A 57671-nucleotide genomic window follows, 5' to 3' on the forward strand; every position below is an offset into this window, starting at 1 on the left:
GACTGACGATGCTGAGGCGTACGCGCAGGTTTGCGCAGCGTCGGCGCGAGTCTACGTCTGGGCCTGCGCGCAGACCGACGAGCAACGGCGTGTGCTGTTCAGCCACCTCGCAGAAGGGCTGGCCCTGCACCTGACAACGCTGCAATCCCATTCAACAGGAGAACGACATGAATGACGCACAGCTGCAATTCGACGTGGTGATCAATGCCCAAGGCCAGTATTCCCTGTGGCCGGCGGGCAAGCCGATGGCCAGCGGCTGGAATGCGGCCGGGATGCGTGGCGAACGCCAGGTCTGTCTGGACTACATCAATCAACACTGGATCGACATGCGACCACGGTCGTTGCGCGAGAACCTGTCGGCGTCGTTCCAATAAAAAAGGGTGAGGAAACATGGATCAGTTGGCACTCAAGGCAATCGAGCGCATCGCCGCAGAAAAACGTGCGCCGTATCAGCGCATCACGGTCGACCGGATCACGCCGATCATCGGTGCCGAAATCGGCGGCGTCGATCTTTCGCAGCCGCTGGAGGACGATCAGCTCGCGGAAATCCGTCGGGCCTTTCTGGAGAACCACGTGCTGGTGTTCCGCGATCAGCATCTGACGGTGGAGGAGCACAAGGCGTTTGGCCGGCTGTTCGGCGAACTGCGGGCCTTGCCGGTGGAAGACATCGACGGCGATGACCCGGAACTGGTGGTGATCCGCGCCAATGCGCAATCACGTTACGTGGCCGGCGAGACCTGGCACACCGACGGCACGGCCGACCTGGCGCCGTCCATGGGTTCGATGCTGTACGTCAAGGAAACCCCGGCCATCGGCACGGGTGGCGATACGTTGTTCGCCAACATGCACCTGGCGATTGAAATGCTCTCGCCGACGATGCAGCAGTTTCTCGGCGAATTGACCGCGATTCACGACGGTGCAATTCCGTGGAAGGGCTATGAGGCGCCGGCCAACCTGCCCAAGACCGAACACCCGGTGGTGGTGCGTCACCCGGAAACCGGACGCAAGTCGCTGTTCGTCAATTCCGGATTCACGTCGCACATCGTGCAGTTGTCCGGGGGCGAAAGTCAGGTGCTGTTGAACATGCTGTTCGACCTGGTGGCCCGGGAGCCGTCCCTCAGCTGTCGCGTTCGCTGGGCGCCGAACACGCTGGTGTTCTGGGACAACCGCTGCACCCAGCACCATGCGATCTGGGATTATTTCCCGCATTCGCGTTATGGCGAGCGGGTGACGATTCTCGGCACGCAGCCCAAGGCTTGATGGTGCTGAAAAAACCTGTGGGAGCCACTTGCTCCCACAGGTGCTAGACGCCGCGACGGATCAGTTGTTCGACGATCAACTCACCGAACGCCAGATTGCCGTGCAGCGGGTCATCCACTTCGCAGAACGCCTGACGCTGAAACCCCTGCTCATCATTCGCGGCCTCTCGCACGTCGATCAGCTCGACGCCAAGCCCTTGCAGGCGCTCGATCAGCAATGACTGCGCGGCCATGAACACGCGCGCGTCGGACAGCTCCGGCACCCGTTGCGGCGGCAGTACGGCGAACACTTTGAGATTCAACGCCAGGGCCTGTTCATAGAAAGCCAGCGCAGGGCGGGACAGGGTGTCGATGACCGTCTCGAACAACGGCCCGGCGAGAAAACCGTCGTCGAACTCACCGTGCGGATTCTGGTAGCAGGTCCAGTTCGGCGCGGTGGCGAGGTAGTGCAGGCTCAGGCCGATAGTGCTCACCAGCGGTACACCGACCTGCGCCAGTTGCGGCACTTCGAGCGTGTCGAGGGCCTGGCGATACAGCCGATCCATTTCCCCATCCCGAAAGACCACGTCATGACGGGTCAGCTGGAAGAAATCGACGGCGAAGTCCCGACCGGTTCCCAGCGGACCACCGCCGAAAGGCAGCTCACGAGCCTGCGCCGCCTTGCCGATGACGCCGGCATGGGAGTCGCCCAGCAGCAGAAACCTAGGCGTAGTAATCAAGTACGGCGTCTTCACAGACAAGATCCTCGCTGGACACGCTGGTGGAGGGGGAGGTGGTCGGCGCCTGCACCGATTGAACCGCGTCGAGCCCGGCAAAGAATTGCTGCATCACGAATGCCACACCTTCTGGCGTGACTTCACGCTGGTTGGGCTGGTAGAACGCGCCCTTGAACGGCGTGCCGGTGATGATTTCGTAGGACGGGAAATAGTCGACGTCGGGCAGGTCTTCACACAATTGTCCGGCCACGGCGCGCAGGACCGATTTGGAGTAGGTCGTCGAGCTCAGCACATGCTGGCCCGTGGCGGTTGCGGTCAAAGGCACCGGTGAAACGGTGAGCAGCAGGCGCAGTTGCGGGTTGATCGAACGCATCAGTTCCAGCGCCCTGACCATGTCGCCATAGGTGTCCATGAAGCCGAAATTGCAGAAACGGTGGAGCTGCGGATCGAAGGTGCCGCGCACGGTGCCGGGGCACACGGGATACACCAGACCGGTCTGGCGATGTTGCCAGGCTTCGGTCAGGCCAAGGGTGAACACAAACACCTTGGCCTGGCGCAGCGCTTCGCGAATAGCGTCCAGGGTGGCCTCGCGCGACTCGAACAGGGCCAGCTCGCTGGCAAATCCGTCGGGCTCCACGGCTGGGCGGAAAGGGTCGAAGAAACGCCCGTCATGGGCCCAGGTTTCGCTCGGAGGCGAACTCACGCCCAGCGCCCATTCGAGCCATTGGCACAACATCGCCGGGGTATAAAGATTGCCGGTGCGGAACGAAAACACCCCGTAGTTGTGATCCTTCCAGTCCGCCTCGGGCAACGCGTCCGGTGCGGGTTCCGCATCCAGCCAGTTCATGCCGCGCGCAACCAGCGCGCGGCCGATGTGCTGGGCAAAACAGGAGCCGGCGGTGACGATGGCGTCCTTGTTGCCGATCTCGAATTGCGGTGTCCACAGCTCACCGATGTCCAGCGCGGACTTGTCGGCCACGGCCGTACGCCAGAAGGAACGTGGGGGCAGGCATTGATAGGGATTCACGACGAGAGGCCTCCTTGGCGAGTCGTTGAGCGTAAGGCTCAGCGGATTTGATAGTGATAGATCAGATCGTCGAACCACCGATCACCGATCTGGTAGGCCTGCGGCACACGACGTGCGAACACAAAGCCGCATTTCTCCAGCACCTTGCAGGACGCGATATTACCGTCGGTCACGGTCGACTCCAATGAGTCCAGCCCGATGGATGCGGCATGGTCGATGATTGCCTGCCGCGACTCGGTACCAAAACCTTTGCCCTGATGTTCCGGCAACAGCAGGCAACCCACCTCGGCATGCCCGGGCGAGAGAATGCGCAACCCGGTCACGCCCAACTCCTGGCGGCTGGCCCTGTCGGCCACCACCAGACACAACCAGTGCTCCGATTGCGGCCCCCACGCCGGGAGCCGATGCTCGAAACCTTTGCGAACCTGCTCCTCGGCAATTTCACCGAACACAAACTGCATGGTCTGCGGCTCGGAGTGCAGCCTGAGGAACAGAGGCCAGTCGGACTCGACCATCGTGCGCAGGTCCAGTCGATCCGTGGATAGCTCGAGCATCCGCTGCTCCTTGCAAGGGTGGGAAAGGGAGAGAGTTTTTTACTGGGTGTGGGGGGAAAGATCAATGCAAAAGCAGGCGTTTACGTAATGACGTTGTTCATGGAAATCCTTTCCGCAAAAACTCGGGTCTGACGACCTTCGAAGACGATTGATATCTTTTTGATATCAAAAGGCTACTTCAAATGGAGTGATTTTGGAAAGCCATCCCGGGTTTCGCAGACGGCGTCTTGTGCGCGCGGGGCCAGATGGCGTGCTTTATCCGCCACTACGGCCAGGCCTCGAAGGCGCCACTCGTGCGTGGAAATGGTTCCATGAAATAACCTGAAAGTGGATCTCGTGGAGGGGCCAATCAATCCCTAAGATTCTTCTGCAGCCTATGAAAACAGCAGGTTTTTTCATTACTTCAGGAGGGTCTCCCGGAAGGGGGATTCATTGTCATGACGCCAGCCAGCAGCTATCCACTCGCCTGGAAACTCGCGGCCACCATTCTGTCGGTCGCCACGTTATCCGGCTGTGAGCCACCCACCCGGGCGGACTTCATTAAATATCCGACCTTGAGGCAAAAGTGGGCAATGATCTGCGATGCGCGCAGTCATGCAGCGGAAGTCAACGTCGAGGGATGCAAGCATTGGCGCGACTGGCAAGCTGCCAGTCACCAACCGGTACTGGACAACCTGATGAATCAGAATCTGGGCAAATGAACGGTCCCGAAGCGATCTCGGTAACAGAAGGGGGTTGGGCCAGCGGTCATCCCGGGGCATTGAAGCGCCCGGGATTTTCGTCGTTACATTGACGCGTTCGTCGAGCCCGGCGCTCAGCCTGCCAACGTCGCGTTATCAATCACAAACCGATACTTCACATCGCCCTTGAGCATCCGTTCATAGGACTCATTGATCTGATCCGCGCGAATCAGTTCGATGTCGGACACGATGCCGTGCTCGGCGCAGAAATCCAGCATCTCCTGGGTCTCGGGAATGCCGCCGATCATCGAGCCGGCGATGGTGCGCCGTTTCATGATCAGGTTGAACACGTTCGGCGATGGATGCGGTGAGGCGGGGGCGCCGACCAGTGTCAGGGCGCCGTCACGCTTGAGCAGCACCAGGAACGCATCGAGATCGTGAGGGGCGGCGACGGTGTTGAGGATGAAGTCGAAGCTCTTGGTGTGCGCGGCCATTTCTTCCGGGTTGCGCGACACCACCACTTCATCGGCGCCCAGTGCTTTCGCCGCTTCGCGCTTGGACTCGGAGGTGGTGAACGCCACGACGTGCGCACCCATTGCGTGGGCCAGTTTGATGCCCATGTGGCCCAGGCCACCGATGCCGACCACGCCGATCTTCTTGCCCGGCCCGGCGTTCCACTGACGCAGTGGCGAGTAAGTGGTGATGCCCGCACACAGCAGCGGTGCGACGGCGGCCAGTTGTGCTTCGGGGTGTCGGATGCGCAGCACGTAACGCTCATGCACCACGATGTTTTGCGAGTAGCCGCCGAGCGTCCAGCCGGGGGCGTCCGGGGTCGGAAAGTTGTAGGTGCCGATCATGCTGTCGCAGTAGTTTTCCAGGCCGGTTTCGCAGTCTTCACAGTGTTTGCAGCTGTCGACGATGCAACCGACGCCGACCAGATCGCCGACCTTGTATTCGGAAACATGGGCACCGACCGCCGAAACGCGGCCGACGATTTCGTGTCCCGGTACGCAAGGGAATTGTGTGCCGGCCCACTCGGAGCGCACCTGGTGCAGGTCGGAATGGCAGATGCCGCAGAAGGCGATGTCGATCTGGACGTCATGGGCCGCAGGGGCGCGGCGATGGATCTGGATAGGCTCAAGGGGTTTGTCGCCCGCGTGGGCACCGTAGGCTTGAACTAGCATGGGAACGTCCTCGATGGGGTGGTCGAAGGGCCATCTTCCCGTTCTGCCCCGAAGGCACGTTAGTGCATTTCTATCGATTCCTTGCCTGATCCTGCCCGATAGTCGTCGAACGATGAGCCTCGCCCGTTCACGGCTGGCACACCAGACTCACACGCTCGTAGTTCACGGACTTGTCGCGCTCCGGCAACGAATAGGCGGCCGTGCATTGCTGACCATTCCATTTGATCAAGAGCGTGGCTGCATCTTCTTCCACCAGCGCCAGCGCTTTGCCGCCGGGGTCTGAAATCGCAATCTGTTTGCCGGCGCGGTCTTCCAGCGCAGCGCCGAACGGCAGGGGCTTGTGTCGAGCATCGAACAGCTCGAATTGCACGCGTCTGCCGCTGGTGCTGGCGTATCGGGCCAGCACCACGGCGCCGCGCCTTGGCACGACTTGTCGGGTCGCGTTGTCGATCTCGATGTCGGCGCCCAGGTCCCGCGTATCGAGGCTGATCCAGTTCACCCGATAAGGTTGCGCATTGGGCACGACGGCAAAGCCGTTGCGCCCGGTTTCGGCACCGCTGTAGCTGCCGATCTTGACCCCGGCGACGCCCGGCACTTCAGCCAGCGCGAAGGTTTCACCCACCGTTTGCCCAAGATTGATCCCGCCTCCGTGGGCCACGACGGCACCGGCAAGGTTGAGGTTCTGCGAGGTGTAGCCACGCCCCTGGCTGTAGCCGGCACTGACGTTGGCCACGGACGTGCGGGTGCTGAGGTTGGCCGAGGCCGAGTTGCCACCGTTGCTGCTGTTGCCGCCTTGCAGCGAGTAATAGGTGTCGCTGTCTTCCGACAGATAACCGTTGATGCCCACTTGCGTGCTGTCGCTGTCCTTCTGCGTGCTGGCCGAGACGAAGGCACGAGGTGCCCGAGGTCTGGAGCCCAGCGGGAATGACAGGGACAGATTGACCAGAGTGTCGTTGTTCGAAGGACCGAAATCACCGACATCCTTGGAGTAGGTGGCACCGAGGTTGTACGTCATCTCGCCCCAGACGTTGCTGTAGCCGGCCGAGAGGCTCTGGGAGCCCCCGCGATTCCAGTAGCGCTGATCGCTGGCGTTGAGATAGACACTGCCAAATTGCTGTTGACGGCCCAGGCTCTGGTTGACGGTCAGATCGGTACGGGTTTTCGAGTTGGCGCTGCGTCTTGAGCTGTCGGAGCCGAGTTCCTCGACATGCTGGGTGAGCGTCCGATAGCCCTCGGTGGAGTATCGGTAGGCGGCGAGGGTGAAGCTGGTGTCGGTCCCGGTGAACGTTTTTGCATACAGCGCCCGCAGGCTGTTGCCCTGGGTGGATTGTCCGGGGGTACGGCTGGCCGAGTGGGTCAGGTCGATCGAAACAGCGCCGATACGGGTGTTGCGCCCGGCACCAAGCGCCAGCGCCTGGAAATTGTCCGAGGCCTGGACACCGACGATCCCGGTCAGGTTGCTGCTGATACCGTAAGCCAGCGTGCTGCTGACAAACTGCGGCGACGTCAGCCCCTCGCTGTTGCTGTTGTACTTGCCCGCCGAGACGCTGTACTTCGCCTGACCTTCACGCACCATGATCGGCAGGCTGGAAAACGCCTGCAGCGTGACCCGGCGACGGCCATCGGCCTCGATGATGGTCACTTCCAGGTCGCCGTTGGAGCCGCTGGGGTAGATATCGCTGATCTCGAACGGACCCGGAGGCACGTTGGCGGTGTAGAGGATGTAGTTGTTCTGACGGATCTCCACCGTGGCGCTGGTTTCCGCCACACCACGGATGATCGGCGCGTAGCCGCGTTCGCTGTCCGCGCGCATGCCTTCATCGGAGGCCAGTTTCAGGCCGCGATAACGCACGCTGTCGAACAGGTCCGTGTCGGAGAAGATATCGCCCGCACTGAATTGCCCCTTCAGCGCCGTCACATCATGCTGCACGAAGCTGCGGTTGCTCTTGAAGGTGCTCGGTTGCCCGGTGGTGCTGCTGAAGTTCGACTCGTTACGCAGCCGCCAGCCGCCCAGGTTGATCCCGTTACGCAATCCCAGGTTATTGGAAAGTGTGGTGCTGTGATCGGAGCTGTTGCGGCTGCTGCTCAACTGATAGTTGATGAAGGCTGCCGAAACACCCTGATCCCACAGCGCCGGGTCGACATACCCGCGCATGCCGCGCTGCATGGCGATTTGCGGCACGCTGACCATCAGGCGCAGCCGGCTGACGTCGTAGCGCACAGTGGCTTTGTCGATCAGCTCGGGAAGGTCATGACACGCGTGCGGATCAAGAGGGTTGAGCTTGCCGGTCGCCTCGATTTTTTTCATGTCGATGCCCAGTTGCCGGAGCATGTCCAGGGTCAGACAGGCTTGAACCTTGCCGTTCTTCGCATCGCGCCGAAAATCGATATCACGACGCCCCACCAACACCTCGTTGCTGTAAAGGTCTACCCGGTAATTGCCCGGCAGCACGCTGTTGGCCGACAGCAACAGTTGCAGGTCCACGGACGACTGGGCGCCCTGAAGAAACGCGGTGTTGAATTGGTCGAGCGGTTCTTGCTCAGGCTCGGCGGCGGTCGCTGCGATGGGCAGGCAGGACGCAATGATGATGGCCAGCGTTGGGCTCAAGCGTGATAAGGGAATTGCCAGTTGCCAGCTGTGGTTTACGCCACGATCTTGTCTGTCGCGAGTGAGTAAAAACATGCAATTGACCTATATCACCCCCGGTACGCATGACTGAGCGGAGCGAAGTGAAGTACGGTTGATATACGACTGATAATTAAACAGGCGCGTTAAGGCGATTCTTTGGCCAGGCTGGCTTTCGCTGTCGAACTTCCGGCCAGTGCTGTGGCGTAACGCTCTTGCGCGCCGTAGTCGTTGATGCTGGTGAACGACAAGTGGGCGGTTTTGATGTTTGTCAGTTGTTGGGTGGCGAACTCTTTTTGCTCGCCCGGGGCGATCATCAATGAATCAACTACTTTTTCAGCCGATGTTCCTGACTGCAGTTTTATATCCACCATGGACACGTGGTAGAGACCGGGGTTTTTGATGCTCAGGGCTGTTTTTCCTGCCCGTTCCACAAGCGCCCATTGCAGTTCGGTCGGTGCCAGATAAGCGTTGGCGTTCAACCCGGCCGGGCGGAAGAACACTTTGATGCGCTGGCGCACGGCGAGCTGCAGCGTGTTTTGTGCCTTGGCGGCCTGAGGGATCTCCTGGACATTGAGCCAGACCACCGACTCTCTGTCGGACGGCATGCCGGTGCCCTCGTAGATCACCCGCAGCAATTGCTGTTCGTTACCGGTCACCCGGGCCAGCGGCGGGGTCACGGCGAAGGGCACCGAGGCCGTCTCGGACCCGTCGCGGTCGACCCAGGACTGGATAAGTACGTCTTCACCGTTATTGCGCACGGTGATGCCGGCCTCTTTGTGCTTGCCGTCGAACACCAGGCGGGTGGCGCTCAAAGAGATACCGGCGCTGGCCTGGGCAGCCACGAGCAAGCCCAGGAGGCCCAGGCAAAAGGAAAGGGGACGAACCAACATGATCATTACCGATTGATTGCCAAAGAGAGGCGGGGCACCGGGCCCCGCTCCGGGGTCAACGTCTGCGCGGGGGTTATTCGTATTGCAGAACGAACGGCAGGGTGGCGTCACCGCGACCGGCGACAACGGTGTCCAGCGGGCCGGTGGTGACGTAGGCGGCCGAGAACTTCAGGGTGGTGCCGCCATCCTGCAGGGTGTTCTCGATGTGGGCGGTGGCGTCCGAAGACAGATCGATCAGCGCGCCGTTGGCGTCGAGCAGGGCGATACCGATGTTCTTCGCCGCGCCCAGCCCGTCGATCAGTTTCAACACCTTGGTGCCTTCGACGAGGCCCGAGCCGGCGCCTTTTTTCGGTTGGAAGATCATCGACACCTTGGTGCCCTTGTTGCAGGTGATCTTCATGTCGAAGTTTTCGGCGCTGAGCTTACCGCTGCCGATCGGTGCGGCTGCGGTGCCCATGTCCTTGATCGACACTTCACCCATCGGCACGGAAATGGTCTTGTTCAAGTCCGAGCTCTGAACCGAGCAGGCATCGTTGTTGATGATGCCGGAGAAGTTGATGGTGCCGGAGCCGGCCTTGGTTGGAACGACCGGGTCGGCGGCAAATGCATTGCCGGTGGCGCTCAGGATCGACAGGGTCAAAAATGCCAGGGTGAACTTTTTCATTCTGATTTCCGTATGTGTTTGAAGTGCAGCGTTAAAGTGCGCTGCCACGATACGAAAGCTGTTCAGATGAAAAAATCAGACGATCCTTAGAATCACGAAATGCCCATGAATGAACAGTCGCTGATGACGGTTCGTTAGTTGAAAAGTTTGCGCTCGATGCAGTAAGCCAACAAATCCTGATCACTGCTGACTTCAAGTTTGCGCATTGCGGCGATCTTTTGCGTACTGATGGTCTTGGCACTTCTGTTCTGGCCACGGGCAATGTCGCTGACACTTTGGCCTGCAACAAACAGGCGCAGGATTTCATGCTCCTTGGGTGATAGTCGGGCAAAGCGTTCGTCCAGGTCGGCGGTGGACTCGATCACCGAAACCGGCTCTGGGGTCGCACTGCGGAAGGGCCTGCCACTGGCGACAGCCTTGAGCGCGACTTCGATTTCGTTATGCAACTGATGTTTCTGGATGACCCCGAGGACGCCCAGTTCATGCAGGCGGGTCAGGATCAGCGGATTGGAGATCATGGTCAGCACCAGGATCTGCACATGGGGAAAGTGCCGCTTCAGGTACTCCACCAGTTTGAGACCATCACCATAGGGGGAGTCCGCAGGCATGTTGAAATCGGTGATGACCAGGTCGACAGGCTGGCTTTCGAGCAGCTTGATCAGCCCGTCCGAACTGATGGCTTCGCCCACGACGCTGAAATGCTCGTCCCGTTCTACGAGTTCGCGCACTCCCAGCAACACGATGGGGTGATCATCCGCGATGACAACGTTCAGTTTTTCCATGACCAGGTGTCCGTAAGGTGTCGTTGGGTAAATAAGGGGGAGGTTACTTGAATGTCGCCAGTAACGCGTTCAGGTCTTCAAGAACCTGGTGAACGTCCAGCGCCAGGGCCGGGGTGAGTTTGTGCCCGGTCAGTCGGCATTCCAGCAGGGCGCAGGTCTGGGCGAGGGCGCTGGCCTGAATGACACCCAGTGAGCCGGCGATGCTGTGGAGTTTTTGTGCCGTGCGGTCAGCATCTTCCTGGTTCAGCGCTGTGCGGATGTCCTGCATGTCCTGTTGCAGGGTGCTGATGAAGAGCTCCCGCATTTTCGCTGACAATTGCACAGGCGCTTCAGTCGAGGAGGGGGCCTCGACTATCGGAGCGCTGTCGGCATGCGCGGCCACGGGCTTGTTGCAGTGTTTGATCAACTGCGTTCGCAACGTTTGCAGGTTCAGAGGTTTGACCAGCCAGGCGTTCATGCCCACGGCGGCACAACGTTCACCTTCCTCGCGCAGGGCATTGGCGGTGACACCGATTATGGGCAGGTCCGCGCCGCGTTGGCGCAAGGCTGTGGCCAGTTCGTAGCCGTTGATGATTGGCATGTTGACGTCAGTCAGCACCAGGTCGAACAGCCCGGGCAGCCATTGGGCCAGTGCCTGTTCTCCGTTGTCGGCCGCTGTTACCGAACAGCCCAGGGCTTCCAGTTGTTCCTTGATGATCGCCTGATTGATCGGGTTGTCTTCGGCCACCAGGATCCGCAGATTCAGATCGGCCGCTGTTTCGGGCAGTAAAAGTGGCTGGTGTACATCCGCACCCTGCAGCGCACGGCTCACGGCCCGGGCGATTGCGCGGACATCGTGAGCGTCGACTTCGCGATCCTGCGTGGTGCCCGACGGCGCTTTGCGGGCGCCTGCGGTGGCGATGATCCGCGGGCCGGGCCAGGGTGTTTCATTGCCAATCGGCAGCATATCCACCAACAGCGCCGACGTCGTGGCGGGTTGACTGTCGCCACCCACGACCCGGGCGTCTGCACCCAGGCGGTTGAGCCAGGCGCACAGGTGCTGCGCGAGCTCCTGAGCCTGTGCACGGACAAAAAACGGTGGTGTTCCCGGTATGAACTCGGGGCAATCGGCCAGTTCTCCCGGCAGACACTCCAGTGTCAGTTGCAGGGAAAAACTGCTGCCCAGACCGGGCTCGCTGACCACTTTGAGCTGGCCCGCCATCAGGTCGCACAGCCACCGGCAGATCGCCAGGCCCAGCCCCGCACCTGCTTCACTGGAGGCATCGCGGACCTGATAGAACGGATCAAACAACTGCACTTGCTGGGCCTGGGAAATACCGATGCCTGTATCGCTGACCTGCCACTGCAGGCTCACGTCATCGGCGCTGCGCTCCAGCACCCGGACCCGCAGAGCGACCCGACCGTTGTCGGTGAACTTGATGGCATTGCTCAACAGATTATTGAGGATTTGCCGAATGCGCAGCGGATCACCGCGAACCCGGTCCGGAAGGCTGGCATCCATGCAGGCGTAGAGTTGCAGCCCCTTGGCTTCGGCGAAGGCACTGTAGGTGCGCAAAGTGTCTTCGGTCAGTTCCAGCGGGCAGAAATCCTGGTCTTCGAGCGTCATTTGCCCGGACTCGATCTTCGACACGTCCAGCACATCACTGATCAGCTGGAACAAGGTGGCGGAAGACCGCTGAATGGTATTGAGGTACTGCTGCTGACGCGGTTCCAGCGGGGTCAGCCCCAACAGTTCGAGGGTGCCCAGCACACCGTACAACGGCGTACGGATTTCATGGCTCATCGTCGCCAGAAACCGGGTTTTGGCCGCGTTGGCCGAATCGGCGGCTTTGCGTGCGTCTTCCAGTGCGGCGGCATCTTCGACCAGGCGGGTGACGTCATGGATCGCGCACAGCCAGGCATCCTGTCCCTGATAACGGGTGGAGGTGAAGTCGACATGCAGGTGACGGCCATCGATCTCAAGGTCGGTCTGCCCGGAACGGATGAGATCGTGCTGACGATTGAGTACCGTGATCAGTTTGGTGCTGTCCTGCCATTGCTGGGCGCGGCGGTTTTCCAGTAACACGGCATGGTCTCTGCGGCGTATGACGCACAGGCCGGCCGGTGCCGTGTCAATGACTGTGCGGCTGAACGCTTCGCTTTCGGCGATGCTTTCGTGGGCCCGGTGGGCAGGCAGCACCACGCGGCGCTTGTACCAGCGATTGAACGCCCGGCCACCGCCAAACCCCGCCAGCAGCAACGCGAACAACGCCAGCAACGGCCACAGGGCGTAGTTGAGGAAGCTTTTCAGGCTGATGACGTAAATCCCCGACCAGTGCCGTTCGCCCGGGCTGGAGACTTTGAACACCAGCCCGTCGCGGTTGAAGTTCAGTCCTTCATCAATCTTCAGATCAGGTTTTATCGCACCGATCAGCGCTTCACCGGAGGGGGCGATGAGGGTGAAATGGTCGTAGATCGACCACTGCATGATGCGTTCGATGTTGTTGACCTGAGCCAGGTTCAACAGTGAAGCGACCACTACCCAGGAGCTGGCGCCCTCGATATGCATCGGGGCCGAAGACAAGTCGATGTTGACGTAACCGAGCACGGATGCCTTGGCGCTGTCACCCTCCGCCGCGTTGTACTGCACCCAGTGAACCCGGTTATCCAACGGCTTTGGGTTGGCATCGTGCAGTCGTTGCAGCAACTGCTTCATTACCCCGACAAACTCCCCGCCCTGTATCTGGCCCTCGCCGCGCAGACGTCCGGCGGCGGGCACGGCGATGTCGAAGTTGTCCGGGACGTTGAACAGGACAACTTGCGGTGACTGAAAATGCGAGGCCGACCAGAAGGCGCTGTAGTGATCGGCCAGGTGCGCACCGAGGTTGAAGACTTTCAGGTGCTGACTGGGGGCGATCTTGTCCGGATCGACCTTCACACTGAAGGGCAGGGAAAAGGAGTGCTGCTGGCCCCGGTAGATATCGGGCCCCTCGTCAGGCATTGCCTGTTGCAGCGACATGGGGATAACCGTCGAGGTCAACATGCCGCCCTCGGCGCTGTGCGCAGACAGCGTTTCGAGAAAGGCTTCCTGTTCGTGCAGATTCTCCAGCAACCGCGCAAAGTGGAATCGCACCGTGTCGTGCTGCTCTTCGAGCGTGCGCTGCACGCCCCAATAGCTGATTCCGATCAGCAGCATGACGGTTGCGCACAGTACCGTCAGGCCTTTGTTCAGGCGCAGCGAACTGTTGGCCAGTTTGTCGAAAATGGCGTTGGGATGATTCATCGCACGGCCACGCGACCGGTGAGCGCAAAGCGGTTGAGCACTGAGACCTCGAAGCAAGAGACGCTGGAACGCACGTGTCTGAGGGTCAATAGGTGCTAGCCGGACCGTCATGGGTCAACAACTGCTGGAACTGATCCGGGGACACGGCATGAGAGATCAGGAAACCCTGAACCTGAGTGCAGTCGATTTTACGCAACAGAGCAAGCTCTTGCGCGGTTTCCACACCTTCGGCGACCACGGTCAGGCCCAACTGCCGCCCGAGGGCGACAATGCTGGTCAGTGCCTGAGCCAGCTCCTCGTTCTCGTTGCAGCCCTGAACCAGCGCCCGGTCAATCTTCAGCTCGGTAAAAGGCGTCGACACCAGGTTCATGTAGGAGCTGTAACCCTTGCCGAAATCATCCTGCGACAGGCCGAACCCCATGATCCGCAACCGGCAGGCACCGGCGTAGAAGTTACTGATGTCCTGTGGCACCGAACACTCCATCAGTTCAAAGCAGATTTTTCCCGGTACCCCATGATGGGCGTGGACGAACTCGAGAATCCGGTCGGTCAGGTCATGGCTGTTGAGCAGGTGCGTGGGCAGGTTGATCGACACCGGAATGTCGTACCCCTGATCGCGCCAACGAGCCTGCGCCTCGATCGCCTGACCCAATACGTGCCACAGCAGGTGTTCCTCCAGATTGAAGGCTTTGAGCGCCGGTAGAAACAGGCCCGGCAGCATCAAGCCGTGTTCCGGATGCATCCATCGCACCAGGGCTTCGGCGGCGACGATGCGCCCGTTGGCGAGGGCTTTCTTGGGTTGAAACCAGGCTTGCAGTTGACCATTGCCCAGGGCGTCAAGAATGGCCTGGCGCTCAATGCCCGGAACGGGCAGTGGCTGAGTGGCCTGGCGCAAACCCATGAGCTGGTCGGTCAGGTCGCGCAGGGCCGTGGATTTCACCGGCTTGGAAATCAGTCCGATGACCTTGACCCCCGAATTGCGCGCCACCAGGCTGGCCCCCATCAACATGCGCCGGGAGGTCGCACTCATGATTGCCAGGGCCGGTCGGGCGTGCAGGGCGGCCAGCCCCTGGATGAACTGCACGCCATCCATGCCGGGCATGAGCAGGTCGGTCAGTACCAGATCGAATTCACGTCGTTGCAGACGGGCGAGCGCTTCTGCGCCATCGCGTGCCGCTTCGAGATGAAAGTCACCCAGTTCGCTGAACAGGTGCTGCAAGTACAAATGCTGGAAGGGATGGTCTTCGACAATCAGGATGCTACAGCGCTTCATGGGCAGCTCTTTCATAAGGCACCAGGTAATTGAACAGGGCTTGCAGCGTGAACGGCTTGACCAGGCAGTGGTTCATGCCGGCGGCCAGGCACTGGGCCGCTTCTCCGCGCAAGGCGTTGGCGGTGGCGCCGATGATGGGAAGGGTGCAGCCCAGGCGACGTAACTCCCGGGCCAGTTCGTAGCCATTGAGGCGCGGCATGTTGACGTCGCTGAGGATGATGTCGAACGGTCTGTCGCGCCAAAGCGACAGCGCCTCTTCGCCATCGGCGGCCAGCACCACGGTGCAGCCGAGTTCCTCCAGTTGATCACGCAGGATCAATTGATTGATGACGTTGTCTTCGGCCACGAGAATGTGCAGGTTCAGCCGTTTCAGCTCCTGTGGATCGGCGTGTGTTGCAGGTTTTGCCACCCACAATCCCTGTGCCAGGCTGACCGCCTGGTGAATGGCGTGCAGGTCGTTGAGATTGACCTTCCAGCCACCGGACATGATCTGTGGCTCGTGGCTGCCGTCACCGGTGGCGAGCACCAGCGGGCCGGTCCATTCGGATTCAAGGCGTTGCTCGAACGCGCCCGGGTGCAACTCGATCAGGATGCTCTGGGAGGACGAGCCCTGACGCGGAGGGTGGCCGATCTGCGGGCGCGCGCCCCAGCGTCTTAGCCAGCCGCTGATGACTTCGGCCAGCTCGCGGATCGGCGACACCACGTAGACGATCTCCGGCAGCAATCCTTTCAGATTCGTTTGTACTGCGCTGCCCGAGGGTTCTTCCAGTGGCAGGTCCAGGGAAAAACTGCTGCCCAGACCCAACTCGCTGACCATGCGGATGTTGCCGTTCATCAAGTGGGTCAGGCGCTGACAGATCGGCAGGCCAAGCCCCGTACCGGCCACCACATTGGTGCTGCCGTCGATCTGAAAGAAGGGGTTGAAGATCAGCGCCTGATCGTCCTGGGTGACGCCTTTGCCGGTGTCCGAGACCTGCCATTGCAGGCTGGAACGCTCGCCTTCGCGACAGAGCAGCCTGACCCTCAGGACCACCCGCCCGGAGTCGGTGAATTTGACGGCGTTGTTCAGCAGATTATTGAGGATCTGGCGGATTCTCGTGGCGTCACCGATGACCCGTTCCGGCAGTTGCGGGTCCAGGCAGGCATACAACTGCAAGCCTTTGCCCCGTGCCGCGGCGGCATAACCCTGGATCACCTCTTGCACCAGTTGCAGAGTGGAGAACTCGCTCAGTTCCAGCGCCAGTTGCCCGGCTTCGATTTTCGACACGTCCAGCACATCGCAGATCAATTGCAACAGCGTCGCCGATGAACCCTCGATTGCCCGCAGGTAGTCGCGCTGCTGCACATCCAGGGTGGTGCGCGCCAGCAATTCAAGAGTCCCCAGTACGCCATACAGGGGTGTGCGGATTTCGTGGCTCATGGTCGCCAGAAACAATGTCTTCGCATCATTGGCGGCGTCGGCGAGCTGGCGTGCCTGTTGCAACGCTTCTTCGATCTGGGTGCGCGCGCTGATGTCACTGAAGGTGCAGAGCAACACGTCCTCACCCTTGTAGCGGGTGGGCACGCAGCTCAGATACAGATGGCGGCCATCGGCGGTTTCGAAGTAGTCGGTGAGGGGCGGTGCTTCGCCATTGAAGGCTCTGCGAATCCATTCGGGACACAGTTGCTCGCGTTCATCGCCCTGGCCCAGCCATTGTTGGGACAGGGTGTTTTCCAGCACCACCTGGCCATCGGTGCGGCGCAAAACGCACAAGGCCACCGGGGCTGTCTGAATCACGTCGCGGCTGAACAGTTCGCTTTCGACCACGGCCTGGATGCGGTGGATCGTCGGTTTGATGAAGCGATGTTCCATGCGCCGGATCAACAGCCATACCAGGCTGATACTCAGCAGGCAGAACAGCAGGGCGCCGATCAGTTGCGATGCCAGCGCAGAGAGCAAGGCCCGCAATTCGATGGAGTACACCAGTTGCCAGTCCGATGACTTGAGTTGCTTGCGAATCACCAGATGATCAGGCAGCCAGCCTTCGCCGACCAGACCAAAGAAATTTTCACGCTGAAGCTGCAAAAGATTCTGGCTCAAGCGTGTGCTTTGGCTATTGGTGAACAGCAACATGCCCTGGGCGTTGAACATCATGAACTCGCCCGCGCTCTGGTCGTTCAGCGCGTTGGAGACTTTGCGGCCGTCCATTTCCAGCCCCAGCCAGCCGGAACTCGTGTCGCGTTCGTCGAGGCGGATGAAAATGTACAGTTGTGAATGCCGGGCCGATTGATGTGTCAGCCACAGTTCTTCAAGTGCGGGGGCGTTCTCGCGCTTGAGCGTCTCCAGGCGATTGAGCATGGCCTGGGGAAAGTTCTTTGGCATCGGTGTTGCGGTGTACAGACGCTTGACGTTTGCATCGGTGCCGCTGCTGACGTAGATGAGGTTGACCTGTTTGTCCTCCAGGTAATCACGCATGCGCTGGGTCAGGCCGATACGCCACTGCTTGCCGGGCGTGTTGCCCAGCAGCAGATGAATCTCTTCATCGGAGGCCGGTGGTGTGGTGGCGGGTTTGCGCGTGGCCGACAGGCTGAGGCTTTCGAGCAACGCCTCGCGAGTGGTGAAAAAGGTATGCGCTTCGGCGATGGCGCTGCTCATGTAGCCGCGCCGCCGGGACAGTTCGTTGGTGAAGGTGAATAACAGAAAGTTATAGACCCCGCCGAGGATGCCGATCAGCAACACCAGCGCGAAAATGCGCAACAAGCGCCGCGCCGCATTCGGGGTGGAAAGGATCGGGTTGATTTGATGCAGGTACGACTTCAATCTCATGCCCGCACTGTAGGCAGGCATGGGTTCGATCGATATAAGACGATCCTTAAATGGCTACAGATAACTCATGATGAAGGTCACGGCGGTGTTCGCCGTACCCGCTTTCAACGTGCCTTCGGCGAGGCGGTAGTAGGACGCGGACAAGGGAATCCTGAAGTCGGTGTCGGTGGTGTTGAAGCCGTTGAACGGGTAATTGGTGTCCAGTGCGATAGGTTGCCCCGCATCGTTCATCAGCTGCAGGCCGATGCCTTTGGCTGTGGACTCGGCATTCAGCGCCACGATGCCTTTCTTCGAATCGATGACAGCGGTGGTGGCCTTGAGTTGATAGGTCACTTTCTTGATGCCGCGCTGGCACTGGTTCAAGGCAATGTTGTATTTGATCACGCGCGGTGTAGCGCCGCTCTTTTCAAACTCTTCCAGACGGTAATCGTCACCCATCGCCACCGGCACGGACGGGGTCTGGCAGGAGGCGGTATTCAAGTGAATCGGGTTGAGCAGGTTGAACTTGATGAACACCAGATCACTGACTTGCAGGTTGCCGAGAAAGCCGGCGGCAATCTCGTTTTTCGGCGACAGTTCGCCGGATTTGAAGATCTCCAGCGAGTAGTTCCCGCCATTGGTGGTGTAAGTGCCTGAGCCAATGTTGAACGGCGGAGGCATGTAGGTGATGTTCGGGTTGGGGGTGCCGACACGAAATGAAAGTCCGGTCTTGCCCAGGGGATAGGTCGCGTCGACGGGCGCGCCCAGAGCGGGGTTTATGGCGAATCCGTAGCGTGTGGCCGCCGTGCAGGTAAAGATGTGCTCCGCCGCATTGAGCGATTGCTGGTAGATGATGGTGCCAATGGGCGCGTCCTGGGGGACCGTCAAACTGTCCGCCCCGACGTTGGCGCCGAAATTCAGGGTCACTGTCGTGTTGTGTTTATCCGAATAGGTAAACGCACAATTCGCGGCTATGGCACCCGAACCCCAGACGAGTGCCATGACGCAGGCAATGTTTGAAAAAACGCGCATTCGTCGCTGTTTGTCGGGTCGTTCCATATTGGCGGCGCCACACGGTGATAGAGGAGCCACGCACTCTAGTGGCCGTCGACTGCGCCGGACATCAGGCGATTCCTAGTTTGCTGGGGCAGGTACACTGCTTCGCCTGGACTTATGTGATTCTGGTATCAGTGCTATTCAATTAGTGCCGTTTATCAATCAATCGTCGAAGGGTAGTTTGCCTCTCCATACCGTATTGATGGAAAGGAGGGTGCAAACGATGCGAACCACGATGAAGGCCGGTGTGCTGGCCGCGATGATCGGAATGTCCGGCGCTGAAGTCGAGGCGGCGGATTACCGGCAGAACCCGTTCACCTTGACCTACGGCGGCGCGATCACCCGTAACGAGCCGGGCAAGGTCAACATTCATCCGGTGACCTACACGCTCAATGGCCTGGCCATTTCCGCCAACGTCTACACCCCCGCGAACTACGATCCGGCCCGGCACTATCCCGCCGTTGTCGTCGCGCACCCCAATGGTGGAGTGAAAGAGCAGGTTGCCGGTCTTTATGCTCAGCGCTTGGCCGATCAGGGCTACATCACGATCACGGCGGATGCCGCTTATCAAGGCGCGAGCGGGGGAGAACCACGCAACATCGACAAACCGGCCAACCGCGTCGAAGACATTCACGGCATGGCCGACTTCATCGCCAGCTACCCCGGCGTCGACAGTGCTCATCTGGGTTTGCTCGGCATCTGCGGCGGTGGCGGTTACTCGTTGAAGGCTGCGCAGACCGACAAACGCTTCCGCTCGATTGCCACGGTGAGCATGTTCAATTCCGGGCTGGTGCGCCGCAACGGTTATCAGGACTCGCAACTCGACACCATCCAGCAGCGCTTGCAGCAAGCCTCGGCCGCCCGTGCCCAGGAAGCTGCCGGCGGGGAAATCCAATACATCGGCGATGCCAAATTGACCGACGAGCAGATCGCCAAATTGCCGTTCGACCTGTACCGCCAGGGCTTCGAGTATTACGGCAAGACCCACGCGCATCCCAACTCGACTTTCCGTTACACCCTCAGCAGCCTGCTGGACCTGATGAGTTTCGACGCGACAGACCAGATCGAACTGATCGACAAGCCCTTGCTGATGATCGCCGGCAGCAAGGCCGACAGCCTGTACATGTCGGAGCAGGCCTTCGCCAAGGCCTCCGGAACTCAGGACAAAACCCTGTTCAAGATCGAGGGCGCCACGCACATCGAAACCTATTGGGTGCCGGCCTACGTCGATGTCGCCATGGAACAGCTGACGGCGTTTTACGCCCGAACCCTCTGATTCGAAGGAAACCATCTTCATGAACAAAACCTTGTTGGGCCTCGCCATGTGCGCGGCCACACCTTTTGCCAGCGCTGCTGAAGTCGCGGGCGGCGGCAGTGAGCCGTTGAGCGCGCAGCAGATCCGACGTGCGGGTTCTCAGGCTTCATTTGTGGGGCCTGAGGATTATTTCTCCGGTCGGGTGCGCGTCGATCCGCTGTTCAACGATACGGGCGAAATCAATGCGTCCGGCGCTTACGTGACCTTCGAGTCGGGCGCCCGTTCGGCCTGGCACACCCATCCTGCCGGTCAACGATTGGTGGTGATTTCCGGTGTCGGGCAGACTCAGGAATGGGGCAAGCCTGTGCAGGACATTCACCCCGGCGATGTGATCGTCTGCCCGCCGGGCGTCAAGCATTGGCATGGCGCCGCGCCCAACAGCACCATGACCCATCTGGCGGTGACCGGCTCCGTGAACGGCAAGAATGTGGAGTGGCTGGAGAAAGTCGCCGAAGACCGGCCGGCGCCGCCGGCAGCACCGACAGAAGTCGCGGTCTCCGAAGTGCTCTCCGCGAGGCAGCAGGCGATTGTGCCGATTGGCGCGGCCATGGCCAGCAGCAGCAACATGCCGCGTCTCAACGCCGCTTTGAACGAAGGGCTGGATGCCGGGCTGACGGTCAGCGAAGCAAAGGAAATCCTTGTGCAGCTGTATGCCTACGCCGGTTTTCCACGCAGCCTCAATGCGCTGGGCGAATTGATGAAAGTGGTCGAGGCACGCAAGCAACGCGGCCTCCACGATGAGCCAGGGCGCGAACCCGGTCACGCCGTGTCGACAGGCGACGCCTTGCTGGCCGTGGGCAAGGCCAATCAGACCCGTATCGCCGGGGCGCCGGTTCAAGGCCCGCTGTTCGACTTCGCGCCGGTCATCAACCAGTTCCTGCAGACGCATCTGTTCGGCGACATCTTCGAACGTGACAACCTGGACTGGCAAAGCCGCGAACTGGCGACGGTTTCAGCCCTGGCGGCTACGCCCGGCGCCGAATCGCAGCTGCGTTCGCATATCGCGGCCAGCCTGCGGGTGGGATTGAGCAGCGCGCAATTGCGTCAGTTGACGCAGGTACTGACCCAACACGGAGAAGTCGAAGCGGCGGGGCGCGCCAGCGAAGCACTGGAAAAACATCTGGCCCAACCCTGAGCAACGTCAGTCGCCATAGCGCAACGCATCGCGCAGCAGAGTGAAGGCGGGTGAACTCTGGCGTCGGCTGGGGTAGTAGAGGTGGTAGCCGGAAAACGGCTCGCACCAGTCGCTGAGTACCCGAATCAACCGGCCCTGCGCTACATGCTCTTGCACCAGGTCTTCCGGCATGTAGGCCAGCCCCAGTCCCTGGAGCGCGGATTGCAGGCGCATGGCAATATTGTTGAACACCAGTTGCCCTTCGACTCGCACATTCAGGGCTTGCCCGTCTTTCTCGAACTCCCAGAGCAGCAGGCTGCCGTGGGTCGGCATACGCAGGGTGATGCAGTTGTGTTCCATGAGATCGGGTGGAATCAGCGGTTTGCGGTGGCGGGCGAAGTACGCCGGGGAGCCGACGACCGCCATGCGCATGTCCGGACCGATGCGCATCGCGATCATGTCCTTGGCCACCTGTTCGCCCAGCCGCACGCCGGCGTCGAAGCCTTCGGCGACGATGTCGGTCAGGCCGTAATCGACGATGATCTCGACATTCAGGTCGGGGTTGTCGGGTAACAGTTGGGCGAGGGCGGGTTGCAGGATCGTGATCGCCGAATGTTCGCCAGCCGTAATCCGCAACTTGCCGGCCGGTTTGTCGCGAAACTCGCTGAGCAAGGCCAGTTCGTGATCGATTTCTTCGAACCGGGGGGCGATCACTCGCAACAGGTGTTCGCCGGCCTGGGTCGGGGAAACACTGCGCGTGGTGCGCGCGAGCAAGCGCACGCCCAGGCGTTCCTCCAGTTGACGCATCGCCCGGCTCAAGGCCGGTTGCGACATGCCCAGTTTCGCCGCCGCACGGGTGAAGCTGCGCTCTTGCGCCACCGCCGAAAAGATCGCGAGCAGGTCGTAGCTTTCAACGGACATTGATGCGCCCCTGTTATGAACTGCTGGCGATTATGCCATCAGCCATAACAATCAGCCGACTCTAAAAACGTGCGCGACGGCTCGGGTCAGGTCGATTTTTTACGCATTCTTTACGGTGGAGAACTTTGTTCACATCGATACTGGCCGCGTTTTTTGACCGCACCTGAGCCTTGTATTCCTGAAGGCCCTGGCCCGCGTATTGCCCAAGGATGGCACGCCACTTCTTCCCGCCGTTCGAGAGCCGCGACCCTTGAGTAAAACCAACGAAAATTCCCCAACCAAAACCTCGGGCGCAGCCATGCTGGTGGCCGCTGTCGGTGTGGTTTACGGGGATATCGGCACCAGCCCCCTCTACACCCTCAAAGAAGTCTTTTCCGGCCACTACGGCGTGCAGCTCAATCACGACGGTGTGCTGGGCATTCTGTCGCTGATTTTCTGGTCTCTGATCTGGGTGGTCTCGATCAAGTACGTGCTGTTCATCCTGCGGGCCAACAACCAGGGTGAGGGCGGCATCATGGCGTTGACGGCATTGGCCCGTCGCGCGTCGGCGCCTTACCCGCACATGAGCAAAGTGCTGGTGTTGCTCGGACTGTTCGGTGCGGCGCTGTTCTACGGCGACAGCATGATCACCCCGGCGATCTCGGTGCTCTCGGCGGTCGAAGGGCTGGAGCTGGCGTTCGACGGCATCGAGCACTGGGTGGTGCCGCTGTCGGTGGTGGTGCTGGTGGCGCTGTTTCTGATCCAGAAACACGGCACGGCGCGGATCGGCACGCTGTTCGGCCCGGTCATGGTGCTGTGGTTCGTGGTGTTGGGTGCGCTCGGGGTCTACGGCATTTTGCAGCGCCCCGAGGTGTTGCAGGCGCTGAGCCCGATCTGGGCGGTGCGCTTCTTTACGGTTCATCCGGGCATGGGCGTGGCGATTCTGGGCGCGGTCGTTCTGTCGTTGACCGGTGCGGAAGCCTTGTACGCCGACATGGGCCACTTCGGTCGCAAACCGATTGCCCGTGCCTGGTTCATGCTGGTCCTGCCTGGTCTGGTGCTCAATTACTTTGGTCAGGGCGCATTGATCCTCGGCAACCCGGAAGCGGTGCGTAACCCGTTCTATCTGCTGGCCCCGGAATGGGCGCTGCTGCCGATGGTCGCGCTCTCTACGCTGGCGACGATCATCGCTTCGCAAGCGGTGATTTCCGGTGCGTTCTCCCTGACGCGCCAGGCCATCCAGCTGGGCTACGTTCCGCGCATGTTCATCCAGCACACCTCAAGCCAGGAGCAGGGCCAGATCTACATCGGCACGGTCAACTGGGCGTTGATGGTCGGCGTTGTGCTGCTGGTGATCGGTTTCGAATCTTCCAGCGCTCTGGCTGCCGCTTATGGCGTGGCGGTGACGGGCACCATGTTGATCACCACCCTCCTGTCCGCCGCCGTTGTCCTGTTGCTGTGGAAGACGCCGCGCTGGCTGGCGATCCCGATGCTGTTCGGTTTTCTGTTGGTGGATAGCCTGTACTTCGCGGCCAACGCGCCGAAGATCCTGCAGGGCGGTGCGTTCCCGGTGATCGCCGGCATTGGTCTGTTCATTCTGATGACCACCTGGAAGCGCGGGCGCAAGATCATCGTCGAGCGGCTGGATGAAACCGCGTTGCCGCTGCCGTTGTTCATCAGCAGCATTCGTGCGCAACCGCCTCATCGCGTGCAGGGCACGGCGGTGTTCCTGACGGCGCGGGCCGACGCGGTTCCCCACGCGCTGCTGCACAACCTGTTGCATAACCAGGTGCTGCACGAGCAGGTGGTGCTGTTGACTGTGGTGTCTGAAGACAGCCCGCGCGTGCCGGTGGATCGTCGTTTCGAAGTCGAGTCCTATGGCGACGGTTTCTTCCGGGTGAACCTGCATTTCGGTTTTACCGAGGAGCCGGATGTGCCGTTGGCGCTGAGCCTGTGTCACTTGGCCGAACTGGATTTCAGCCCGATGCGCACCACGTACTTCCTGAGTCGTGAAACGGTCATCCCGACCAACCGCATCGGCATGGCCAAGTGGCGCGAGTACCTGTTCGCATTCCTGCTCAAGAATGCCAACAGCAACCTGAAGTACTTCAAGTTGCCGCTGAACAGAGTCATCGAGCTGGGGACGCAGGTCGAAATGTAAGGACGGGAAGCAGCTCAGGGCTGCTCGATGCTGACGGTGACACACAGTCCGCTGCTCTCGATGACGTCGGTAAACCCCAGATCAACCTTGAGCCCTGTGCGATCGGCAATGGCTTTGACGATGGACAGACCCAGCCCCGAGCCCGACTCATCGGTGCCCAGGCTGCGATAGAACGGATCGAAGACACGCGCCTGCTCTTCCACGGCAATCCCGGGGCCGGTGTCGCTGACTTGCAGGACGACCGCCGCTTGCTCCCGTTTGACCGACAGGTCGATGCGGCCGCCTGGCGGGGTGTAGCGAATGGCGTTGTCCACCAGGTTGCGGATCAGGATCAGCAGGTCGGTTTCATTGATGCTGACCTGCACGTCTTCGCTGCTCTCGACGCCGATATCGATATTCTTGCGGTCCGCCAGCGGCAACAGGTCTTCCAGAATCCGTCGATAGAGGTGCAGGACTGAAACGCTGGTTGGCGCTGTATTTGAGCTCGACTGCGCGGCGGCCAGGCTCAGCAATTGATCGATCAGGTTCCGGCTGCGCTCTATACCTCGGGACAGCGGCAACAGGCGTTCGCGGGCGGCGGCCGGCATTTCCGTGGCGGCCAGTCGTTCGGCCTGCAGGGACAGGGCGGTCATCGGCGAGCGCAGTTCATGGGCGGCATCGGCGACGAAACGCCGCTGGTTGTCCACGGACTGGGCGACGCGACCGAGCAAGCGGTTGATGGCCACCACAAACGGCCTGATCTCGCTCGGCACATGGCTTTCGTCCACCGGGTGCAGGGCTTGTTCGTCACGTCGATCAATGTCGGCCGACAGCGTGGCAATGGGGCGGAACATCTTGCGCACCAGATCGCCCACCACCAGCAACAGCACCGGAAACAGGATCAGAAACGGCAGCAGGCTACGCCAGGCGCTTTCGCGGGCCTCCTTGTCGCGAACACCGGTTTCCTGGGCGACGACGATGCGCTCGCCACGGGCGGTGGTTCTCACCAGTACGCGGAAGTCTTCACCCGTCACTTTCAAGGTCGACAGGCCATCGGACAGGGTCGTGGGGAAGGGCAGTGGCAACAGGGCGTCGTCGTTGCCGACCGCTTGGCTGCCGTCGGCCAGGTATTGCACGATGACCCGGGATTCTTCGTTGTCGTCATCCACGGCCTGAGCGGCGGGGTAGTGCAGGGTCATTTGCTGGCGGTCGAACAGGGCCGCCACCTGGCGCAAGGACTCGTCCTGCATTTCGTGGGCTTCGTCCAGCGCCGAGACAAACGCGAAAACCGCCGCCAGCAGCGCAACGATCAGGATGGCCAGCGACAGCGTGACCGACAGCCGCAGCTGTACCGAATCCCTCAAGCGCCTTTTGAAACCATCCATCCCATTCCCCTGACGTTCTTGATGACGTGACTGCCGAGTTTGCGTCGCAGGGCGTGAATCAGAAACTCCACCGCGTTGCTTTCCACCTCATTGCCCCAGCCATAGAGCCGGTCTTCCAGTTCACTGCGCGAGAGGATTGCCCCGGGCCGGATCAGCAGGGCCTGCAACAAGGCGAATTCGCGGCTGGACAACTGCACGTCCGGGTTGTCGGCGGTCGTGGCTTGCTTGGAAACCAGATCCAGCGAGACCACGCCGTTATCGAGCAAGGACAACGCAGTCCCGCCCTTGCGCCGCAACACCGCGCGCATCCGCGCTAGCAACTCGGCCATGTCGAAAGGTTTGAGCAAGTAATCGTCGGCGCCGCCATCGAGGCCACGCAAGCGGTCGTCGAGACCGTCCCGGGCGGTGATGATCAGCAACGGCACCGGGTTGTTGCGAGCGCGAATGCTGTCGAGTACGTCCAGCCCGTCCTTGCCGGGCAAGCCGAGGTCCAGCAACACCAGGTCGTAGTGCTGGGTGTCCAGCGTGGCCAGTGCGGTGAGGCCGTTTTTCACCCAGTCGGTGGCGTAACTGGCGTCGTTCAGCGCACCCTGGATGGCATCGCCGATCATCGGATCGTCTTCGACCAGTAATATCCGCATGACCCGCTCCCCAAAAAAATAGCGCGACGGGCAGGGCCGTCGCGCTTGTATTGAAGCATCTGTGCAAGGGTTTGTCCGGCCCCGGATCAGGCGTTGCCCTTCAGCGAGTCAAAGGCTTTGAGCAACTCGTCCATCCGCGCCTTGCAGTCTTTCTGCTGCGGGGCGCTGGCACGCAAGGTGTCGAGCGCGCGGTCGATGGCCTTGTCCAGCATGTGCCAGTCCCCGGCAGCACGCGGCTTGATCCCGGCTTCGGCCGAGTCCCAGGCGGTTTCCAGATCCTTGATCCGGGTCTTGGCGCCGGGCAGGTCGTTTTTGTCGACGAGGGCGGCGACATCGGCGGCGATGTTTCGGAACTCGGACAGATCCCCCAGTTTGGAGGCGGCCTGGCCTTGTGTGCTGACTGCACCTGCAGCGGCGTTTGCAGCAGGCTTGTCTGCCGGTTTCGAGCAGCCGGCCGCGATGCTGAGCAGGCAGATGGACGAGACAATGGCGGCGTGACGAATGAGGTTTTGAATCTGGCGCATGATGATTCCTTGATGAACAGTTGAAGGTTTATTCAGTGATTGCTTTGCGATTGCCGGTGCTGATCTGCGCGACGGTGACCAGAAGGACGATGACGCAGAGGAAAATCGCGCTGGTCCAGGTCGCGCCCATGCCGAGGCCACCGTAGGTCTTGGCCTGGGTCAGCAGGTCGCCGAGGGAGGCGCCGAAGGGGCGGGTCAGGATGTAGGCGACCCAGAACGTCAGCACCGTGTTGCCGCCCAATCGCCAGGCAATGAAGGTGGCGGCGATCAGCGCGCCGAAGATGACGGCGCCGACGGTGAAGCCCAGGCCCAGCGCTTCGGTCGCCAGGTCGCCGGCGGCCGTGCCGAGGGCAAAGGTGCAGAGCACGGTGGCCCAATAGAACAGTTCCCGGCGCGGGGTGACGATTTCGCGGATCGACAGGCTGCGTTCCGTCCGGTACCAGACCAGGAAATTCACCACCAGCAACACGGAGAACACCGCCGTGCTGGTGTAGAGGCTGACGTCCAGCATGTCGGTCAGGATGTCGGTGATCTGTGTGCCGACAATGCTCACCAGCACCACAGTCAGCCAGTAGATCCACGGCGTGTAGGCCTTGGTGCGCAACTGACCGAACAGCGCAATGGCCAGCAATGCGGCCATGCCGAGGCTGGTCGGGCCGGCGCCGAAACCGGCGTCCACGGCCAGAAAGTCGGCACCGGTTTCACCCACGGTCGTGGACAGGATCTTGATCACCCAGAAGGACAGCGTCACTTCGGGTACTTTGTTGAGCCAGTCGGCTATGGCGGGTTTCATGGGTGGGATGCCTCTCCTGAGCAGCGCTGGAAGTGCGCAGGGGGAGAAGGTATCCAGTGAAACTTAGCTGAGCCTGAGGACGGAATCTTGCGGTCTTGTTTCAGCGCTTGCGCAAGGCGACGGCGCTGTAGAGGCGCTGCTCATCAAACGTGTATCGAACATCCACCGTGAAGGGGGCGAGGCAGGATTCCAGATCGGGCGCCAGGCTGTGGATTGCGCAGTGTCCCGGTTCGGCCAACAGCTCCACGCTCAGGTCACCGGCACGCACGTGGCGTTGGCAGAAGGAGAAGATGGCTTTGTAGAACGCTTCTCTGATGCTGAACTGCAATGTGCCTTCGCAGAAACCCTGTGTCGCGAAGTCTTTTGTCGGAGGACGGCCCAGCACCCGTCGATATAGCGGCGCCTCCAACGGTCGGTTGCTCTGGGCATCAATGCCCAGGGCTGCGATGTGTCGCTTGAGGGCGAGGGCCGCCGCGCAGTAGTTGTCGGTGTGCGAGATGCTTCCGCAGACACCGGGCGGGAACAGCGGTTCGCCCCCGGAACCCTTGCCGATTGGCAGACCCGGGAATCCGAGGTGCACGAGCGCTGCGCGGGCGCAGTTGCGCCCGGCAGTGTATTCGCGAAGGCGCTGCCGATTCATCCCGACCGTCGGTCCGCGTTCCGCGTCGAGCAGGCCCGCGGACCACACAGCGTGGTCGCGGGCCTCGACGATGCAGCAATCGTCCCCGAGCAAGGTCGTAAAACCCGTCATGCCCGGTCCAGCTCAACCGGCCGTGTAACCGGCGATGGTTGCAGTTCCTCCTTGATCAACGCACCGAGCGTTTCGACTTGCGGGGTCGTGAGCATGGACATGTGGTCGCCGGGGACATCCTGCAACTCGGGTACCTTAAGCAGGAGTTGCTGGCAGACACGCACAAATCCCGCTTGCAGTTTTTGCCGCAGGCTGGCGTCTTGCGCCAGAAAGACGGCAACCCTTCCACTGAACCTGCCGTCGGGTACATAGCCGGCGAAAATCTGGCAATGCTGCCTGTAGAGCTCTTGAGCGGCGGTCCGCAACTGATGTTGCAATGCGTGGCTGCCCGGATCTTCCTCGGTGGATTCCAGCCATTCGGGAAGCGTATCCGGTTGTGCGCACAGTCCTGCCTGCTCTTCCAGTACTCGCGGGTCGATCAATGTGGCGTCCAGAAGGATCAGCCGTACGGTTTTTGACTGCTGTTCCAGCAAGCGTGCCGTCTCAAAAGCGATCGTGCCCCCGAAGGAATGTCCCAACAGCGTGATCGGCTCCTCGCTCCCACGGTTGAGGATCGCGTTCGCGTAACGATTGGCGAGTTCCTGGACGCCGAGCAGGTGCTCGCCGTCGCGGTAGGTCTCGAAGGGCTCCAGCGCATGGAAGTTGCACGTTGACGCCAGTGCTCTGGCCAACTGGAAATAGGCAATGCCATGCATCCCGCAGCCCGAGAACCCGTAGACGTCGGGCAAGCCCGGTTGCTCGAACCAGCGTGTGATTTTGACCTCCCGGGAATCGCTCACGGTGCTCTGCTGATCCAGGAAGCGGCTCAGCGCCTCGACGGTCTGGTGATCGAAGAACGTGCGCAAGGACAGTTGGCGGTCGAATTCGCGGTTGATACGCACCAGACAACGAATCGCCAACATCGAATTCCCGCCCAGTGCGAAAAAGTTGTCGTGCAGAGACACCTGTTCGACCTGCAGGACCTGGGCCCAGAGGGCGGCCAGTCGATGTTGGGTGGCGGTTTGGGTGGCGACACTGACCGTCTCGTCCGAGGTGGGTGGGGGCAGGCGGCTGCGATCGATCTTGCCGCTGACGTTCAATGGCAATTGCTCCAGAAACACCCAGGCGCTCGGCACCATGTAGTCCGGCATGACGCGTTGCAACTGCAGTTTCAGGGCATCACGCTGCAGCGTCTGTCCAGGGCGCGGGACGACGTAGGCAACCAGTTTGCGGGTGGCGGGATCGTCCCCGTGCGCCGTGACGATCGCCTGCCTTACGCAAGGACAACGTCTCAAGGCTGCCTCGATCTCGCCCAGTTCGATCCGCAAACCACGGATTTTCACTTGGAAATCGATACGGTCGAGGTAGATCAGGCGGCCATCGGGCAATTGGCGCGCCAGATCTCCCGTGCGGTACATGCGACTGTCCGGCGGGCCGAACGGGTCGGGCAGGAACCGTTCTGCGGTGAGGTCAGGACGATTGATGTAGCCCCGCGCCAGGCCATCGCCAGCGATGTGAATTTCCCCTGTGCAGCCCACTGGAACCGGATTCAGATAGCAATCCAGTACATACAGGCGGGTATTTTCCACGGGGCCGCCGAGGGTGGGGGACTGGCCGGCAACGATGTGCGCGCGACTGGAGTAGATGGTGGTTTCGGTGGGGCCGTAGAGGTTCCAGACACGGCGGGCAAAGGTACTCATGCCGTCAGCCAGCGCATCGTCCATGGCTTCACCGCCACTCATGGCGGTGTCCAGAGTCAGCTCGACCTGGCTGTCGATCAACATGCGCCACGTGGCGGGTGTCGCCTGCAGGACTGTTGCGCCGTATTCGTTGGCCAGTCGCGCCAGGGCCATCGGATCAGAGGTGTCTTGCTTGCTGGCGAGCAGGATCCGGGCCCCGCTGATCAACGGGAGATAGACCTCAACCGCAAAGATATCGAAGGCGGCCGAGGTCACGCTCAGCCAGACGTCCGAAGCCGTCAGCCCCGGTGCGGCCTGCATGGCCGCAAGCAGATTGCTCAGGGCCCGGTGTTCGATCTGCACGCCTTTGGGACGCCCCGTCGAACCTGAGGTGAACAGGCAGTAAGCCAGCTGTTGCTGACCGACCTCGATCTGTGGATCGGTCAACGGCTGGCCTAGAAGGGTCTCCCGATCCCGGTCCAGGCAGATCGTCGGCAGCGCACTGTCAGGCAAGTGTCCGCGCAGATCTTCACAGGTGAGAATCAACCCGACACCGGCGTCATCCAGCATGGTTGCGATCCGCTGCGCGGGATACATGGAGTCCAGCGGCAGATAAGCCCCTCCGGCCTTGAGAATGGCCAGCAGACTGCTGATCAACCGGGGGCCGCGCTCAACCAGTAGCGCCACGACGGTTTCCGCACCCACCCCTTGCGCGCGCAAGTGCCAGGCTAACTGGTTGGCCTGACGGTTGAGGGTCGCGTAGCTCCATGCCTGCCCTTCAAAAATCAGCGCAGTGGCCTCAGGGGTGCGTAGGACCTGTTCTTCAAAACGCTGGAACACCGGCAATTGCTGTACGGCGCTGAGTACCGTGGCATTTCGGGTCAGCGATAGCGAAGGGCAGTCCATCGGGGCCAGAGGCAACGTGTCGATCGGTGCCTCGGGAGTGTGTGCGAGGGCTCTCAGGATGGCCTCGAAGTGCCGCGTCAGGTAGGCCATCGTCACGGCGTCGAATTGATTGGCGTCGTACTCCAGACGACCTTCGAGCGCCATCTGACCTGAATAGGCCAGCAGCTTCAGGTCGCAGCCGAGGCTTTGAGTCCGGGGCGAATCGGATTCTCCTCGTTCGAACATGACGGGCAGGTGCTCAACGGTCGGGTGATCACCTTGTCGGGCCAGTTCTGCCAGCACACCTGCAAAATCCGCATCGGGATTCTGCTCGGCGTGTGCATGGGCTTCTCTTGTCAGAGACACCACCGCTGCAAGGCTGAGTCCACTGTGAAGGCAGGTGCGCAGAAGCCGTGTATCGGCCAGGCCGCCGACCCCGCCTTCCGCTTCGCCAGGGTGGCGACGCATCGGGGTGTAACCGAGACAGATCTCGTCCTGTTGGCTGTAGCGATACAACAAAGTGTTGAATGCCGCGATCAACGCAATATCGAGTGTCGTGCCATGGCGTGCGGCCAGGCGTTCGATGGGTTCAAGCGTTGAGGGCTCGATATGCCAGGCGGATACGCCACGCTGAGGTGACCGGGAGGAGGGCGAAACTCCGGTTCGAGGCAGCTCCAGGGTCCATGAGCGCTGAGTCGCTGGCGGGCGGGTGATCGACGTTTCGGTGGGGGCCGTGGCGGGTTCTTCCCGTTGCAGCCAGTCCGGAGGCGGCAATGCCTTGCGGTCGACCTTGCCATTGAGATTCAGCGGCAGGCGCTGCAGCGCTATCCAGGTGTCGGGCACCATATAGTCGGGCAAGCCGTGACGCAGGGTGCGGCTCAGTCGTTCGGGGTCGAGCGTGTGCTGGTCGGCGCAAACGAGGTACGCCACCAGCCGTTTTTCGCCCGGGGAAACGTCCAGCGCGATGACCACCGCTTCGCGGATCCCGTCGCAGGCCAGCAGTTGATTCTCGATTTCCCCCAGTTCGATGCGGTGCCCGCGAATCTTCACCTGGAAATCGATACGGCCGATGAACTCAAGTGTGCCGTCCGCGCGGCGGCGTCCCAGGTCGCCGGTCTTGTACATCCGGCTGCCGACAGGGCCGAAGGGATTCGCGATGAACTTTTGCTCAGTCAGCTCCGGACGTTTGAGATAACCCTGTCCGACGCCGATCCCGGCGATATGGATTTCGCCGGCCACGCCATCCGGGGCGAGACGCAGTTGTTCGTCCAGCACATACACCTGAACGCCAGGAATGGCCTGGCCCAATGGCATTTCTGCAGCGGCTGCGGTCGATTGCAGGTCTTGCTTGCACCAGGTCGCAACGTCCGAACACTCGGTCGGCCCGTAAGAGTTGACCAGGGTCAGCGGCCTGCCTCGCAATTGCTCGATCAGCGAGCGGTCGACCGGCTCGCCACCCAGTACCAGCGTGCGCAGGCTGGCGGTTCGGGGCGAGGCGGCAAAGGCCCGGAACGCGGACGGCGCGCAGTTGAGCCAGGTCGGGCGATAGGCCGTGAGAGCTTTCAGGAAACCGCCGGCATTGGCAGGCGAATGAGCCGGAATCATGAGGCATGCACCGGCGCACAAAGGTCCAAGAATGTTCTTCTGGGTGAGGTCGAAACCGATCGAACTGGCGAGCATCACCCTGTCGTCGGCAGACATCTGCAAACCGTCGCGGACATACCATTGCACCAGGTTGGCAAACCCCCGGTGATAATTGAGTGCACCCTTGGGACGTCCCGTGGAACCCGAGGTGTAGATGCAATACGCCAGATCGTCCATCGCCACGGGCCATTGCGGGTCCGTCGAGTCGAACGCGGCGAATTGTTCGGGCTCCTCCACGGCGATCGACTCCACCGATTGACCCTCGAAGCGATCCTGCAAATGACGGGAGGTCAGTACCGTTCGAACAGCCGTGTCTTGCAGGATGAAATGGATTCGCTCATCCGGATTGTCCGGGTCGATGGGCAGATAGGCCCCTCCGGCCTTGAGCACCGCCAGAATGGCGATGACCATTTGCGGGCTGCGTTCGATGCAAATGCCCACCAGCACATTGCGGCCGACACCGGCAGCGCGCAATCGCCCGGCCAACTGATTGGCCTGGGTATTGAGTGCCCGGTAGCTCAAACGGGTGTCCTGGAAAACCAGTGCGACAGCGTCCGGCGCACGGCGCACCTGTGCTTCAAACCAGCGGTGTACAGGCAGGCCAGGGGCGAGTGGCAGGTCATCCCCGATGCACGCGAGCTTCACAGGCGCGAGCCAGTCACTGACGGCGGCGCCCGGATCATTCAGGGAGGCGGACAGAATCCGTTGGTAGTCTTCGGCGAGTGCCGCGACATCGGAGGGGGTGAAAAGCATGTCGTCGAACTCGAACACGGTGTCAAAACCACTGTCGGTTTCGACGATTGCCAGGTTCATTTCGAAGGCGGCGGTGATGTTGGTGCTGGGTAGCAGCTCGAACGTGCAATTGCCGACCTGCACGGGCAGCCGTTGTACCGAGGCATGGTTGAGAAAGATCCGGAACAGCCCGCCCGAGCCCGCTTCCTGGCCCAGACGCAGGTGGCCGACCAGTTCGTGAAACGCCAGATGGCGATGCATCATGGCGCGCAGCACTCGCGCCCGAACATGCTGCAGCAGCCCGGAAAACGACAGTCCGCGCGTCAGGCGCAGCCGCAGCGGAACCACGTTGACGAACAATCCGGTCAGGTCTTTCTGGTCGGCGTTGTCACGGGTGGACAGCGGCATGCCAAAGATCATGTCTTCGGCGCCGGTGTGCCGATGAAGCAGCAGCGCGCAGACGGCCATGTGGACCATGAACGGCGTGAACGTGCCGGGACCGGTCAATGCCCGCAATTGCCCGGTGGTTGTCGGTGTCAGTGTGTTGACCACGTCGCGGGCCTTGCGCGCGCGTTGTTCGCTGGCAGGCCTGGCACAAGGGAAACGCTGGGGGGCAGAGCGATCCGCCAGTTCCGTGAGCCAGTAACCCAATGAATCCGATGGGGTGGTGGTCTTTTGGCGATTCACGTACTCGGTGTAGGACAGCGGCAGGGGGGACGCTGTATCGGTCCCACCGGTGATTGCCGTGTAGCGGGCCAATAGATCGCGCCACAGAATCTCGATCGAGCTGCCATCGAAAACCAGATGATGGATGACAAACAGCAGCATATGTTGCTCGGGCCCGGTCCGCAGCAGCACACAGCGCAACAGCGGACCGCGGCTGATATCCATCGGCCTTTTCAGCAACGCATCGATGCGCGCGGCAAGGGTATCGCGCTCGTCGTCGGTGATCACCACGTGCTCGAGGGTGGCGTCGAAGGTGCCGGAAATGATCTGGCGGGGAGTTTCTCCCTCCAGTACAAACCGCGCGCGCAGGTTGTCGTGGCGCTGTACCAGCCAATCGATGGCTTGCTGCAAGGCTGGGATATCGAGTGGGCCCTCAATCGATACACGCACCGGAATGTTGTGGGAGGTGGCGGCCTGATTGACCTGTTCGCTGATCCACAGACCTACCTGAGTGTCGAGCAGCGGCAATGAGCAGTCGTTGGGAAGGGACGGGTTCATGAGGCTTGTGTCTCGACTTCACAGGTTTCCAGCCAATCGAAAATCTGCAGTGCGCGATCCTTGGATTCGCAGGTAAAAAAAGCCGTCAGCACGGTTTCCAGGGCCACCGGAGGCGCCATGACGAACTCGCCGTTGCTGCGGTGCTGGATGATGGTGCCGGCGCCCATTTCGCGGCACTGCGCGACCGTCTTTTCGATGGATTTCAGCACGCCGCTTTTCTTGACGCTGAAGTCGTACTCCAGGCCGATTCGGCGCTGCGGCAGATCCAGTTTCAGTTGCGGCGTATTCAGTTTGAGGTCGACGTCATAGACATCCAGCCCGAGGCAGATGTCCATCAGATAACGGGACGAGATGCCGCCACCGGAAATTCTCGGGGCCAGTTCCAGAATGTAGACCCGTTGGTCGGGCGTGATGCGAAACTCGGCGTGGAAGGGCGACTGATCCAGCCCGATGGCCGCAATGATCCGGCGCAGTGCATCCAGGAAAGGCTCACCTGCCTGCATGTCGAACGGCCTGGAAATCTGCGCGTTTTCGTGGAATGTCGGTCCTTCCAGGCGTGGGTATTTATGGTGCAGCAGCAGCGGTCTGATTTCGCCATCCAGCACATAGCCATCCACCGAGAACTCTTCACCGTCTATGTATTCTTCAATCAGGATCTGCGAGTCGCCACGCTGGCTGGTCATCAATGAGCAGACCCGACGGGTCAGCGTCAGCGCCTTGTTGAAGGCAGCCTGGTCATCGACCCGGATCACCCCGGCGCTGTAGAACCCGTTGGAGGGTTTGAGCACGACCGGCAGATTCAGCGACGCCTCGACCTGCTGCCATGCCTGCTGTGCGCTGACATCCTGAGGCAGGCACAGATAACGTGAAATGAAATTGGCGGTCGCGGGGACCGACTTGAAGGCCGCTTTGTCCGTCAGCGCGAAAATGGCGTCCGGATCGCGCGCGGGCAGCCCGAAGAGGCGCTTGAGGACATCCACCTGAACCTGGAACCCGTCGTTGAATGAGACGACATGGTCGAACCGTTGCCCGGCGCCGACGGCCTCCAGTGCCGCGGACAGCTGTTGTTCCCAGGCGCTCTTTTCGTTCTGCAGCAGTGCGGGCGGTACGAAACAGACGACGTCTCTGCCGTGTTCGCGGCAATACGCAACATAATCCTGAAGGTCACTTTCACGGCCAAGGGCCAGAATCTGCATCATCTTTCCATCTCTGAATACAAAGTCATCGGGCGAGACGGCGCCGTTCGACGCGCCGGTCCGGTCGGTAGCAATCGCACCTGTTCCGTTCAGGTGTTGTGGAGCGAGTCATGCAGCGTTTGCCACAGCTCCAGCGTGAGGGACTCGATCACGTCGAAACGGTCCTCCAGGCGCTCGAGGATCAACGGTGAGTGGGTTGCCTCGAACTTGAGTGCCAGCATCGACAGCGCCCGCCAGTGGTTGATCAGCGTCTGGGTCAAGGTCGTCATCGACCCCTGGCAGTCCGCGCGTTGCAGCGATTGAGCGAGCAAGGTCAGCCCGGGAATCACGTAGAGCACCACAATGTGATCGAACAGTCGGCGTGCGGCCGTTGCGCCAGTCTCCGGCACGTCGCGAAAACGCGACATGCACAGGGCTCGATAAGCCGGGAGGGCACCGCGGTAGGTATCGTTGGTGAGAAATGAACAGGCCTGACGGTACAGACTGGCTCGTACATCGAAGTCGACAGGCTGCCCGGCAGGCTGCATCACGACAAAATGGCCCATGTGGTCGTAGGTTTCGGTGCGTACCCGATCGGTGATTGCCGTCGCGAACGCTTCGATCGGCAGCCAGGCTTCGCAGCCGTGGGGTTCGCGATCGACGATCAGTGAGTCGAAGATCCTTACATGGGTGGCGGCGTCGTTCATGCCGATCACCAGCACCGCATGCAGATAACCCGGTTTACTGCTGTAGACCGGGGCGTAGTCCAGATACGCGGAATTGACCCACACCACGATTCCGGGGTATTCGCCGAGCAAGGCCTGGAGTTGCGCAACCCAGTCTGAAGCAATGGGCACCCGTGTCACCTGGGCACCCAACGCCTTGCAGGCGCGAAGACCGACGTCCTCGACGGCGAACGTGTATTCCGGCATACCCCATTCATCCAGGCCGGCGCGCAGGAGGTAACCGTCACCGGCCTCCAGCAATTGCGCCTCGTGGAGCGCGGCACCGCTGCGGCCGGACAACTGCGCCAGGCTTCCGGTGAAGCAATTGATGGCCAGGGGGGCGAAGCGCACGACTTCATTCAGGTTCACAGGGCGCCCTCCGTGGCGGGATGATGATTGACCTGCAGGCGGTTTTCAGCACCTCGTACGGCTTTGGCGATCCGCCAGAAGTAAATGAGCCCGATGGCGAGTTCGAATACCGAACCGATGATCCAGCAGGTCACCAGCGACGACGGGTCATCGCGATTGCCCATGGCGACGTAATAGATCAGCGGGATGCTCATGAACCACATCAGTACCAGCCGCACGACAAGGGAAAACCGGGCCATCCCGATGCTTTCGAGGACAGCGGCGCCGGTCATCGAAAAAGCAAAGGCACCGGAAAACGTCCACAGGACGCGCTGGGTATCAATGGCCAGGTCGATGATTTCCTGGTTATGCCCCAGGTCGCCAAAAGCCTTGAGCAAGACTTGCGGCATCGTCACCTGGACGGTGGACACCAGCAGGACGTAGATCAACTCAATGACCACGGTCACCCGCACAATCGTCGCCAGCTCGGCATATTGTTGTTTTCCTGCCGCCGTGGCGCACAGGATGCTGCAGCCGATGCCCAGCCCGATGATCGGGATGATGCCCAGGTAGTTGATCGTCAAGTTGACGTTGTTGGCCGCCAGCGCACTGGCGCCCAGTACCGCAACGATCCAGATGAACGCCGTGTTGCCGAGTTGATCCACCCCCGCCGACAACCCGCTGGGTACGCCTCGGCGCAGCCGGAAAGCCAGGCGACTCCACAGGTGTTCACTGCGGGCGATGAAGATATTCATCAGTTCGCGCCAGACCTCGCGCGGCAGCATGACCGCGTAGCAGCCCAGCATGGACAACGTACCGATCAGGGTCCCGATAGCCGCACCGGCCATGCCCATTTCGGGCAGCCCGAACTTTCCGAACACCAGGCCCACGGTAAAGATCGAGTCGACCACCTGACCGACAATGCCGACCATCAGTGTTTCACGGGTGCGTCCCACGCCATTGAAGAAGGATGACAACGCCGTATTGATCGCCATCACGCCACCGAAAATCGCGGCCCAGAGCATGTACTGCGACTCAAGGCTGACGATTTGCGCGGGACGCGAGCTCAACTGCGGAATCAACGCAATCAGCGGGGCGGCCATGAACAGCAGCGCACCGCAGGCCAGTCCGAGGAATAATCCCAGCGCCCCTTCACCCCGGGCTTCTTCGATGCCCGAGCGGCCGTTTGCCTGGGCAACGAACGAGCGTGAAACCCCGACGGTGCTGCAGAAGAACGCGATGATCGCCATGCTGGTAAAGACCGCCGGCCCCGATGCCGCCAGCGTATCCGGTGAGTAATGCGCCAGGCATAACCGGTCGACGAGCATCATCAGCAGGTTGCCGACCATTGTCCCCATCAACGGAAACGAGACGATGGCGATACGTTTGGCCACCGCGGCGTCAAACCAGCGCTGCATGCTCGAACTCCTTTGTCCGTTGGCCGGCCGGCTGATCACCGAGTATCTCGTGCAAGTGAGCAAGCAGGCGGTCGGGGTCGCCGATCTGGGCAAGCAAAGACAGCAGCAGGCGTTCCATGCCGAAGGCTACGCAGGCTGAGTGCATGGCGGGCTCAGGGGCTTGCGGGCCGATTTTGAATGCCTGCGTGAACAGGTCACGGTGCAGATTGCGCGATCCTACGCTGACCTGGCGCTGCGGCCAGGGAATCACCGCTTCGAGCTTGACGCCCATCGCCAGTTGAACCTTGCGGGTCACCTGGGCCGACTCGCCATAAAAGACATCGCTGGCCCGCTCCACGAAGGTCGATGGCACCAGGCGTCTGATCAGTTCCACGCCACTGTCGAACAGCACCTGACACATGTGTTCGACTTGCGACTGCTGACCCAACAGTACGAATTCACGCATGGTGAAACTGGCCAGGCGTGTCGGCTCGTCGAGCACGGGCTCGTATCGGTGGCAATGGCCCAGCGCCGTGAAGCACTTGAGGTCCCAGCGCTCTGTGCTGCCGGCCAGGTGGGAGAATGTGTGATAGCAGGTCGAGGGGCTCAATACCCAGTCGCCCTCGTGATCCTTTTCAGAGTGATCACTGCACGCATGCGGGCTGGCGGTCATCGGGATGCAGGGCAGCTTGTTGAAAAAACCGATCTTCTCCAGCGCCTGTCGCTCGATCAGCGTCGTGCACGAGTGTGCCGTGGCGCTGATATGGCGGCTCATGGTGTTGATCAGTGCCCGGTCCAGAGCCTCGTAGGCCTGGTGGAGGGTGTCGCAAAAACGGTAGCCGATCAGGCCATTGCCGGAAGCGACGACCGAGAGCAGGCGACGAGCCTGTAAATCCTGCAGTGCGAACATGTCGATTATCCCGCTTGGTTCATCATGGCGATCACGCTGTCGACCAGCGCCTCGCGGCTGTCCAGACAAAATGGCTGCAACGCGGCATCGTCGAAGACGAATTGCAGGCGGTCTTCGATGGCGACCAGCAGCCGCATCTGATCCAGGGAGTCGAATACGATCATGTCCAGCGGCGATGTCGGGCTGACTTGCTTGGCAGTGGCGAGCGTGTGCAGAACTTCATCGACCACTCGGGTCAGGTCCACGTGAGTCAGGGTTTCCATACGATGAATCCTTCCATGTAAAGCGTGTCCAGGGCGATGGAACGGAACGTCGCGAGTGCGACATCCGGCGACATGATCAAAGGCTGGCCCTTGACGTTGAATGACGTGTTGATGGAGCAGCCATGGCCGCACACCTTGCGAACCTGGGTCAGCAGACGCCAGAAGTTCTCGTTGACGTCCTGGCTGACCACCTGGATCCGCGCACTGCCGTCGGCATGTGCCACACCGCTGACGGCGGCCATGGCGTCTTCCCGAACCCGTGCGGTGCAGAGCATGTAGCGGGTCGGCTGCAGTTTTTTCGACTCGAACAACTGATCGCAATCGATGTCCAGAACCGCCGGCGCGAAAGGGCGGAAGGGCTCTCTGAACTTCACCAGGCCATTGATCCTGGCCTTGATTTCATGCCCGTTGGCCCGTCCCAGAATGGAACGATTGCCCAGCGCCCTCGGGCCGAATTCCATGCGTCCGTGAAACCAGGCAATGATCTTGTCCTCGGCGATGTCTTGGGCAGCCCGGGCGAAGTATTCATCCGTCAGCCCTTCGTAACGCCATTTCAGGCTGCCATCCGCCGCGGCGTCGTCGAGTTGCTGGCGTATGTGTTCGACACTGTATTCAGGGCCCAGGTACGGGGAAAACCCGCTGTCCAGCGGCTCACCCTGTTGCGCCGCCAGATAGAGCGCGGCACCCAGTGCGGTTCCATCATCACCTGACGCCGGTTGCACGAAGGCCCGCTCCACCGATGGCAAGTTGCACAGCCGTTCGTTTGCCTTGCAATTGAGGAATGAACCGCCTGCCAGGCACAGCGATGTTTCACCGGTGCGCTCGAGCCAGAAAGCAACGAGTGACTCCAGAAGCGAGGTGAACACGGTCTGCAAGGCCGCGGCAAAATCGGCGTGCCGGTCACCGAGTGCCTCGTCGCTGGTTCGAGGTGCCAGGTTGAACAGCGTCGCCAGAAACTCCATCGCCGCGGGATAACCTTCCTCCGCCCGGCTGAGTGCGTGGGCAGGCCAGCGGATGTTGATCGAGCCGGTTTTCGCATCGAATTGTGCAAGCTGATTGAAGGCTTCGAGGTACGCCGTACCGTTGCCATAGGCTGCCAGCCCCATGACTTTGTACTCGTCGCTGTTGAAGGCGAACCCCAGGAACCGGGTGCAGATGGAGTAGAGCAGGCCAAGGGAATTCTTGATGGGTTGACCATGCAGTTTCTTGAGCGTGCGGCCTTGTGCCTGGAACACCGTCAATGATTCGACTTCACCCATGCCGTCGGAGACGATGCACAGCGCACGTTCGTAACCGCTGGTGAAATAGGCCGAAGCCGCGTGGGCAATGTGGTGATCCACGGCTTTGAAACGCGGTGCGACATCCTCCCAGCCGGCTTGCTCCAAAGCCTTGATGACGGATTTTGCACTCAAGACCTCATCGAAGGATTCCGCCGACTGGGTGAAAAAACGCCGGTAGCGGTCATAGTCGAATCCGTGGGCGATCACTTGAACATCACCCGGTTGCAGGTGTGCCGTACGCAGGCAATAGTCAATCGCGTGAAGGGGCAGTTCACCTGTGCCTTTGTCACCGGTGAAACGTTCTTCGGCCGCTGCCGCAATGACCTTCCCATCAATGATCAGGCAGGCGGCACTGTCCAGGCCCTGACAGATGCGCTCGTCGATTTCCAGCGCTTGAGGGTGAGCGGTGCGATGGGCGCGCTGCGAGTTGGGTAATCCGCTGATTCCGAGAATGATCATGGTTCGATGACCTTGAAAATGGAGATGGCGTTGTTGCCGCCAAACCCGAAGGAGTTGTTCTGGACATGCCGTAGCGGGCGAGACAGACCACCCGGTTGGGTGACCAGATCGATCTCGTATTCGAGGCTGTCCGGCTCGATGTGAGTGGGCGGTAACAATTGATGCCGCAGGGACAGGCAACTCGCCACCGCTCCGATCGCTCCTGCGGTGGCCATCATGTGGCCAACCGTGCCTTTGATCGCGGTCACGGCCGCCGTGGGGTAGGTGTTGGCGAAGATCGTGCTTTCCGTGAGGTCGTTGGCGCGGGTTCCGGTGCCATGGGCATAGATTGCGCTGATGTCCCCGGCTTGCAGACCAGCCTGTTGCAGCACCTTCTGGTGGCAGGCGGACACGCCGGCCAGATCCGGGTTGGTCGGATGCGCCGCATCATTGTTGCTCGCGACTGCCAGCAGTTGGGCATAGGGCGAGGACACGACGTCGCTGGCGCGCTGCAACACCACGAAAGCGCCGCCTTCGCTGATGGTGATGTAGCGCCGGTCACGGGAGAAAGGTTTGCATTGCTGTTCGCCCAGTGCGTTCAGGGTGTAGAACCCTGACCAGACTTTCTTTGAAAAGGCATCTCCACCGCCCACCACGGCGGTGTCGACCGCACCGCTGCGCAGCATGCGCAGCGCGAACTCCAGTGCCACGTTCGCTGAGGCACAGGTGTTGTGGAAGCACAGCGCCGGGCCTTGCGAACCGATGGCTCGCGCAACATTGCGGGCAATCGCGTGGCTGGAATAGATGTTTTGGCGCCAGCCTTCGTCATCGTCTTCCAGATGCCGGTCGAGGATGTCGGCTTCGGCCTCGTTGTTGCCGACGCACACCAGCGCATGGCGCAGCGCAGCGGATCCGGCATCCAGGCCGGCGTCCGCGATCGCCTGCATTGCCGCGTCCACCGCGTACAGTGAAGAGTCGGGCACGTTCGGCCCGGTGACCTCAGGCGCGCGCTGTTTGAGCAGGGCTTTTTGTGCCGCATCGATACGGCCGGCCATGAAGTTCGGCTTCATCCCTGGATAGACCGCCGCCTGGGCGCTGAAATTGGCTTGGCGGTCGATCAGCGCGGTCCAGAACTGTTCGACATCGAGACCAATGGGGGTCACCGCTCCGAGTCCGGAAACGTAGATTGTGTTCAAGGGGTTTTCCTCTTGACGGAAATAGCGTTGTGAATCACCAGCCTCATGCCCTGTTCATCCCAGGCACAGGCATCCCAGGCGAGGAACGAGCCAAAGTGCCGAACGCGTGTTTTCAGATTCAGGGGGGAGGCGGCAACCTCGCGATTCAGATCGATCTGCAGTGCATCAAACCGGGCAAACACGTAGCTGGCCGCCGCGCCACCCGCACGACGCTGCTGCAGCACCAGGGCGAGATTGCCCAGCGCTTCGGTCAGGACCAGCAACGCCGGATCGGCCATTTGCGCCAGGTAGGGGTGCCGTGCAATGACCTGCTGCAGGTCGATGACAGTCTGGGCATGGGTGCCCTCGTCATTCAGATCGATCTGCTCCGGCAGAAACCAGTACAGCGGTTCACGCGCAGGGCTGACGGGTTGTGTCGATCGACACACCTCATCAATGAACGCCGGTGTCTCGATAGGATCGCCGGCAAGCGTCGAAAACGAACAGCAAAGGCCGGCGTCGCCATTGATCTGCGTGTGCGGCCCCTCGTTCACGTAAGTGACGGCTTGCCCCGGGCGCACGAACGATTTGAACAGCAGCCGTTCGACAACCGTGGAGGAGGGCGCGGGCCGGGTCGGTTGCTGCAGTTCTCTGAGCAGCAACATCAGGCCCGGCACGATCGGGTCGTTTTCGAAGTGCACCTTGAACACGTCAAGGCTTGGGTCAAAGATTTCGGCTCGGGTGCTATTCATGATGGCGCGAAATCACGATGCTGGCGGCGTTGTCCGGCTGGGCCAGCAGCAGAGCGGCATGCTGGCCGGGCTTCAAGACCTGTACACCCTCCAGGAAGGCCGCGAATACAAATGCCCGGTTGTACTCATTCGCCGTGGTGTCGTCGGCGTTGTCGTCCGGCGGACACTGAGAGGCAAGCAGCGCGCGGCTGTCGCTGTCGAGAAACAGCCGCGCATCGCCAGGTAACGTCTTGAGCGACTGTTGCGCGTCTTTTTCAAAGCGGATAACCGCGCTGAATTGATTGCCTTGCTTCAGGGCCAGGTAGCTGACTCCCGAAGACACCCGGGTTGCAGAGGGGACCTGCCGGGCGATGTCGTCGCGAGCTTCGGGGCAGTAGGTGTCCCCGACAAACACATGACTTTTTGCCTGATCGTGATCTTGCAGGTGAAGCAGGCCGTGCAGCATGGCCAGCGCCGGTGTGAGTACCCCGGCATTCAGGGTCGCATTGCCACCGCCGATGTGCTGGCTGATGTTGATGAAGGTCGAGGCCGAGCTGGTCGTGGCATAGGGAAACTGCTGAGCCGACAGTGCCTTGTGATCGAGTCTGGCCTGGCGCTGAAAGCGCAGCATGGCTTCAAGGTTGCCGTACTCGGTGCCCACGATGACGGTTTCATTGTGGGTCGCGTCCGTCGGGGTCATATAACGCGCGGCGAGGTAAAAGCAGATTCGACTGAAGGTGTCGCGGAAACGATCGCCTTTGGTATCGACCCATTCATTGAAGTCTTCGGGCAGCAGTTCAGCGTCGCGAGACGCCGACGGTGCAGGCGGATACAGCGCGTATCGCTCGATCGAAAATTCGAGAGTCGCTGGGTTCATGGGATGCTCCGAGCGGAAATGCGCAAACGCATTTCGATAGAGGCGGAGGCATCGCGAATCCGGCCATGGGCCGAGCGCGATGCCGCCGAGGGTCCAGGGTTGAACCGGCGGACGCTTTACAGAACCGCCGATTGACGCGTCAGGCCTTGGCGCCCTCGATTTCACGCCACAGCTCGCCAACCGTGCGCGCGCGAACCAATGCATCCTCATCCAGCTCTGTGCCGAACTCGCGTTCGACCGACATCACGACATCGATCAGTTTCAGCGAATCAATGCCCAGCGCCTGCAACTCTTGGGACTCATCGATGGGATGGGTGGCATCAAGTTCGGCAACAGTTCTCAGGATTTCTACAAAACGGCTATCAACAGGCATGGTCTGGCTCTCTGGTTTTTGTATGAGTCAAATGCGAGGAACGCGGAAGGTGTCAGGACGCAAGCGCGGCGTGGATGTCGCAGACGAATTCCCGTGTATCGAGGATGGCGGCGTTGAATCCTTCCGCGACCTGGTTCGCTTCGATGGAACCGTCGGCGATCAATTGTTCGATGGATTCGCACGTTGCCTTGGCGTGGGCCTCTTCACCGCTTTCATCCATGTGGATGGTGAAAAACTCGTCGCGGGCGATAACGTTCGGGAATTGCCGGATCAGGGCGTTGTGGATCACGGCGATCTGGAAGTCGGCCTCGGTCTCGACGCCCAGGGCGTAACCCAGCGCAAAGCCCAGGTCTGCGCTGTACCCGGCAATCAGTCTGTCGACGAAACGTTGCGCGGTGTCGGGTCTTTCACCGACGTCGTAACCGAGGCTGCGAACAAAGTTGCTGAACATCGTGGAGTGGCAGCTGGGCGTGTTTTCTTCACGAATGATGCTCTTGATGTAGGCGCGCCAGTTTTCGTTCGTATGAGCCTTCAACGCTGCCGGCAGCACCTTCTTGTTGAAGCCCTGGCTTGAACCCCAGTAATACGGTTGCAGGAACGACTCGAACGCACGGGATGACATCTTTCCGTCCAGCAGCGTCAGGTACATCGGATTTTCGATGTGTTCCAGATCCAAGATGCCGTGCTTGAGCAACCGGTTCAGCCAGGGCAGGGTCGAAGGATCGTCTCGCGAGGAAATTCGTTCGTGATAGAGCTGATTGGCCGCTGACCGAGCGGTGCCGGGCGCAATACCCTGCGCTGCGGCCAAGGTTGTTTCCATGGTCGTCATTGCGTTTTACCTTCCTTGCGTCAGTGTTTTCCTGGGTGTGGGATTGCCCGGTTTCAGCTGGCCAACCCACCGTCGAGCGTCAGTGCCGTGCCGGTCAGGTAAGGGGAGTCGAGCGTGGCAATGCAGAAGTGCGCGACGTCAGCGGGCGTGGCCAAGCGCTTGAGCGAAGGCTCTCTGGCCAACAGCGCTTTTTTCTCTTCCGGCAGGTGGGCCAGCATTCCACCGTCGACGTAGCCTGGCATGACGGTGTAGGCGCGAATGTTGAAACGGCCATAGTCGTGGGCAATGTTCAGGGCCAGGGCATTCAATGCAGCCTTGGAGCAGGAGTAAGGCGCTGCACCGGTTGCTCCACGTACGGCTGCCGTGGAGGAAATGAACTGAAAAATGCCCTTGCGTGCCTTGATGAAGTGGGGGAGCAGGTGGCGGGCTACGCGAGCCGCGCCAAAGACGTTGACATCGAATGTGGCCTGCCAGGCGTCATCATTGAGCGTATGAATCAATCCGTCGCTGGACAGGGCAGGCGCATAGATAACCGCGTCGATCGTCCCGAAGTCTGCGATGACTTGCTGGACAGCCGACCGGACGCTTTCATCGGACGTGACGTCCATGAACAGCCCGCTGGCGTCTGCCGAGCGCTTGGTACTGATGACTTGATAGTTGTTGTTTTCCGCCTGGCGGACAATGGCTGCGCCTATTTCACTGGAGCCGCCAACTACCAGAAGATTCTTGTTTTGCATATATAAAGCCATAAATTCAGAGGATTAAAAGGCAACCCTTGCACTGCTGAAACCTAAGTTTCAGGACCTCTTCATCAATATCCGGTTTGATGATTTTCTTGCTGTTCTGTCGAGTGGCTTTCGTCGGCAGTACTTGCACTTTCAACAGTGCAATGAGTTGTAACAATTGGTGTGGCGGATGGACTATGCAGCAAGCTTAAACGGGCTGTCAAGGATCTTGGATCCAAAAAAATCAACCCATAATGCAAAATAAAAAAATCATATAATGCTAATAAATCCATACAAAACAACGTCTTAAAAATAATATGTGTGAGTGGTGTGCATAAATGAGTTCTATCGATAGAAAAAATAATTCGACTCTTTGAAAGTATTAAATGAGGGCAGAGCGCCACTATTCGACTGTTGTTGCACTTTATTAGTGCATTGATAAGGGCGCACAAGATCAAGGATTGAAAACTTCGGGTCGTTCAACTTTCGTGCGGAGTCATCCAGCCTTTGAGCAGGATTTAATAATTAAATTGAGGTTTTGTTTAAAGTCGGTTAGGTCGTTGTTTTTCAGTCAACTGACGGAAGAGCACAAGGTGCGTTGTGACAGGTGATCGACAGGCCTGTCCTGCAGAGGATTACGGAGCAATCAGTCCAGAGAGACTGGATCGTCGGCCCGTTTTTCTCCCGAGACGCCTGGCCTAAGGTGGCCTCCAGATATTTATTGGAGGTCACCATGAATCACCCAACCCTGTTTTCTTCGATCAAGATCGGCCCGCATGCCTTGTCCCACCGCGTGGTCATGGCGCCGTTGACGCGCATGCGTTCCGAGCCGGGCGATCTGCCCGGTGCGTTGATGGCTGAATACTATTCGCAGCGTGCCACCGCCGGCGGCCTGATCATTTCCGAAGCCACTGTGGTCTCGACCACCGGCAATGGTTATCTCGGTTCGCCGGGCCTGTACAACGACGCGCAAATTGCTGGCTGGAAAGCCATCACCGATGCGGTTCACGCCAAGGGCGGGCGGATTTTCCTGCAACTGTTTCATGCCGGGCGCCAATCCCACAGCGACATGCAGCCTGACGGCGCACAACCCGTGGCGCCTTCGGCGGTCGAGTACGACGGCGTGGCCTACACCGCCAGCGGCTGGGTCCCGAGCACACCGCATCGCGCCTTGAGCGAAGCGGAAGTGGTGGCGCTGGTGGAGGATTTTCGTCGCGCCTCGGCGCGAGGCCTGGAAGCCGGATTTGATGGCGTGGAAATCCACGGCGCCAACGGTTACCTGATCGACCAGTTTCTGCAGGACGGCAGCAACCGCCGCACCGATGCCTACGGCGGCACGATCGCCAGGCGTGCGCGGTTCTTGATGGACATCACCCGGGCGGTGATTTCGGTCTGGGGCCATGAACGCGTGGCGGTACGTCTGGGCCCGAGCGGCAATTTCGGCGACATGAAGGACAGCGATCCTGAAGCGCTGTTTGTGTATGTCGCCGAGCAACTGGCCGAGCTGAAACTGGCGTATCTGCACTTGATCGAACCGCGCGTGCTGGGCAATTCGATCGATGAAAGCAAGGATCAGAACCCGGTGGCGGCGCAGTTGATCCGCCAGCATTACGACGGCGTGATCATCGCGGCGGGCGGTTTCAATGCCGCGTCGGCCGAGCAGATTCTGCAAGCGGGGGATGCCGACCTGGTGGCGTTCGGTCGCGACTTCATCGCGAACCCGGATCTGCCGGAACGCATCCGTCATGACCTGCCGCTCAATGCCTACGACCGTGACACCTTCTACGGTGGCAGCGCGGTCGGGTTTACCGATTATCCGTTTTATCAGCAGAGTGCCTGATCGGTTTCAACGGCTGCGTTGAAGGTAATACCGCCATCGCGGGCAAGCTCGCTTCCATAGGTTTTGTGTCGTTCGCTTTTTTTGTGGATGACACGGACACTGCGGGAGCGGGCTTGCCCGCGATCGCCATTTAAGGGGGGCATTTCACTCCTTTGCAAATCCCCCTCCCGCATCTACTCTGCCTGAACTCTCCCCACCCCCGAGCACCCCCGCCATGATGGACAGCCTCAGCGGTATCACGGCCTTCATTCAGGTGGCCGAAACCCGCAGCTTCACCGAAGCCGGGCGTCTGCTGGAGATCTCATCGTCCGCCGTCGGCAAAAGCGTTGCACGCATGGAGGAACGCCTCGGTGTGCGGCTGTTTCACCGCAGCACCCGCAGCGTCACCCTGACCACCGAAGGCGAGCTGTTTCTGGACCGCTGCAAACGCATCCTCAGTGAAGTGGAAGCCGCGCAAATGGAGCTGCTGGAGCTGTCTGCCACACCACGGGGCAAGGTGCGCATCAGCGTGCCGATCCAGAACGTGCTGATCATGCCGGTGCTGGCCGGGTTCATGCGCGCCTACCCGGATATCGAGCTGGATGTGGACATGTCCGACCGCATGGTCGACGTGATCGAGGAGGGTTTCGACGCGGTGATCCGTACCGGCGCACCTCAGGACTCGCGGCTGATGGCGCGCAAGCTCGGTGGCTATCAATTGCAGTTGGTGGCGTCGCCCGCTTACCTGGAGCGCAACGGCACACCGACGCACCCGGATGATCTGAGCAAGCATGTGTGCCTGCTGCACAAGTTTCCTGCCACGGGGATGATCGAGCGCTGGCCGCTGCGGGTGGGCGACACGCACATCGAACCGAGCCTTTCGCGCGCATTGACCTGCACCACGATGGATCCGCTGACGTACCTGGCGTTGGATGGGGTGGGGATTGCGTGTCTGCCGGATTTTTCAATCCGCGAGCCGTTGGCCGATGGCCGGCTGAAGGTCGTGCTGGAGGACTACACCGACCACACCGGCAACCTGTGGATGCTCTGGCCTGCGTCGAAGCAGACGGCACCGAGGTTGCGGGTGTTGATCGACTTTTTCAAAGACAACATTAATCGAATGGCGCTGGCCCCGGTCGATCAATTGCGATCCTGAGCGACGATTGCAAAGTTGCCCGGCGCTTTTTCCAGCAACCCCAGGAATCTCACCAGGTCGACCGTGCTGCCATCGACCTTCAGGTCTTGCGAAGTGAGCGCATCCTTGATTCCCGCAGTACCACCCAGCAGTTGCACGAACAGGTCTTTGGTGACAGTCAGCGTTGCGTTGGCATTCGCTGCCGCCGGACCTTTTCGGTAGTGCAGCACGGCGTTCTCGATCCACAGCACGAAGGATTCGCGGGTATCGGTCAGCAGCAGATTGAAGGTCCAGTTCTTGCCATCGGCGGCCGGCCCGTCGAGGCTTGCGGCCATGGCTTCGAGGAAGCGTTCGGTGGGCGTCTGCTTCATCAGCTCGATCAGGTCCGAACGTCTCACGCCTTTGGCCGGCGGGCCGTTGCGCAGTTCCTGGGCGGCGGTCAGGTAGCTGTTGCGCCAGGTCGCGGATTCCGATTGGTAGCCCAGCTGTTCATAGGTCTGGGCCAGCAGTTCCTTGGCGGCCTTGTCGTCGGGTGCGTCGAGAACGGCCTGATCCAACAGTTCGGCCACCCAGCGGTATTCGCCTTTGTCATAGGCCACGCGTGCGGCCTCGACCACTTTGGCGTGGCCGCCCATCAATTCGACATAGCGTTTGGCGGATTCCTTGGGCACCAGCGGATTCAAGTGCGCCGGGTTGCCATCGTAGGCGCCGAGGTACATCTGGTAGATCGCTTTGACGTTGTGTCGCACATCGCCGTAATAACCACGGGTGCCGAAGTACGACGCCAGTGAGTCGGGCAATTGGATTTTGTCGGCGATCTCGTTGGGCGTGTAGCCCGCGTTCATCAGTCGCACGGTCTGATCGTGCATGTATTTATAGACGTCGCGGTGTTTGGTGATGAATTCGCGGATCCGCTCGTTGCCCCAGATCGGCCAGTTGTGTTGGCCGAAATAGACTTCGGTGTCGCCGAGTTCGTCGAGGGCGATCTGCGTGTAGTCGGACCAGCGCAGCGCATCACGAACCTTGGCCCCGCGAATCGGCAGCAGGTTGTGCATCGTCTGCGCCAGCAATTCCGCGCCGCCATAGGCCTTGCGTTCGGGGATCGAGAAGGTCAGTTCGGCTGGGGCTTCCGCGCCCGGCATGTTGTGAAAGACGAAACTGACGCCGTCGAGTACGAGTTCCTGCATCGGCTGATCGATGATCTGCGTCGGCGCAAGAATGCCGACGCTGCCGTAGGCGACGTTTTTGCCTAACCCGGTGTCGACCATGCCGGTTGCGCCCGGCGCCAGATTCTTGCCGAACTGATACATCGAACGGCGCGACATCGCCGGCCCGGCCAGGACGTTTTCGCTGGTCGCTTCCTCCATGAACCCGGCGGGCGCCACCACCGGGATGTTGCGCTGGGCGACCTCGGCGACCGAGGTGATGCCCAGCACGCCGCCGAAATGGTCAACGTGGTCGTGGGTGAAGATGATCGCGGTCACGGGCTTGTCGCCCAGTTGTGCGCGGGCGAATGCCAGGGCTGCGGCGGCAGTTTCCTTCGAGGTCAGCGGGTCGACCACGATCCACCCGGTTTGCCCTTCGATCAGCGTCATGTTGGCGATGTCGAAACCGCGCAACTGGTAGATGCCATCGGTGACTTTGAACAGACCGATCTGGGCGTTGAGCATCGCGTGGCGCCACAGGCTCGGGTTGACGGTGGCGGGGGCCTTGCCTTCGACGAATCTGAACGCATCGAAATCGATCAGCACGGTGCCGTCGGAACCGAGGATCTGCCCGGTCGGCCGGGCGATGAGGCCGCGTTGGGCGTCTTCCATATCCCGGGTGTCATTGAGGTCCAGGCCCTTGATCGTGGCTTCGATTACCGCTGCGGTGGCTGGCGTTGCTTCACCATTGGCAACGCTCGGTGGTTTATCACAACCGGCGAGGGATACCAGCGCCAGGGCGAAGAGGGTATGGCAGGTCGATCTCATTCTTGTTGTTCTCCGATGATCCATTCAGCAGAGAGTAGGGAGGCGAGGGTGATGTATCCAATGCATTGTTTACATCCAGCCAATGCGTAGCTAGCATCGGCGACATGGACCTCAAACGACTGACACATCTTCTGGCGCTGGCCGATGAACGCCATTTCGGCCGCGCCGCCGAACGCGTGCACCTCAGCCAACCGGCCTTGAGCCGCAGCATTCAGGCGCTGGAAAGCGAAACTGGTCAGCGTCTGTTTGACCGGGACACCGGCGACGTTCGCCCGACACCGGCCGGGGAGTTCCTGATCGAGCGGGCGCGGCGGCTGCTGTTCGATGCACGCTCGCTGGAACGTGATCTGGCGCTTTACGGTGATGGCCGGCTCGGCAACCTCGCGTTCGGCGTCGGGCCGTTTCCGGCGGCGATGTTGATGCATCAGGTAGTGCCTCGGTTGCGTCGGGAATATCCGGAAGTCACTCTGCGGGTAGAGATCAATAACTGGCAGATTCTTGAAGCCCGTCTGCGGGATGAAGCGATCGAGTTTTTCGTCGCGGACATTCGCAACTTCTCGGCCGACACCGATCTGCTGATCCGCTCGCTGGGTCAGGCCTCGGCAGGGTTCTTCGTCCGGCCACAGCACCCGTTGGCCGGGCGCGCGGTGACGATGAGAGACCTGGAAAAGTACGGCATCGCCACGACGCGCCTGCCGGCCGTGGTGAAGGAAGAGACTGCGCATACCCTGGGTATTTCCACTCGTCAGGCATTACCTCTGGCGCTGGAATGCGACGATGTGGCGTTGCTCAGGACGGTGGCCTGCTCGACCGATACCATCCTCGGCGTGATCCACGGCGCCGTGGCTGAAGACCTGCGCAGCGGCAATCTGATCGAACTGCTGGTCGTGGATCGGCCCGGATTGCACTCCGAAATCGGTGTCGTCAGCCTGCCCAACAGAAGCCTGTCACCGACCGCACGCTGCGTGATCGACGCCATCGTCGCCGAGATGGCGCAACGCAACATCTCGACCTGAACGGTGCTCCGGTCAGCGGCCAAAACGCCAAAGCACGAGACTTCCCGCTGAAAAACCGGATAATGGCGGCCATTCTGTTCAGCTCGCTATTCTGGTAGTCCCCCATGGAAATCAAGGTCAACTTTCTCGACAACCTTCGACTTGAAGCCAAGTTCGACGACTTCACGGTGGTGGCCGACCAACCGATCCGCTACAAGGGAGACGGCTCGGCACCGGGTCCGTTCGACTACTTCCTGGCCTCGTCGGCGCTGTGTGCGGCGTACTTCGTGAAGCTGTATTGCGAAACCCGCAATATCCCGACCGATAACATCCGCCTGTCGCAGAACAACATCGTTGACCCGGAGAACCGCTACAACCAGATCTTCAAGATTCAGGTCGAGCTGCCGGCAGACATCTCCGACAAGGATCGCCAAGGCATCCTGCGCTCCATCGACCGCTGCACCGTGAAAAAAGTGGTACAGGCCGGCCCTGAGTTCGTGATCGAGGAAGTGGAAAACCTCGACGCCGATGCCCAGGCACTGCTGATGCCAGGCGCGAACTCCAGCGCGAGCACCTACATTCCGGGCAAGGACCTGCCGCTGGAGCAGACCATCGCCAACATGTCGGGCATCCTCGCCGACCTCGGCATGAAGATCGAAATCGCCTCGTGGCGCAACATCGTGCCCAACGTGTGGTCCTTGCACATTCGCGACGCGCACTCGCCGATGTGCTTTACCAACGGCAAGGGCTCGACCAAGGAAGGCGCGCTCGCGTCGGCCTTGGGCGAGTTCATCGAGCGCCTGAACTGCAACTTCTTCTACAACGATCAGTTCTGGGGTCTGGACCTCGCCAATGCGCCGTTCGTGCACTACCCGGACGAGCGCTGGTTCAAGCCGGGCAGCAATGATGAGTTGCCGAGCGAAATCCTCGACCCGTACTGCCTGAAGATCTACAACCGCGACGGCGAGCTGCGCGGCTCGCACCTGATCGACACCAACTCGGGCAATGAAGAGCGCGGCATCGTTTCGCTGCCGTTCGTTCGTCAGTCGGACGGCGAGGTGGTGTACTTCCCGTCGAACCTGATCGAAAACCTGTACCTGAGCAACGGCATGAGCGCCGGCAACACCCTGGCCGAAGCCCAGGTGCAGTGCCTGTCGGAAATCTTCGAGCGTGCGGTGAAACGCGAAATCATCGAAGGTGAATTCGCGCTGCCGGACGTACCGCAGGAAGTGCTCGCGAAGTACCCGGCGATCATGGCCGGTATTCAGGGCCTGGAAGCGCAGGGCTTCCCGGTGCTGGTGAAGGATGCGTCGCTGGGCGGCGAATTCCCGGTGATGTGCGTCACACTGATGAACCCGCGTACCGGCGGTGTGTTCGCCTCGTTTGGCGCACACCCGAGCTTCGAAGTGGCGCTGGAGCGCAGCCTGACCGAACTGCTGCAGGGCCGCAGCTTCGAAGGTCTGAACGATCTGCCGCAGCCGACCTTCGAAGGTCAGGCGGTCACCGAACCGAACAACTTCGTCGAGCACTTCATCGATTCCAGTGGAGTGGTGTCGTGGCGCTTCTTCAGCGCCCAGGCGGAATACGAGTTCGTGGAATGGGACTTCACCGGCCAGGGTGAAAACTCCAACGTCGAGGAAGCCGAAACCCTGTTCGGCATCCTCAAGGGCATGGGCAAGGAATCGTACATGGCGGTGTACGAGCACATCGGCGCAACCGCCTGCCGCATCCTGGTGCCGGACTACTCGGAAATCTACCCGGTGGACGACCTGATCTGGGACAACACCAACAAGGCGCTGTTCTTCCGCGAAGACATCCTCAATCTGCATCGCTTGAACGAAGAAGAACTCCAGTCGCTGGTCGAGCGTCTGGTCGAAAGCGAGCTGGATGACTACACCGACATCACCACGCTGATCGGCATCGAGTTCGACGACAACACCGTGTGGGGGCAACTGACGATCCTGGAACTGAAACTGCTGATCTGGCTCGCCCTGGGACAAATCGAGGAGGCTAAGGAAGCAGTGGAAATGTTCCTCCAGTACAACGACAACACCGTCGAGCGCGGTCTGTTCTATCAGGCCGTCAACGGGGTGCTGGAGATGCAGCTGGACGAGGACCTGGAGCTGGCCGACTACGAAGCCAACTTCCGCCGCATGTTCGGCAACGAGCGGATGGACGCCGCGATCGGCTCGGTGGACGGCAGCGTACGCTTCTACGGCTTGACGCCGACCAGCATGAAGCTGGAAGGCCTCGATCGTCATCTGCGTCTGATCGACAGCTACAAGAAACTGCACGCGGCCCGGGCCAGTGTGACGGCTTCGGTTCGCTGACAGCAGTGACAAAAAAAGCACCTTCGGGTGCTTTTTTGTTTTTAAGATGGACGCCTGTCAGAAGGAGCGATGCAATGGATCTGAAATTCAGCCACGTCGATGTGCTGGTCAACAACCTTGAAGAAGCCTGCGCCTACTACGCGCAGATCCTGAAAGCCAGAATCTCCCGGACCCTCGTCTGGGAGCGAGGTGGCCTGCACGTGCGCTACGCGGTTGCGCTGATCGGCCAGGAGCGTTTCATGCTGGTTCAGCCGTTGGCGGGCAACCTCAAGGAGCTGCTGGACTCGTCGGGGGAGGGGATGATCTATCGCCACTGCTATTCGACACCGGACATCGAGAAGGCCTACGACGAACTGGTGATCGCCGGCGTGCAGCCCGAAGACGAAAACGGACAGCCACTGGAACGCGCCAACCTGCAATCACCGTCCGGGACACGCATCATCTGGCTGCCCAAGCGCTTCGGGCATTTCTCTATCGAGATTCTCGAAGAGCAGGCGCTGGAGGCGTTCATCGCATCTGCGTTTGTCTGAGTTTTTAAATGGGGACAGATTTATTTTTAAAATAAATCTGTCCCCATTTGAGGTCCCCATTTGAGGTCCCCATTTGAGGTCTGAAAAATACTTGCACCGTGATGCATCCGATTGCGCGTCTGCTCCGTAAATTCAGCACCCTCATTCGAAGGGTCGAAGAATTCAGGAGACACACCATGCACTCGCTCATCAAACGCATTGCCATCGCCTGCTTCACATTGCTCTGCCTTGGCACGGGATCGAGTTTTGCTGCCGATACCGTGATGGTCGGCGGTGCAGCCATGTACCCGAACAAGACCATCGTTGAAAACGCCGTCAACTCGAAGGATCACACCACACTCGTTGCTGCGGTCAAGGCGGCCGGGCTGGTCGACACCCTCAACAGCAAGGGGCCGTTCACGGTCTTCGCGCCCACCAATGAGGCCTTCGCCAAATTGCCCGCTGGCACTGTCGATACGCTCGTCAAACCGGAGCACAAGGCCGACCTGACCACGATCCTCACCTATCACGTGGTTGCCGGCACTCATACGGCAAAACAGCTGATGGATGACGCCAAGATGCACGGCGGCAAAGTCATGCTCAAAACCGTTCAGGGCGAATCCCTGACCGTCATGCTGCACGATGGCAAATTGTGGGCGGTGGACGCCAAAGGCGGGAAGGCTGCGATCACCATTGCGGACGTGATGCAGTCCAATGGCGTGATTCATGTGGTGGATACAGTATTGATGCCGAAGTAGTTTTTTAATGGGGACAGATTTATTTTTAAAATAAATCTGTCCCCTTTAACTCCATTAACTCCAACGTCCCTTCAGAAACTGGTTGCGGCCCTGCGCCTTGGCGTTATACAGCGCCTGATCTGCCACCTCGATCATTCCTTGCAAGTGCTCCAGCGCCGGGCCGGTGCCCGAAGCGATACCGATGCTCACGCTGACGCGTCCGAGCGGGCTGGCGTTGTGCGGGATGTTCGCTTGCTTCAAGCGGTCGAGGATAAGTTGCGCCACCACCGCAGCACCCTCACTGTCGGTGTCAGGCATGATGACGCCCATCTCTTCTCCGCCATAGCGTGCGACCAGGTCCGAGGGGCGCCGCACGCATTCCTCGAAAATCTTGCCAACCGTTTGCAGGCATGCGTCTCCGGCGACATGCCCGAACGTGTCGTTGAACAGCTTGAAGTAGTCGATATCAATCATCAGCAATGCCAACGAAGAACCGTCACGCTGTGCCCGTCGTGCTTCCATCGCAAGGCTTTCATCAAAGCAGCGCCGGTTTGCCAAACCGGTCAAGGCATCCTTCATGGCGAGCAGCTCAAGCTGTCGGTTCGATGAGAGCAACTGTTGCTGGGTCCCTCGCAATTGATCTTCCACCTTGGTGCGCCGGCGTATGTCCAGGATCAAAAACCAGCCGATAAGGCCGGTAAGCCCCAGCAGACCCGTCACCACCACCGCCGACAGCAATGCCTCCATGCGCCACGCAGCGAGGACTTCGCGTTTCCCCAGTGCGACGGTCGTTATCAACGGCAGCCGGTCGCTCTTTCGGAAAGCGTAGAGCCGCTCCACGCCGTCCAGGCTGGAGGTAAACGAGGCCGTGCCGACTGATCGATCGACAAGGTATTTGGCATAGATGGGCGACTTGGAAAAGTTGCGCCCCATATCCTGCTCGCGGAAGGGATAGCGCACCAGCAACGTACCGTCGGTATAGGACAACCCGATGGCCCCGTCCTGTCCCACATCGATTTTTCCAAACAGCCGAAGAAAGTTTTCTATGCCCAGGGTGACAGCCACCACGCCGGCAAACTCCCCTCGAGCATCATTGAAACGCCGGCTGACGGTGATCACCCACTCTTGATTGGAGCGGCTCTGGATGGGGGGACCGATAAAGATTTCGCGGGAGGGATCGTCGCGATGGTGAATGAAATAGGCCCGATCACTGCTGGTCGCCCCCGCCGGAATCGGCCGGTTGGAGGACATCAACCAACGTCCCTGACTATCGTAGATCGTGATACCACTGAGCTGTGGCATCAGGGGCTCCTGTCGGCTGACCAGCGCATTCAGTCGCTGGATCTGCGCCGGGCCACTGCCTTCGGTTTCCAGACGTTCGACGAGCCCGAGCAAAAGCAGCGAACTTTGCCGGACAATGCCTTCGGAGTAGGTCGCAAGCGCCTGGGTAAGGTTCAACCCGTGGACGTCCACTTCCTCCAGCGCTCGATCCCGGGAGGCCAACACCTTCCAGACAGTCAGCGAAGCCAGGGAACATCCGATAACCAACAGCAGAAGTACAACCAGGTGGGTATCACGCTTCACGTCACTACCTTTTGGAAAGTCCGGTTTCCGACCTGGCCACTATCGGATCAAGGCAATAACTGCGGGACGAAGTGGAGGGCAGGCGATTTTTTCACATATGAATCCGAGAGTCACCCGGCCTGCCTCTCCATCTCATGGCGATGGTGCAAATCACTGGCGCTCGGGGAGGGCGTTCATGGTATGGAAAAGGCCATCGGTCTGGGGGAACATGAAATTGAGCCAGCCATGCCAAGCAGTTCAATGCAATGAACGGTTGTGTCGGTTCGCAGTTCAAGGCAGGTCGCTTCCATTCGGGCGGTCATGCTGCTTGATTTGCGCAGCTCAACCTTGGAATTGGCCAACGCGCCCTCATAACGATGGTTACCTCCAATATCCCTGAAGGGAAGGACAGACCATGACCAGCCACACCGAAACTGCCATCCTCGCCGGCGGCTGCTTCTGGGGCATGCAGGATCTGCTGCGGCGCTATCCCGGTGTCCTGCAGACGCGCGTCGGTTACACCGGTGGCGATGTGCCGAATGCGACCTACCGCAACCATGGCAACCACGCCGAAGCTATCGAAATCGTCTTCGATCCTGCCGTTATCAGCTATCGGCAGATCCTGGAGTTCTTCTTTCAGATACACGATCCGACCACGCCCAACCGTCAGGGCAATGATCTTGGCCCCAGCTATCGTTCGGCGATCTATTACCTCAACGAACAGCAACGCGACGTCGCCGAAGACACCGCCGCCGATGTCGACGCCTCACGCTTGTGGCCTGGACGAGTGGTGACCGAAATCGAACCGGCCGGGCCGTTCTGGGAGGCGGAGCCGGAGCACCAGGATTACCTGGAGCGTATTCCGAATGGCTACACCTGCCACTTCATCCGCCCGAA

The 57671-nt window shown here is 60.5% G+C and carries 47 protein-coding genes (2 of these 47 cut by a window edge); 14 read left to right on the forward strand and 33 right to left on the reverse strand.

The genetic code is table 11. The features are described 5' to 3' along the window. The 3 genes in view from AC07VV_RS01375 to AC07VV_RS01385 are tightly spaced (at most 16 nt apart) and all read left to right on the forward strand, a layout consistent with a single transcriptional unit that may run on beyond the window. Positions 1-175: the 3' portion of a hypothetical protein gene (locus tag AC07VV_RS01375; RefSeq protein ID WP_495034951.1), read on the forward strand. It extends 512 nt beyond the left edge of the window; only the last 175 of its 687 coding nucleotides appear in the window; the start codon falls outside the window, past its left edge; the stop codon is at positions 173-175. Beyond that, positions 168-374: an MbtH family protein gene (locus AC07VV_RS01380; RefSeq protein ID WP_495034952.1), complete on the forward strand. Its 207-nt coding sequence runs from the start codon at positions 168-170 to the stop codon at positions 372-374. Before AC07VV_RS01375 ends, AC07VV_RS01380 begins: the two co-directional genes overlap by 8 nt. Before the next feature lie 16 nt (positions 375-390). Beyond that, a complete protein-coding gene (locus tag AC07VV_RS01385; protein WP_495034953.1) occupies positions 391-1260 on the forward strand; it encodes a TauD/TfdA dioxygenase family protein in 870 nt (289 codons plus the stop codon). A 43-nt stretch (positions 1261-1303) separates the two neighbouring features. On the opposite strand, the gene AC07VV_RS01390 is transcribed toward AC07VV_RS01385, so the two are convergent. The 3 genes from AC07VV_RS01390 to AC07VV_RS01400 are packed head-to-tail and all read right to left on the reverse strand — an operon-like array spanning position 1304 to position 3556. Beyond that, positions 1304-1993 carry a hypothetical protein gene (locus tag AC07VV_RS01390; RefSeq protein ID WP_495034954.1) on the reverse strand — a complete coding sequence of 230 codons (690 nt, stop codon included), beginning with the start codon at positions 1991-1993 and terminating at the stop codon, positions 1304-1306. Continuing rightward, entirely contained in the window at positions 1962-3002 is a 1041-nt protein-coding gene (locus AC07VV_RS01395; RefSeq protein ID WP_495034955.1) for a GSCFA domain-containing protein, read from the reverse strand. The genes AC07VV_RS01390 and AC07VV_RS01395 overlap by 32 nt, the downstream gene beginning before the upstream one ends. A gap of 38 nt (positions 3003-3040) precedes the next feature. Continuing rightward, positions 3041-3556, reverse strand: a complete 516-nt coding sequence (locus tag AC07VV_RS01400) for a GNAT family N-acetyltransferase (RefSeq protein ID WP_495034956.1) — start codon at positions 3554-3556, stop codon at positions 3041-3043. 437 nt (positions 3557-3993) lie between these two features. Here AC07VV_RS01400 and AC07VV_RS01405 point away from each other — a divergent pair, with 437 nt between their 5' ends. Beyond that, on the forward strand, positions 3994-4257 hold the full coding sequence (locus AC07VV_RS01405; RefSeq protein ID WP_493157887.1) for a hypothetical protein: 264 nt from the start codon (positions 3994-3996) through the stop codon (positions 4255-4257). 113 nt (positions 4258-4370) lie between these two features. Here the strand turns inward: AC07VV_RS01405 and AC07VV_RS01410 are convergent, their stop codons facing one another. From AC07VV_RS01410 to AC07VV_RS01450, 9 genes are all read right to left on the reverse strand, one after another. Continuing rightward, complete coding sequence (locus AC07VV_RS01410) at positions 4371-5420, reverse strand: NAD(P)-dependent alcohol dehydrogenase (RefSeq protein ID WP_495034957.1); 1050 nt, start codon at positions 5418-5420, stop codon at positions 4371-4373. Between the two features lie 127 nt (positions 5421-5547). Then, positions 5548-8103, reverse strand: a complete 2556-nt coding sequence (locus AC07VV_RS01415; protein ID WP_495034958.1) for a fimbria/pilus outer membrane usher protein — start codon at positions 8101-8103, stop codon at positions 5548-5550. A gap of 89 nt (positions 8104-8192) precedes the next feature. After that, a complete protein-coding gene (locus AC07VV_RS01420) occupies positions 8193-8939 on the reverse strand; it encodes a fimbrial biogenesis chaperone (protein ID WP_273538283.1) in 747 nt (248 codons plus the stop codon). Positions 8940-9012: 73 nt separating this feature from the next. Continuing rightward, a complete protein-coding gene (locus AC07VV_RS01425; protein WP_096820622.1) occupies positions 9013-9603 on the reverse strand; it encodes a fimbrial protein in 591 nt (196 codons plus the stop codon). A 134-nt stretch (positions 9604-9737) separates the two neighbouring features. Next, entirely contained in the window at positions 9738-10385 is a 648-nt protein-coding gene (locus tag AC07VV_RS01430; RefSeq protein WP_102622153.1) for a response regulator, read from the reverse strand. Between the two features lie 43 nt (positions 10386-10428). Then, positions 10429-13647, reverse strand: coding sequence for a hybrid sensor histidine kinase/response regulator (locus AC07VV_RS01435; RefSeq protein ID WP_495034959.1), 3219 nt, complete (start codon positions 13645-13647; stop codon positions 10429-10431). An 85-nt stretch (positions 13648-13732) separates the two neighbouring features. Next, entirely contained in the window at positions 13733-14920 is a 1188-nt protein-coding gene (gene pvrR / locus AC07VV_RS01440; protein ID WP_096820625.1) for a response regulator cyclic di-GMP phosphodiesterase PvrR, read from the reverse strand. Beyond that, entirely contained in the window at positions 14907-17726 is a 2820-nt protein-coding gene (locus AC07VV_RS01445; protein WP_495035915.1) for a response regulator, read from the reverse strand. Before AC07VV_RS01445 ends, pvrR begins: the two co-directional genes overlap by 14 nt. Before the next feature lie 54 nt (positions 17727-17780). After that, positions 17781-18707, reverse strand: a complete 927-nt coding sequence (locus AC07VV_RS01450) for a fimbrial protein (RefSeq protein WP_495034960.1) — start codon at positions 18705-18707, stop codon at positions 17781-17783. Between the two features lie 277 nt (positions 18708-18984). On the opposite strand from AC07VV_RS01450, the gene AC07VV_RS01455 reads away from it, so the two are divergent. After that, positions 18985-20037 (forward strand): alpha/beta hydrolase, encoded by a 1053-nt coding sequence (locus tag AC07VV_RS01455; RefSeq protein WP_495034961.1) that lies wholly within the window; start codon positions 18985-18987, stop codon positions 20035-20037. A 19-nt stretch (positions 20038-20056) separates the two neighbouring features. Then, positions 20057-21211: a (R)-mandelonitrile lyase gene (locus AC07VV_RS01460; RefSeq protein ID WP_495034962.1), complete on the forward strand. Its 1155-nt coding sequence runs from the start codon at positions 20057-20059 to the stop codon at positions 21209-21211. A gap of 6 nt (positions 21212-21217) precedes the next feature. Here AC07VV_RS01460 and AC07VV_RS01465 read toward each other — a convergent pair whose 3' ends face one another. Continuing rightward, complete coding sequence (locus AC07VV_RS01465; RefSeq protein WP_495034963.1) at positions 21218-22111, reverse strand: LysR family transcriptional regulator; 894 nt, start codon at positions 22109-22111, stop codon at positions 21218-21220. A 298-nt stretch (positions 22112-22409) separates the two neighbouring features. Here AC07VV_RS01465 and AC07VV_RS01470 point away from each other — a divergent pair, with 298 nt between their 5' ends. Beyond that, positions 22410-24251 carry a potassium transporter Kup gene (locus tag AC07VV_RS01470; RefSeq protein ID WP_495034964.1) on the forward strand — a complete coding sequence of 614 codons (1842 nt, stop codon included), beginning with the start codon at positions 22410-22412 and terminating at the stop codon, positions 24249-24251. 14 nt (positions 24252-24265) lie between these two features. On the opposite strand, the gene AC07VV_RS01475 is transcribed toward AC07VV_RS01470, so the two are convergent. The 18 genes from AC07VV_RS01475 to AC07VV_RS01560 all read right to left on the reverse strand — a co-directional run bounded on the left by AC07VV_RS01475 (position 24266) and on the right by AC07VV_RS01560 (position 45725). Beyond that, positions 24266-25615 (reverse strand): ATP-binding protein, encoded by a 1350-nt coding sequence (locus AC07VV_RS01475; RefSeq protein WP_495034965.1) that lies wholly within the window; start codon positions 25613-25615, stop codon positions 24266-24268. Next, positions 25591-26256, reverse strand: coding sequence for a response regulator (locus tag AC07VV_RS01480; RefSeq protein WP_114882371.1), 666 nt, complete (start codon positions 26254-26256; stop codon positions 25591-25593). Before AC07VV_RS01480 ends, AC07VV_RS01475 begins: the two co-directional genes overlap by 25 nt. Positions 26257-26342: 86 nt before the next feature. Beyond that, complete coding sequence (locus tag AC07VV_RS01485) at positions 26343-26780, reverse strand: hypothetical protein (RefSeq protein WP_495034966.1); 438 nt, start codon at positions 26778-26780, stop codon at positions 26343-26345. Positions 26781-26808: 28 nt separating this feature from the next. Continuing rightward, positions 26809-27573, reverse strand: a complete 765-nt coding sequence (locus tag AC07VV_RS01490; protein ID WP_495034967.1) for a COG4705 family protein — start codon at positions 27571-27573, stop codon at positions 26809-26811. A gap of 100 nt (positions 27574-27673) precedes the next feature. Beyond that, positions 27674-28324: a 4'-phosphopantetheinyl transferase family protein gene (locus AC07VV_RS01495; RefSeq protein WP_495034968.1), complete on the reverse strand. Its 651-nt coding sequence runs from the start codon at positions 28322-28324 to the stop codon at positions 27674-27676. Further along, positions 28321-34467, reverse strand: coding sequence for an amino acid adenylation domain-containing protein (locus AC07VV_RS01500; protein ID WP_495034969.1), 6147 nt, complete (start codon positions 34465-34467; stop codon positions 28321-28323). The genes AC07VV_RS01495 and AC07VV_RS01500 overlap by 4 nt, the downstream gene beginning before the upstream one ends. After that, positions 34464-35663 (reverse strand): ATP-grasp domain-containing protein, encoded by a 1200-nt coding sequence (locus AC07VV_RS01505; protein WP_495034970.1) that lies wholly within the window; start codon positions 35661-35663, stop codon positions 34464-34466. Before AC07VV_RS01505 ends, AC07VV_RS01500 begins: the two co-directional genes overlap by 4 nt. A gap of 89 nt (positions 35664-35752) precedes the next feature. Further along, a complete protein-coding gene (locus tag AC07VV_RS01510) occupies positions 35753-36736 on the reverse strand; it encodes a cysteine peptidase family C39 domain-containing protein (RefSeq protein WP_495034971.1) in 984 nt (327 codons plus the stop codon). Continuing rightward, the gene (locus AC07VV_RS01515) at positions 36733-38133 is read right to left on the reverse strand and encodes an MATE family efflux transporter (protein ID WP_495034972.1); all 1401 of its coding nucleotides are present in this window, start codon (positions 38131-38133) and stop codon (positions 36733-36735) included. Before AC07VV_RS01515 ends, AC07VV_RS01510 begins: the two co-directional genes overlap by 4 nt. After that, positions 38117-39022, reverse strand: a complete 906-nt coding sequence (locus AC07VV_RS01520) for a class-II aminoacyl-tRNA synthetase family protein (RefSeq protein ID WP_495034973.1) — start codon at positions 39020-39022, stop codon at positions 38117-38119. The genes AC07VV_RS01515 and AC07VV_RS01520 overlap by 17 nt, the downstream gene beginning before the upstream one ends. 5 nt (positions 39023-39027) lie before the next feature. After that, positions 39028-39285, reverse strand: coding sequence for a phosphopantetheine-binding protein (locus tag AC07VV_RS01525; RefSeq protein ID WP_096820639.1), 258 nt, complete (start codon positions 39283-39285; stop codon positions 39028-39030). Continuing rightward, positions 39273-41024: a carbamoyltransferase family protein gene (locus AC07VV_RS01530; protein ID WP_495034974.1), complete on the reverse strand. Its 1752-nt coding sequence runs from the start codon at positions 41022-41024 to the stop codon at positions 39273-39275. The genes AC07VV_RS01525 and AC07VV_RS01530 overlap by 13 nt, the downstream gene beginning before the upstream one ends. Continuing rightward, entirely contained in the window at positions 41021-42199 is a 1179-nt protein-coding gene (locus AC07VV_RS01535; RefSeq protein WP_495034975.1) for a beta-ketoacyl synthase N-terminal-like domain-containing protein, read from the reverse strand. The genes AC07VV_RS01530 and AC07VV_RS01535 overlap by 4 nt, the downstream gene beginning before the upstream one ends. Further along, on the reverse strand, positions 42196-42888 hold the full coding sequence (locus tag AC07VV_RS01540) for a hypothetical protein (RefSeq protein ID WP_495034976.1): 693 nt from the start codon (positions 42886-42888) through the stop codon (positions 42196-42198). Before AC07VV_RS01540 ends, AC07VV_RS01535 begins: the two co-directional genes overlap by 4 nt. Before the next feature lie 34 nt (positions 42889-42922). Further along, on the reverse strand, positions 42923-43786 hold the full coding sequence (locus tag AC07VV_RS01545; RefSeq protein WP_495034977.1) for a hypothetical protein: 864 nt from the start codon (positions 43784-43786) through the stop codon (positions 42923-42925). A 139-nt stretch (positions 43787-43925) separates the two neighbouring features. Then, positions 43926-44159 carry an acyl carrier protein gene (locus AC07VV_RS01550; protein WP_096820644.1) on the reverse strand — a complete coding sequence of 78 codons (234 nt, stop codon included), beginning with the start codon at positions 44157-44159 and terminating at the stop codon, positions 43926-43928. Between the two features lie 52 nt (positions 44160-44211). Beyond that, positions 44212-44988, reverse strand: a complete 777-nt coding sequence (locus tag AC07VV_RS01555) for a hypothetical protein (protein WP_495034978.1) — start codon at positions 44986-44988, stop codon at positions 44212-44214. A 53-nt stretch (positions 44989-45041) separates the two neighbouring features. After that, positions 45042-45725 carry an SDR family NAD(P)-dependent oxidoreductase gene (locus tag AC07VV_RS01560; RefSeq protein WP_495034979.1) on the reverse strand — a complete coding sequence of 228 codons (684 nt, stop codon included), beginning with the start codon at positions 45723-45725 and terminating at the stop codon, positions 45042-45044. Between the two features lie 721 nt (positions 45726-46446). Between AC07VV_RS01560 and AC07VV_RS01565 the strand changes: the two genes are divergently transcribed. Both AC07VV_RS01565 and AC07VV_RS01570 read left to right on the forward strand, forming a co-directional pair. Next, the gene (locus AC07VV_RS01565; protein WP_495034980.1) at positions 46447-47553 is read left to right on the forward strand and encodes an alkene reductase; all 1107 of its coding nucleotides are present in this window, start codon (positions 46447-46449) and stop codon (positions 47551-47553) included. 217 nt (positions 47554-47770) lie between these two features. Next, positions 47771-48688: a LysR family transcriptional regulator gene (locus AC07VV_RS01570; RefSeq protein WP_495035916.1), complete on the forward strand. Its 918-nt coding sequence runs from the start codon at positions 47771-47773 to the stop codon at positions 48686-48688. On the opposite strand, the gene AC07VV_RS01575 is transcribed toward AC07VV_RS01570, so the two are convergent. Continuing rightward, on the reverse strand, positions 48673-50640 hold the full coding sequence (locus AC07VV_RS01575) for an alkyl/aryl-sulfatase (RefSeq protein WP_495034981.1): 1968 nt from the start codon (positions 50638-50640) through the stop codon (positions 48673-48675). The two genes, AC07VV_RS01570 and AC07VV_RS01575, sit on opposite strands and share 16 nt — an antisense overlap. Positions 50641-50744: 104 nt before the next feature. Between AC07VV_RS01575 and AC07VV_RS01580 the strand changes: the two genes are divergently transcribed. From AC07VV_RS01580 to AC07VV_RS01595, 4 genes are all read left to right on the forward strand, one after another. Further along, complete coding sequence (locus AC07VV_RS01580; protein WP_495034982.1) at positions 50745-51656, forward strand: LysR family transcriptional regulator; 912 nt, start codon at positions 50745-50747, stop codon at positions 51654-51656. 104 nt (positions 51657-51760) lie between these two features. Continuing rightward, a complete protein-coding gene (locus AC07VV_RS01585) occupies positions 51761-53965 on the forward strand; it encodes an OsmC domain/YcaO domain-containing protein (RefSeq protein ID WP_495034983.1) in 2205 nt (734 codons plus the stop codon). Positions 53966-54039: 74 nt separating this feature from the next. After that, entirely contained in the window at positions 54040-54495 is a 456-nt protein-coding gene (locus AC07VV_RS01590) for a VOC family protein (RefSeq protein ID WP_495034984.1), read from the forward strand. A 176-nt stretch (positions 54496-54671) separates the two neighbouring features. Further along, the gene (locus AC07VV_RS01595; RefSeq protein ID WP_495034985.1) at positions 54672-55232 is read left to right on the forward strand and encodes a fasciclin domain-containing protein; all 561 of its coding nucleotides are present in this window, start codon (positions 54672-54674) and stop codon (positions 55230-55232) included. A gap of 54 nt (positions 55233-55286) precedes the next feature. On the opposite strand, the gene AC07VV_RS01600 is transcribed toward AC07VV_RS01595, so the two are convergent. Then, positions 55287-56795, reverse strand: coding sequence for a GGDEF domain-containing protein (locus tag AC07VV_RS01600; protein ID WP_495034986.1), 1509 nt, complete (start codon positions 56793-56795; stop codon positions 55287-55289). Between the two features lie 394 nt (positions 56796-57189). Here AC07VV_RS01600 and msrA point away from each other — a divergent pair, with 394 nt between their 5' ends. Continuing rightward, positions 57190-57671, forward strand: the 5' portion of a protein-coding gene (gene msrA / locus AC07VV_RS01605) for a peptide-methionine (S)-S-oxide reductase MsrA (protein WP_495034987.1). 25 nt of this gene lie beyond the right edge of the window; 482 of the gene's 507 nt are visible here — the first part of the coding sequence; its start codon is at positions 57190-57192; its stop codon lies beyond the right edge, outside the window.

It is taken from the genome of Pseudomonas sp. GW821-FHT02C04 (assembly GCF_059421845.1).

Excerpts from the sequence above, each read along its gene's own strand:
- AC07VV_RS01380 (WP_495034952.1), top strand. The coding sequence starts at position 168 with ATGAATGACGCACAGCTGCAATTCGACGTGGTGATCAATGCCCAAGGC.
- AC07VV_RS01385 (WP_495034953.1), top strand. The coding sequence starts at position 391 with ATGGATCAGTTGGCACTCAAGGCAATCGAGCGCATCGCCGCAGAAAAA.
- AC07VV_RS01400 (WP_495034956.1), bottom strand. The coding sequence starts at position 3,556 with ATGCTCGAGCTATCCACGGATCGACTGGACCTGCGCACGATGGTCGAG.
- AC07VV_RS01405 (WP_493157887.1), top strand. The coding sequence starts at position 3,994 with ATGACGCCAGCCAGCAGCTATCCACTCGCCTGGAAACTCGCGGCCACC.
- AC07VV_RS01410 (WP_495034957.1), bottom strand. The coding sequence starts at position 5,420 with ATGCTAGTTCAAGCCTACGGTGCCCACGCGGGCGACAAACCCCTTGAG.
- AC07VV_RS01415 (WP_495034958.1), bottom strand. The coding sequence starts at position 8,103 with ATGTTTTTACTCACTCGCGACAGACAAGATCGTGGCGTAAACCACAGC.
- AC07VV_RS01420 (WP_273538283.1), bottom strand. The coding sequence starts at position 8,939 with ATGTTGGTTCGTCCCCTTTCCTTTTGCCTGGGCCTCCTGGGCTTGCTC.
- AC07VV_RS01425 (WP_096820622.1), bottom strand. The coding sequence starts at position 9,603 with ATGAAAAAGTTCACCCTGGCATTTTTGACCCTGTCGATCCTGAGCGCC.
- AC07VV_RS01430 (WP_102622153.1), bottom strand. The coding sequence starts at position 10,385 with ATGGAAAAACTGAACGTTGTCATCGCGGATGATCACCCCATCGTGTTG.
- AC07VV_RS01435 (WP_495034959.1), bottom strand. The coding sequence starts at position 13,647 with ATGAATCATCCCAACGCCATTTTCGACAAACTGGCCAACAGTTCGCTG.
- pvrR (WP_096820625.1), bottom strand. The coding sequence starts at position 14,920 with ATGAAGCGCTGTAGCATCCTGATTGTCGAAGACCATCCCTTCCAGCAT.
- AC07VV_RS01445 (WP_495035915.1), bottom strand. The coding sequence starts at position 17,726 with ATGAGATTGAAGTCGTACCTGCATCAAATCAACCCGATCCTTTCCACC.
- AC07VV_RS01450 (WP_495034960.1), bottom strand. The coding sequence starts at position 18,707 with ATGGCACTCGTCTGGGGTTCGGGTGCCATAGCCGCGAATTGTGCGTTT.
- AC07VV_RS01455 (WP_495034961.1), top strand. The coding sequence starts at position 18,985 with ATGCGAACCACGATGAAGGCCGGTGTGCTGGCCGCGATGATCGGAATG.
- AC07VV_RS01460 (WP_495034962.1), top strand. The coding sequence starts at position 20,057 with ATGAACAAAACCTTGTTGGGCCTCGCCATGTGCGCGGCCACACCTTTT.
- AC07VV_RS01465 (WP_495034963.1), bottom strand. The coding sequence starts at position 22,111 with ATGTCCGTTGAAAGCTACGACCTGCTCGCGATCTTTTCGGCGGTGGCG.
- AC07VV_RS01470 (WP_495034964.1), top strand. The coding sequence starts at position 22,410 with ATGCTGGTGGCCGCTGTCGGTGTGGTTTACGGGGATATCGGCACCAGC.
- AC07VV_RS01475 (WP_495034965.1), bottom strand. The coding sequence starts at position 25,615 with ATGGATGGTTTCAAAAGGCGCTTGAGGGATTCGGTACAGCTGCGGCTG.
- AC07VV_RS01480 (WP_114882371.1), bottom strand. The coding sequence starts at position 26,256 with ATGCGGATATTACTGGTCGAAGACGATCCGATGATCGGCGATGCCATC.
- AC07VV_RS01485 (WP_495034966.1), bottom strand. The coding sequence starts at position 26,780 with ATGCGCCAGATTCAAAACCTCATTCGTCACGCCGCCATTGTCTCGTCC.
- AC07VV_RS01490 (WP_495034967.1), bottom strand. The coding sequence starts at position 27,573 with ATGAAACCCGCCATAGCCGACTGGCTCAACAAAGTACCCGAAGTGACG.
- AC07VV_RS01495 (WP_495034968.1), bottom strand. The coding sequence starts at position 28,324 with ATGACGGGTTTTACGACCTTGCTCGGGGACGATTGCTGCATCGTCGAG.
- AC07VV_RS01500 (WP_495034969.1), bottom strand. The coding sequence starts at position 34,467 with ATGAACCCGTCCCTTCCCAACGACTGCTCATTGCCGCTGCTCGACACT.
- AC07VV_RS01505 (WP_495034970.1), bottom strand. The coding sequence starts at position 35,663 with ATGCAGATTCTGGCCCTTGGCCGTGAAAGTGACCTTCAGGATTATGTT.
- AC07VV_RS01515 (WP_495034972.1), bottom strand. The coding sequence starts at position 38,133 with ATGCAGCGCTGGTTTGACGCCGCGGTGGCCAAACGTATCGCCATCGTC.
- AC07VV_RS01520 (WP_495034973.1), bottom strand. The coding sequence starts at position 39,022 with ATGTTCGCACTGCAGGATTTACAGGCTCGTCGCCTGCTCTCGGTCGTC.
- AC07VV_RS01525 (WP_096820639.1), bottom strand. The coding sequence starts at position 39,285 with ATGGAAACCCTGACTCACGTGGACCTGACCCGAGTGGTCGATGAAGTT.
- AC07VV_RS01530 (WP_495034974.1), bottom strand. The coding sequence starts at position 41,024 with ATGATCATTCTCGGAATCAGCGGATTACCCAACTCGCAGCGCGCCCAT.
- AC07VV_RS01545 (WP_495034977.1), bottom strand. The coding sequence starts at position 43,786 with ATGAACCCAGCGACTCTCGAATTTTCGATCGAGCGATACGCGCTGTAT.
- AC07VV_RS01550 (WP_096820644.1), bottom strand. The coding sequence starts at position 44,159 with ATGCCTGTTGATAGCCGTTTTGTAGAAATCCTGAGAACTGTTGCCGAA.
- AC07VV_RS01555 (WP_495034978.1), bottom strand. The coding sequence starts at position 44,988 with ATGACGACCATGGAAACAACCTTGGCCGCAGCGCAGGGTATTGCGCCC.
- AC07VV_RS01560 (WP_495034979.1), bottom strand. The coding sequence starts at position 45,725 with ATGCAAAACAAGAATCTTCTGGTAGTTGGCGGCTCCAGTGAAATAGGC.
- AC07VV_RS01565 (WP_495034980.1), top strand. The coding sequence starts at position 46,447 with ATGAATCACCCAACCCTGTTTTCTTCGATCAAGATCGGCCCGCATGCC.
- AC07VV_RS01570 (WP_495035916.1), top strand. The coding sequence starts at position 47,771 with ATGGACAGCCTCAGCGGTATCACGGCCTTCATTCAGGTGGCCGAAACC.
- AC07VV_RS01575 (WP_495034981.1), bottom strand. The coding sequence starts at position 50,640 with ATGAGATCGACCTGCCATACCCTCTTCGCCCTGGCGCTGGTATCCCTC.
- AC07VV_RS01580 (WP_495034982.1), top strand. The coding sequence starts at position 50,745 with ATGGACCTCAAACGACTGACACATCTTCTGGCGCTGGCCGATGAACGC.
- AC07VV_RS01585 (WP_495034983.1), top strand. The coding sequence starts at position 51,761 with ATGGAAATCAAGGTCAACTTTCTCGACAACCTTCGACTTGAAGCCAAG.
- AC07VV_RS01590 (WP_495034984.1), top strand. The coding sequence starts at position 54,040 with ATGGATCTGAAATTCAGCCACGTCGATGTGCTGGTCAACAACCTTGAA.
- AC07VV_RS01595 (WP_495034985.1), top strand. The coding sequence starts at position 54,672 with ATGCACTCGCTCATCAAACGCATTGCCATCGCCTGCTTCACATTGCTC.